Source organism: Streptomyces venezuelae (assembly GCF_008642375.1).
GTDB classification, from domain to species: Bacteria; Actinomycetota; Actinomycetes; order Streptomycetales; family Streptomycetaceae; genus Streptomyces; species Streptomyces venezuelae_G.
This window is the reverse complement of record NZ_CP029194.1, coordinates 8,336,380-8,394,050: the sequence shown is the minus strand read 5'-3', so window position 1 is coordinate 8,394,050 and position 57,671 is coordinate 8,336,380. Positions and strand designations below refer to the sequence as shown.

Below are 57,671 nucleotides of genomic sequence, written 5' to 3'. Positions count from 1 at the left end.
ACGTCTACGACGGCGGCACCTGGGACGACGAGCAGACCGCTGCCATCCGGCTGCCTGAACGCGAGATCGAGAGCATCGAGTTCGTCGAGCCTGCCCGCCTGCCGGACCTGATGGCTCCCGGCGACGCTCGCCGTGCGTTGTCCGCTCTCCGCGCGCGCATCAACGCCGCCGGCGCGGTCCTCCTGGAGGACGGCCGCCCGATCGCCCCCACCGTCCTCGACCAGGCCGGTGTCCTGCGCACCGCCAGGGCCGAGCACCATCTCCCGTTCCACCCCGGCCCGGTCCCGGACGGCCTCCTCGTATGCCAGTCCTGGGGCTGGATGTTCGCGCCGGACGGCCGCGTCCTCGTCCTCCTCGAGCCCGACACCGGGGCCGCCTGCCTCCCCGGCGGGACACCCGAACCCCACGACCATGGCGACCTCGTGGCCACTCTGCGCCGAGAAGCCCGCGAGGAGGCCGAAGCCGGATTCGTCGAGTCGGTGTTCCTCGGGTACCTCTCCGAGCCCGGCAAACCGTACGCACGCGTCCGGTACGCCGCTGCACTCGGCGGCGTCGGCCCGGCCAGGACCGATCCGGCCACCGGCCACACATACACCCGGATTCTGGCCACACCGGAGCAAGCCCTGGAGCTCTTCGACTGGGGCCCGCCGGCCGCCAACCAGCTCGCGGCCGCCCACCAGGCCCGCGAGCGCCTCGGCATCCCTGCGGCAGTACGCCGGCCCGTCACCGAACTCACCGCCCCCACGACCTGGTAGCCCCCGGCCGTCGCCCGGCCATGGCCGGACCCGGGTCAAGAGAAGGAACCGTATGAGCAGCACCTCCCCCGCCTCCGACCAGCCGTCCCCGACCGTCCAGGCCATGTGCGCCGAAGACACCGGTGGCCCCCGGGCCACCGCCGTCGTACACGAGCCTGACGCGATCGTCCGGACGGGGCACTGCCAGTGCGGCGACATCGCCTATCGGGTCACAGGCGCCCCGGACGACCCCCACCTCTGCTCGTGCGAGCACGAGACACGCATCTCCGGCGGACCCGCCGTTCTGTGGGTCGGCTTCCGCAAGAAGTCCCTGACCTGGACCGGGCCCGGAGGCGAGCCGACCTGGTACGCGACCTGGCCGACCCTGCGCCGAGGCTTCTGCCCGCGCTGCGGAACGCAGCTCGTGTCCGTCGCCGATGACTCGGACATGATCATGGTGACCGGGTTCAGCCTCACCGACCGGCGCGGCATCGAACCCGTCGGCCACTCCTACCGCGGGGACGCCGTGCCCTGGATGAGCATCGCCCTCGCACCGGACCCACCACGCAGCTGACACCCCGGCAGGGGGGCGCTCAGGTTCCGGTGGAGAGGGCTACGTGGCGCCATTCGCCGAGTTCACGTCGTACGAGATCCAGCCTCGCCTCGACGCGCTCGATCGCGTCCGCGCCCAGCTGCAGGCGCAGCGGCGGCTCGGCGACCTGTGTGATGTCGACGATGGCTTTCGCGGCCTTCACAGGATCGCCCGGCTGGTGGCCGTCGTATCCGGCGAGTGCCTCGCGCACTGGCCCCGCGCCGGCGACGTAGTCGGCGATGGAGGCCGGTTCGACCTGCATGCCCGAGCTGCTGAGGAAGTCGGTGCGAAACCCAGCCGGCTCCACCATCGTGACGCGGACGCCGAGCGGGGCCGGCTCGCCGTGAAGCGCCTCGGAGACGCCTTCGAGGGCGAACTTCGACGCGCCGTACAAGCCCGCCGCCGGAGCGGTGACGAAGCCGCCCACGGAGCCGATGTTCAGGACGTGTCCGGAACGCTGGGCGCGCAACGTCGGCAGGGTCGCCCGCAATGTGTTGAGCACGCCGAAGACGTTGACGTCGAACAGCGCCCGGGCGGCCTTGTCAGAGACCTCCTCGATCGCGCCGATGAGACCGTAACCGGCGTTGTTGGCCACGATGTCGATCCGGCCGAACTCTGCCAGGCCGGCCTCCACCGCAGCCATCAGCTGCTCGGGCTCGGTCACGTCCGCGTTCACCGTCAGCAATCCGTCCGGCTCGTGCGGGTACGCCCGGAGCACCGCTGACGCATCCCTCGCCGTGGCGGTCACTCCCACCCGGATACCGCACAGGCGGGCACTCGCGAGGAGTGCCAACCGTCCGAGGGCACGTGACCGTCCGATGACGATCTGGTGGCGTCGGCCGTGTTCCGACGTTGGGGCGTCTACCGGAAGCCTGCGTGATCGGGGCCATGTCGACGTACGCCCTATGGCCCCGGCCATAACGAACCGGCGCCTGCCGTCGCCGATCTCGCCCAGATGCCGCACCACCCTGATCGCCGACCGCGGCCACCGGGACACCGGCCTGGTCATCCCGCACCGCCGTGAGCACGAGCAGAAGCACAACAGTCGATCACGGCCCCGACATGAAGGGCTCTGCAGGACAGGCTTCAGGGCCGTTGCGTTCCCGGAAGGTGAAGCCGCTCAAGCCTTCCCAGGGACACCGGTGGGGGCGGCGCTCCTCCGGCCCCACCCCACGTGCCCCGGTCGGCGCGATCGAGGCAGCATGAGCGTCGGGGAGGTACGCACAGAACGACGTCGTCCTCTACGACCGCGTGGCGGACCCGAACGAGACACGCAACCTCGCCGCCGACCCCGCCCACCGCGACCTCGTCGCCCGCTACAACACCCCGCCCTGCTCGAAGAGTTCATCAGCGCCGAGATCGGCACGGACACCCGCGCCTGGGCCACCGGACGCCCCCGCCTCCTGGGCTGGCCCACCTGGCACGGCGACACCGACCAGCCGGCGGCCGCAGCTGCCTCTGTACGCGGTGAGAAGCCGCACTCACGGCGTACAGAGGCGGCACCACAAAGACGCGGATCCGTCAGGAGGGCGGGCCTTGCGCAGTGGTTCACCCCGTCATGCTGCATCAGCCGTTCCGTCCGGCTCCTCGGGCGGGCGGTGTTGCAGGCAGCAGCGGACGAAGTCCTGGACGACTCGGTCGGTGTCGGCGGCGGGCGGCCAGGCGACGCCGACGCTGGTCGGGGCGACGCCGGTGACGGGCCTGTAGACGATGCCGGGGCGCGGGTAGAAGCGTGCGGCGGACGCGGGGGCGAGGGCGATGCCGTAGCCGTTGGCGATGGCGGTGAGCCAGTCGTCCGGGTTCTCGGTGACGGCTCCGATGCGGACGGGCCGGCCCTCGCGGGCGTCGACGGCCAGCCAGTAGTCGTGCCAGGGGCCGGTCTCGGGCGGGGCGGCGACGAAGGGTTCGTCCCACAGTGCGGGGAAGGGGATCTCGGCACGGTCGGCCAGGGGGTGGTCGTCGGGCAGGACGGCCCACCGGTCCTCGGTCAGCAGCGTTTCGGTCCGCAGGCCGTCCTGGCCGGGGAAGGGGAGCCGGAGCAGTGCGGCGTCGACGTCCCCGGCGGCGAGACCGGCGGTGGGGTCCGACCACGGCGCCTGGCGCATGTCCACGCGCCAGCCAGGCCGACGGGCGGCGAACGCGGCGGTGATCCGCGGGGTGAGCTCGTTGGCGGCGCTTGCGAGGAAGCCGACACGCAGGACACGGGCGGCGCGCGAGGCAGCGCTCCGGGTCTCGCGGCGCACCCGGTCCCAGTCTGCGAGCAGGCCGGGGACGCCGGCGGCGAGGGCGCGGCCGGGCTCGGTGAGGGTCATGCCGGCCCGGGAGCGCGTGAAGAGCCGGACGTCGAGGAGCGTTTCCAGCTGCCGGATCTGTTTGGTGAGCGCCGGCTGGGAGATGAACAGCCGTTGCGCGGCGCGGGTGAGGTTGCCCTCCTGGGCCACGGCGGCGAAGTAGCGGAGCAATCGGGTGTCCACATCCATGCCGTCAGGTTATGGATGCAGGTATTGGACCCGCAACGGTGGGCGCGGGAAGGGTGGTGAGCAGGGCCGAACGCCCTCTCGTCGGGCTCTTCACCATGGAGGTTTCCGTGTTCGCCGTGTACGTCGTCCTCACCGTGCTCACCGCCGCAGTCCTCGCGTACGGCGCCTGTCTGGACTTCGTCCGGCACCCGTCGATCGCCGCGATCGCGGACCGGGTGAGCGTGCCGCGGACATGGATGGTGCCGTTGGGGGCATGTCTGGCGGCGGGTTCGGCCGGGCTGCTGGCGGGGATCGCCGTCCCGTGGATCGGGACGGCGGCAGGGGTGGGGCTGGTGCTGTACTTCCTCGGGGCGCTCGGCGCGCATCTGCGGGTCGGCGACCTCCGGATCGGCGGGGCGCTCGTCCTCCTGGCGCTGTCGGTCGCCGTACTCCTCCTGGGCATCGCGGTGCACGGGGCGGAATGACCGCAGACTCCCCATACGGGCAGCTCGTACGCGTTCCATCCGTCGCCGACCCGCCTCTGCGGGGCTCAGCCGCTGCCCTGTGGCGCGTCGGCCGGCCCGGCCCCGGAGCGGTGCGCGCCTAAGATCATCGGGACGGGGACAGTGGACGTGACACGGGAGAGGCGGGGGACATGGCGGACCAGCGGGTGTACCTGGTGACCGGGGGCGGAACGGGGATCGGGGCCGCGACCGCGCAGTCGTTGGCCCGGGCGGGACACAGGGTGGCGGTGTCCGGGCGCCGCCCCGAGCCGCTGCGGCTGGTCGCCGAGGAGACCGGCGCCCTGCCCGTGCCGTCGGACATCGGGGACCCCGCCGCGGTGGCCTCGCTCGTGGAGACGGTGGTCGGCACGTACGGGCGGCTCGACGGTCTGGTGCTGAACGCCGGCATCGGGCGAGGCGGCGGGGTGGGAGAGGTGACCCTGGACGACTGGGACGAGGTCATGCGGACCAACCTCACCGGTCCGTTCCTGCTGCTGCGCGCCGCGCTCCCCCACCTGCTCGAAGCCCGCGGCGCGGTGGTCGCGGTGGCCTCCGTGTCCGCCCTGCGCAACGGCGTCGGAAACGCCGCATACGCCACCTCCAAAGCGGCCCTGCTCCAGCTGTGCCGCTCGCTCGCGGTCGACTACGGGAGCGCGGGGCTGCGCGCCAACACCGTGTGCCCGAGCTGGGTGCGCACCGACATGGCCGACCGCCGGATGAACCGGTTCGCCGACGAGGCGGGCCTGGACGGGAACGGTCTGGAATCGGCGTACGAGCAGGTGACCCGGGTCCTGCCCGCCGGGCGGCCCGGTGAGCCGCACGAGGTCGCGGAAGCCATCACCTGGCTGCTGTCGCCCGCCGCGTCGTTCGTGAACGGGGCGGTGCTCACCGTCGACGGCGGCGCGACCGCACTCGACCCCGGCACCCTCGGCTTCCAGTTCCGGATGGAGCCACGCGCCCAGCAGTCCTGACCGCCCGGAGCCACCACCGGCTCCGTCGAGGTCAACCTCGTGTACGCGATCATCAGCCCGCTGTCCCACGTCGTCGCCGCCTTCGGCACCCGAGCCGTCCCAGAGACTGTCGGATGCCCGTTCAGTGCAGCGGGAACGCCGGGGCCGTCGGAGCCGGCCCCAGTGTCGTCGTGCCGGGGAGCGAGCGATGGCCCAGTCCCGTGCGGTACGCGTCCAGCGCGGCCTCGGTGCGGCCGCTGCGGCGCAGGAGGTCGCCCAGCAGACGGCACAGATCGGCGAGGTCGCCACTCGCGCCGCTGCGCTCCAGCAGTCCCAGAGCCATGACGTAGTGCTCCTCCGCGGTCTCGCTGTCCCCCCGCTCCTCGGCGATCAGTCCGAGCAGCCGGTGCGCACCCCCCGCGTGCACCGCTCCGTGCCGGTCACCCAGTGCGAGAAACGCGGAGAGCAGTTCCGAGGCCTCGCCGTGCCGTCCGAGCCGCCGGAGCACATCGGCCAACTCCACCTCCACCTGAGCGGTGAACAGCGCCGCTCGTCTGGCGTTCAGCATGTCCCGGGCGGCCCGCAACTCTTTCTCGGCTGACTCCAGTTCGCCGTTCTGAGCCTGGACGTAGCCGCGCATCCAGTGGCAGTGCGCGAGGTCGGTGCGCAGGCTCAGCTGCTGGTAGATCGCCTGCGCCTTGGCCAGTGAGGCGTCGGCGTCGGCCGTGCGGCCCTCGGCGAGGAAGGTGCGAGCCACCTGCCGGTGCATGCCCGCGACCAGCGCCGGATCGTCGACCTGCGGAGCCAGCGCCAGGGCGAGCTCGGCGGCGTGCGCGGCACGGGCGTGTGCCCCCATGTCGATGTACGGGCCGATCACGGCGGCGTACAGGATGACCAGCGCCTCGGGGTCGGCCAGGCCGCTCGCTCCGAGCTCGTCGATGGTGGATTCGAGGAGGTAGCAGGCGTAGCGCAGTTCCCCCGCCAGGAGGTGTGCGACGGCACGGCCCCGGATCGCGCGTGCGCGGCGGGGCAGCGGCTCTTCGGCGAGGAGCCGCTCGGCGGCCTGGAAGTGGTGGCCCGCGTCGACCAGTTCACCGGTCTCCAGGGCACAGTCGCCGAGCCCGAGCAGCGCCTCGGCCTGCTCGGGGACGAGTCCGAGGCGCTCCGCGTCGGCGAGGAGCCGGCGGTAGCGCACGGCGGCCTCGTCCGCCGTCCCGGTGGCCAGCTGCTGGTGGGCGTCGGTGAGGGCGAGCCGCAGCTCGGTGGCGAGGTGCGCGGGGCGGCCGGTGGCCAGTTCCTCGTACGACGTACCGAGTCGCTCCGCAAGGAAGCGCAGTGCGGTCTCCGAGGGCCTGACCTTGCCCGACTCCAGCGTCGAGATGTACGCGGGGGTGTACGAGGGTTCGGCCAACTGGCGCTGTGTCAGCCCGCGTTGGGCGCGCAGCCGCTGTACCCGGTGGCCGATCGTGGCCGGTTCGTCCATGTCGGACCCCCTGGTTCGTGAACTCCTCAGTATCCAGACGCGGCAGGCATTGCGCACCCTTCACCTTCCCCCTAGGTTAAGCGACTCGTTCAACACACTTACTGATGCACTTAACTCGCCTGACAAGGGGCTGATTTCATGCGTTCAGCACGACGCGGAGCCATGGCCGCCGGAGTGGCCGTCGCCCTCGCGGCCGTACTCGCCGCCGCACCCGGCAGCGCCGCCGCGGACCCGACGGCACCCCCCACGGCCGGAGTCGAGGTCGAGATACCCGGGCCGGAACACGGGACGCTCGCCGGATCCGGCCACACGCATGTGCCGCCGGAGGGCCGGAACCGGCCGGCCTCCCGCCTGACGGCGACCGAGGCGGTCGCCGACGGCGAGGTGGCCAAGATGGTCGACAACGGCCCCACCGCCGACCGGCTCGACATCGTCGTCGTCGGAGACGGCTACACCGCCGCCGAACTTCCCCGCTTCCACGCCGACGCCCAGCAGAAATGGGCCGAGCTGACGGCCGTCGAGCCGTACACGACCTACCGCAACCTCTTCAACGTCTGGACCGTCGACGCCGTCTCGAACCAGTCCGGCGTCTCCGGCGACCCCTCTCGCGACACCCTCCGGGACACGGCTCTCGGCTCGTACTTCTGGTGCGACGACATCGAGCGGCTGCTCTGCATCGACCAGGACAAGGTCGACGGATACGTGGCGAAGGCCCCCGAGGCCGATCTGGTGCTCGTCCTCGCCAACAGCACCAAGTACGGCGGCGCGGGCTACAACGAGCGCAGCGAGGCCCTCGGCTACGAGGGCATATCGACGGCCTCGGCGGGGAACGAGAAGTCCGGCCAGGTCGCGATCCACGAGACCGGCCACTCCCTGGGCAAGCTCGCCGACGAGTACTTCTACGCCGACTACCCGGGCTACGAGCGGTACGTGGGCCCCGAGCCCGCCGACTCCAACATCACCACCCTCACCGCCGACGACTTGGCCGACCGGGGTGCCAAGTGGCACCGCTGGCTCGGTGAGCAGTCTCCCGACGGCGGCACCGTCGGCTCGTACGAGGGCGGCGGCTACTACGTCACCGGGCTGCGGCGCCCCACCGAGAACTCCCTGATGCGCACCCTCGGCAAGCCCTTCAACCTGCCCGGAGTGGAGGCGATGATCGCCGGCTTCTACCGCGAGGCGCGCATCGCCTCCCCCGTCACGGCCACCGACCGCACCCTCCGCAGCGGCGACACCGCCAAAGCCCTCGTACCCCGGCTGATGGGTGCGGACGGGCGTCAGCTCACGATCCGCTGGTACCTCGACGGGCGGGAGGTGAAGTCCCTCGCGGGCCGCACCGACGTACGAGTCTCCGGCCTGGCCCTGCGGCTGCTCGACCGCCGGACGCACACGCTGTCCCTCACCGCCGAGGACCGCACGCCCTCGGTGCGGGACCGCGCCATCGCCCGGACGATGAGGTCCACGGTCAGCTGGACGGTCCGGCTCTGACGACGTCGCCGCCGCACGTGGTCCGGCCGAAGGCGCCCGTGGCGGTGGCGCGTTGGACGTGCTTGCCGCGTACGGCCAGGGTGCAGCTGGCCGTACCGCCCTTCTCGCCGAGTGTGACGTTCACGATCGGCGAGGCACCGAGCGGAACGCTCACGGTCTTCCGCCAGGGCAGGCCGACACGCGTGACGACGTGTGCCTCGTCGCCGGCCGCCCCCCGGTAGGAGACATCGGCCGCGCCCTCGCCGAGCACCTCGTACGTCACGTCGTAGGTCGCCTCGGCGGTGGGCGTCGCGGCCTGCTTGCCCGCGGCCTCGTCCTCGGTTTCGGTGTTGAGGAATCCGTACAGGACGAACGCGCCGCATACGAGCAGCAGCACCGCGGCGACGGCTACGCCGCCGCGATCACTGCGGTCGATGCGGCGATCCGGTTCTTCGGTCGTCGGCATGGCAGCACCTTCCGTCGAGGAATCGGATGGGGTTATACACCACCCGATTCGTTGGACGCCAGGCAGCGGAAATGTCGGGCAAGGCAGCCTCAATCACCAACGGCCCTTCAGCGAAATGCCCTTAATCGGTTATCAGTTGACGCCACATCAGTTCTGTGGTGAAGAATCCCCCCGCCCGCGACCGAAGCTCCGGCGAGGCCACTTCCCGCTCGGGGAACGTGGCCTGATTCGCCATGCCTTGAGGCGCTTCGGTCGATGTCAGGTCCATCGAAGAGGGGATTGGCGTGAAAGCGAGATACGGGCCGGCGATAGCCTGCCTCGTGGTTTCGGCGGTCGTCGGCACCATGATTCCACAAGTCGCCTATGCCGCACCGGTTTCAACCGATGACGGCAAGGGTATTGCCGATGCTTTCGCCGGCTGGTTGGCAGAAGACGAGGACGACGAGGGCGGGCCGGAACTGCCGTCGACCGGCGGGTCCCCGGTGCTGCCGAGCCGGGAGAAGCTGCCGCAGGGCAGGGCGGCCGGAAAGCCGAAGCGCGTCGCGGAACTGACGGACCGTCGCACACCGCACGCCCGGTACTGGAAGTTGTCCGACGGGCGCGTGCAGGCCGAGGTGTCGGCGGAGCCGACCGCGTACCGGTCGGGGAAGTCGTGGAAGGACATCGACCCGACCGTCACGGCGGCCGGGTCCGGGGGCTTCGCCTTCACCAACACGACGAACGTCGCGCGTACGTCCTTCGGCACCGACGTGGCGAGGCTGCTGCGCTTCGAGGCCGGCAACGGTCACGCGGTGACCCTGGGCCTGGAAGGCGCGGGCACGCTCGCCCCCGTCGCCAAGGGCGACACCGTCACGTACAAGGACGCCGTGGCCGGCGCGGACCTGACCTACCAGGTGGGTCCGGGGCGGGTGAAGGAGAACATCGTCCTGGACTCCCGGCCGGCCGGCCCGGTGACGTTCACGTTCACGCTGGACGCGGGCGGGCTGACGCCGAAGGCCGGCAAGGACGGCTCGATCCGGTTCTACGGCGAGGGCGCGGATCCGGTCCTCCTCGTTCCGGCCGCGTTCATGACGGACGCGCGGAAGGACGCCTCCTCGCCGTACGGCACCGGGTACAGCTCCGCTGTCACGCAGAAGCTCGTCCGGGCGGGCAAGAGCTGGAAGCTGACGGTCACCCCGGACGCGAAGTGGCTCGCCGCGCCGGATCGGCAGTACCCGGTCACGATCGACCCGACGATCTCGATCGCGCCGACGCCGAGCACGGCGCAGGACGTGATGATCTCCTCGGACGGTCCGGGCGACAACTACGACGAGAACTGGCGGCTGTCGGTCGGCAACACCAGCACCGGCGCGTCGCGTGCGCTGCTGCGGTTCCCGCTGACCGGCGTCCCGGCCGGCACCACGCTCGACTCGGCCGATCTGAAGCTGTACTACGACCAGACCCACACCACCGGTGACTCCGAGGTCCAGCTGGAGGCGCACCGCGCCACGCAGGCGTGGACGGAGGACCAGGCCACCTGGAACAACGCGAGCGCGCTCACGGGCGAGCTGTCGGGCACGTCGGTCGTGGTGGACGACGGCGACGCCGGACGGACGGCCGCCGTCGGCGCCTGGCCGGCTTCGGGCAACACGGCGTTCACTCAGTACGCGGTGAACCAGGACTACCTGTACAACAAGGACTCGGTCGCGGGTGGCTCGTACACCTGGCAGCCAAACCTTCCCGAGGACGGCACCTACCAGGTCGAGGCGCACTACGTCCCGGCCTCGGACCGCGCCACGAGCGCGCCGTACACCGTCACGTACGACGGCGGGTCGAAGGCGTACACGGTCAACCAGCAGGCCGGCACGGCCGGGGTCTGGAAGACACTGGGCTCCCACCCGTTCAAGGCGGGCACACTCGGCAAGATCGCCCTGGGGGACGGTCCGGCCTCGACGACCACCTCGGTGATCGCGGACGCCGTCCGGTTCACCAAGGGCGGTGTGGTCACCAAGAAGCCGGGCGAGCTCAACACCTGGCACTCCTTCCCGGTGACGAAGACGGTCCAGCAGTGGATCGACGGCACCCACGCGAACAACGGCTTCGTGATCAAGGCCGGCGACGAGTCCGCGAACGGCCCGAAGGGCGGACCGCGGTACGAGGGCAGCGAGTACGGGTACGGCGGCGAGACCGCCCACTACCCGCGCCTCGTCATGACCTTCGGGCGTCAGGGCGTCGACCTCGCGACCCCGACGACCATCCACGCCACGGGCGCGGAGCTGACCTGGTCGGCCTACCAGGACCCGGACCCCATCGTGACCGGCGACGACATCGCCGAGTACCAGGTCCACCGCTCGGTCAACCAGGCCTTCACCCCGTCGGCCGCCACCCTCGTCGCGCCCGTCGCTTCCACGGCGACCTCGTTCACGGACACGAGCGCCGTGCCGACGAGGGCCGACGACCCCGACCCGTTCGGCCGCGCGTACTACTACATGGTCGCGGTCAAGACGAAGGACGGGCAGGTCCTCGCCGCACCCAGCCGGCTCGTGCGGCTGCCGAAGGCGGGCCGGACGACGAAGGTGCTGGACGCGACGCAGGACACCACCCTGTCCTCCGCCCGGCCCACGTCCCTCCTGGACACGATCGACGACGGCGGCCCGAAGAACTGGCTCAGCGTCGGCAACAACTCCGCCACCTACGGCGACACCCGCGCCGTGCTGAAGTTCCCGGCCCTGGGCATCCCCACCACCGCGCGCGTCCTCGAAGCCAAGGTGCGCCTGTGGAGCACCCAGACCTCCACGGACACTTCCGGCGCGGTCTACGAACTCCGGCCGCTGACGCGTGACTTCGACGAGGCCGGCGCGACCTGGGTCAAGGCCGACACGGCCACGAACTGGGCGGCCGCGGGCGGTGACTTCGGCGCGGTCGCGGGTGACACGGGGGCCAAGACGAACGACCCGTCGCGGCACGACTGGACGGTCACCTCGCTCGCGCAGTCCTGGGTGACGAACCCGTCGTCCCAGCAGGGCGTGGTCCTCAAGATGGCCGACGAGGCCGCGCAGCAGGAGCGGACCCTGTTCCTGTCCTCCGAGGGCACCGAGCAGCGCCTGCGGCCCAGGATCGCGGTCACGTACATCGACTCGACGACCGAGGCGACGTACTACGCGCCGCAGACCCCGGCCCGGATCACCCCGAACAGCGACCACACCGTCGAGTTCACCCTCACCAACACCACCACGTCCGTCTGGAAGGCCGGCACCCACGCGCTGAGCCACCGGTGGGCACTCCCGGACGGCACGGACGTCACCACCGGCGGCAACCAGCTCCAGACGGCCCTGCCGGCCGATCTGCTGCCCGGTGACTCGGTCACCCTGCAGGCCCGGCTCCGCGCACCGATCAACTCCGACTCCGGCAGCAAGCGCACCGAGTACGTCCTCACCTGGGACGTCCGGGACACCGCGGCGGGCACCTGGCTCTCCGGGACGGGCGGTGCGCCCGGGCTCCGTCTGAACGTCACCGTCGAGGACCCGACCTCGGACCAGCTGGGCCTGGAGAAGTTCTACTCGTACAACGGCAAGAACACCGGCGCGGGTTCGTCGCTGATGAACAACACCGCCGTCGGGAACAGCGTCTGGCAGTACAACGCCCTGAGCAACCCGGGCCGCGGTCTGAACACCTTCGTCCGCTTCGCCTACAACACCCAGGACACGTCGGACACCGTCGCCGGTCACGGCTGGTCCGTGCAGGCCGCGGGGCCCATCCGGCTCGGCGCCCCGCTGGACTTCCACCCGAACCCGAATCCACGGGAGGTGCGGCTGCCCGACGGGGACGGCACCACCCACGTCTTCCGGGTACAGACGGACGGCACCTGGAAGGCACCGGCCGGCGTCCACTTCCGGCTGTCGGCCAAGCCGGGTCTCGACTGCACCCCGGCGAAGGACCCGATCCCGGACGCCTGGACTCTGACGCGCCCGGACGGCACCCGGTTCCTGTTCGGCTGTGACGGCTACCAGACGTCCGTCGTCGACAAGAACGGCAACACCCAGACGTTCACGTACGAGGAACGCAAGTCGAACAACAAGCCGACGAAGTTCCTCACGTACATCACCGACCCCGCCGGGCGGCAGACGCTCACCGCCACCTACTTCACCAAGGCGGACACGAGCAGCCCTAAGATCGTCGACCACCTGAAGTCGGTCACCGACGTCTCGGGCCGCAAGCTGACCTTCGAGTACTCCGACAAGGGGCTGCTCACCAAGCTGACCGACGGTGCGGGCTCGTCCCAGCCGAAGGTCTTCGGCTTCACGTACGACGCCGAGCAGGGCAACAAGAACGTCAAGCTGGTCCGCATCACCGACCCGCGCGGCAACGCCACCGCCCTCGACTACTACTACCCGAGCGAGGGCGACGACCCGAAGTACCACTGGTGGACCCAGTCCATCACCGACCGCATCGGCGGCGACACGCGGTTCGCGTACGCCGCGGACACGGCCGACACCCGCTTCACCTCCACCGTGGTCACCGACGCCGAGGGCCACGACGCCACGTACGTCACCGACGACTTCGGGCGTCCGGTGCGGTCCGTCAACGCCAAGTCGCAGCAGACCGAGCTGGCGTGGGACGCGGACAACAACGTCACGTACATGGAGGAGAACAACGGCGCCGTCACCGCCTACTGCTACGACCCTCTCACCGGCTACCCGCTGTGGAAGCGCACCGCGGAGCACAACAAGGGCGGGGTCCCGCCGCAGAGCGACTGCGCGCCCGGCAGGTACCCGGCCGACGCCCAGAAGTTCGAGTACGTCAAGCGGCTGGACGGCTACTCCTCCGACCTGTTCCGCAAGACGTCGCCGGAGGGCCGCGCCTGGCAGTTCGGCTATGACGCCTTCGGCAACCTGAAGACGGTCACCGACCCGAAGGGCGTCGCGACGCCCGCCGCGGGCGACTACACGACCACGTACGAGTACGACGCCCACGGCCAGCTCACCAAGGCCACCGACGCCAACGGCCACTCCACGGTCAACAGCGAGTTCACGCAGACCGGTTACCCGGCGAAGATCACGGACGCCCTCGGCAACAGCACGGGCTACGAGTACGACGTGCGCGGCAAGGTCACCAGGACGACCGACGCGCTGGGCCACCGCACCACGCAGACGTACGACACGTACGGCCGGCCGCTGGTCAGGACGGCACCGAGGGACCAGGCCGCGGGCGACCTGATCACCGTGCCGGCACCCGACTACGACGCCAACGACAACGTCACCAAGGCGATCGCGCCCACCGGTGCCGTCTCCACGGCGGCCTACGACGCGGCCGACCAGCTCACCGAGGCCACCTCGCCGCAGGACACGCCGACCGCGCCGCTGCGCCGGACGGTCTACACGTACGACAAGACCGGCCACCTGAAGACCACGACCGAACCGAAGGGCGTGGCCACGTCCGGCGTCCCGGACGACTACACCACCACACAGAACTACGACGAGATCTACCAGCTCGCCTCGGTGGTCAACGCCCTCGGCGAGAAGATCACGTACACGTACGACGAGGTGGGCAACAACGTCAAGGTCGTCGACCCGAAGAAGAACCGGACGGCCGACCCCGACGACTTCTCGTCGAAGATGACCTACGACCTGGAGCACCGGGTCACCTCGGTCACCGACCCGCTGGGCAATGTGACGCGCCGCGCCTACGACAAGGACGCGCTGGTCGTCGCCGACACGGACCCCGACGGCAACACCACCTATTCCGGCTACGACGAGCGGGGCCGCAAGACCGAGCAGAGGGTTCCGCACTCGGGCTCGGGTACCGACATCACGTACCGGACGACCCGCTACGAGTACGACCAGGTCGGCAACGCCACCCGGGTCATCACCCCGCGCGGCACGGAGACCGCGAACGCCGACGACTTCACCAGTCGTACCGAGTACGACGAGCTGAACCGGCCGGTCAAGCAGTACCTGCCGTACGACCCGTCGGACGCCCGCTACAACAACCCGAACGTCTACACGCAGACCTTCTACGACGCGGCCGGCCGCGTCACGCGGACCTCGCAGCCGCCCTCGGAGGGCCAGACGGTCCGCAACGACACCGAGTTCACCTACTACGACAACGGGTGGACCAAGAGCTCCACCGACCCGTGGGACATCCGGACGAGCTACGAGTACAACGACCTGGGGCTGCAGACCTCCAGGACGCTCAGCTCCGCCGGTGAGTCCGTCAGCCGCACCATGGGCTGGAGCTACTACCCGAACGGCAAGCTGAAGGAGAAGACCGACGACGGTGTGCCGGTCGGCACCGCGGTGCCGCTCGTCGACAACTCCGATGTCCAGCACACCGGTTCCACCGGTACCTGGACCACGGCGAACCTCACCGGGCAGCAGGGCTTCGACCACCGCGTGCACGCGGCCGGAGCCGGGACGGACGCGTACTCCTGGACGCTGAACATCCCGAAGAACGGCAAGTACACGGCGTACGTGAAGTTCCCGCAGGTCGCCGGGGCCAGCAGGTCCGCCACGTACAAGGTCACCCACGGCGCCGGCAGCACCGACCGCACGGTCGACCAGTCCACCGCGGCGGGCACCTGGGTCAGCCTCGGCACGTACGACTTCACCCAGGGCAACGCGGCGAAGCTGGAACTGTTCCAGGCCGCCGACGGCAAGGTCGTGGCCGACGGGGTCAAGCTGGTGCGCGACCTCACCGGCGACATCGACGCGGAGAAGCACCACTTCCGCTACGCCTACGACCTGAACGACAACCTCTCGCTGATCGACGACCTGTCGTCCGGCGCCGAGGTCGACACGTACACGATCTCCTACACCGGTCTGAACCGGGTGTCCGGGATCACCGAGACCCTGGCCGGCCAGCAGAAGACCAGCACGACCTACACCTACGACGCCAACGACCAGCCCGAGAGCATCACCCACCCCGACCAGTACTCGAAGTACACCTACGACCTGAGGGAGAAGGTCAAGACGGTCTCGGTGGGCACCTCGCCCACGGACACCGACCCCAAGATCACCTCGTACACCTACACCGACCGCGGCGAGTCGCTGCGGGAGACCAAGGACAACGGCAACACCGTCGACTTCGGCTACTTCCTCGACGGCGCGGTCAGGACCAGCGCGGAGAAGAAGGCCGACGGCACGCTCGTCGCCTCGCACACCTACGCCTACGACGCCAACGGCAACAAGGCGCAGGACGCGGCGAAGAAGATGAACGCCGACAACCACGCGGCGTACCTCGAGTCCACCACCGCGTACACCTACGACCCGGTCGACCGGATCGCCAAGTCGGTGAAGACCGGCAACGGCGCCGCCACGGAGACGTACGTCCACGACGACAACGCCAACGTCGTCCAGCAGACCGTCGGCGGGGCCTCCACGGACTTCCGTTACGACCGCAACCGGCTCCAGACGTCGACCACCGCGGGATCCGTCACCTCCTTCAACTACGACCCGCTGGGTCGTCAGGAGTCGACGTCCCAGGACGGGCAGATCGTCTCGCGCAGCATCTACGACGGTTTCGACCACGTCGTCGAGTCCCAGCAGCGGGACGGCTCCGGCGCGATGAAGTCGACGAAGTACACCTTCGACCCGCTCGACCGCACCTCGTCGAAGACCGCGGACGGCAAGACCACCGACTACCGCTACCTCGGCCTCTCCCAGGAGGTGCTGACCGAGGAGGTGGCCGGCAAGCTCACCAAGTCCTACCAGTACAGCCCGTGGGGCCAGCGGCTGTCGCAGGTCAAGCACAACGAGAACGGGACGACCGAGGACGCCTACTACGGCTACAACAGCCACACGGACGTCGAGACGCTGACCGACGCCGCCGGCGACACCAAGGCCACCTACGGCTACACGGCCTACGGCAACGACGACTCGTCGGAGTTCACCGGCATCGACAAGCCGGACGCCTCCGACCCGACGAAGGAGGAGTACAACTCCTACCGCTACAACGCCAAGCGGTGGGACGCCGGGTCCGGCACGTACGACATGGGATTCCGTGACTACGACCCGGGGCTGAACCGCTTCACCAGCCGGGACATGTACAACGGGGCCCTGGCCGACATGGGCCTGGGCAGCGACCCCTTCACCGGCAACCGCTACGCCTTCACCGGCGGCAACCCGATCAGCAACGTCGAGATCGACGGCCACTGGTTCGCCCTCGCGATCCCGGCGGTCGCCGCGGCCTTCGTCGCGGCGGTCGTGGTGACGGTCGCCATCATCGTCGTCGTGGCGGCCGTCGCGTACGTCGCCAGCGAGGTCCGGGACCGGATCGAGGAGGCCTCCCGCTCCCGGGACGACACCGACGACGAGCCCGCACCGGACCCGCGGCGCCTTCCGCGGCCCCAGCCCGAGCCCGACAACGACGACGACGACAAGTCGGGTTGCGGCGACGGCTGGATCAAGTACGGCGAGCGGGACGCGGCCAACGGCAACCGGGCCACGGCCGCCGAGGCCTGCCTGACCAAGGAGTACCTGAACAAGAACAAGGGAACCGGCGTGGGTTCCAACCCTCCGGGATACGAGTGGGCGCAGGACTACGCCAAGGGCAAGGGGCTCGACGCTCAGAAGAACGTCAACGCCTGTCACCTCATCGGCAACAAGCTGGCGGGCAAGGGAGTCCTGGCGAACCTCTCGCCGTGCGCGCGCGGTGCCAACGCCAAGCAGATCGGCTCCACGCAGGGCGAAGAGCACATGAGGTCGTACGAACTGCAGGTCTACAACGCCGTGATGGCGGGCCAGGACGTCATGTACACCGTGTCTCCCCGCTACGACGGCAACAGGACGGTGCCGACGGGTTACGACATGTCGGCGTACGGCGTGAATCCCGATGGCTCGGTGGGGATCAACTTCCAGGTGTTCATCCCGAACACACTCAGCACGGGAGACAATCTCGGCACACAGAGCAGCGGCGGTTCGCCGGTACCCACAGGGAGCACGCCATGACGGGGACCGGAGCGGACCCCCGCACGGACACGGAGCGAGGCACCGATGAGTGAGCCGACCGGCCTGGACGCCCTGCAACGGCTTATGCCGCCGCCGAAGGACGGGGACACGACGGTCGACTGGGCCGCCCTTGCCGCGACGTGGGGCAAGCCGTTCCCGGAGGACTTCCGGCGCTTCATGGAGGTCTACGGGGCCGGCGCGGTGCAGAAGTACCTGTCGATCGGCAGGCCGGAGCCCAAGGTGCCGCTGGAACAGGCCCCGCGGGACGGCATGGTGATCGAGACGGCGAACGCCGAGGCCGACTGGGAGACGGAGGAGAAGACGCCCGAGCTGGAGGGCACCTCTCCGGTGCTGATCTCCTGGGGGGTCTCCGCCACCGCGGACATGCTCTGCTGGGACGCCTCGGACGACGATCCCGCCAAGTGGCCCGTCGTGGTCTACCACCGCAACGACATGCTGTGGAGCCGCTACGACTGCGGGATGGTGGAGTTCCTCGTCCGGAGCTTCCGTGCCGAATGGCCGGAGAATCCACTGGGCGGAGAGTTCCTCTGGGACGTGAGTGAGGTGACGTTCCAGCCGCAGGGCTGACGCCCCGCAGTGTGTGTGCGAAACGCCCGGCCGGGGCTTTCCGGCCGGGCGTTTCGCGTCAGCCCGAAAGACTGGTCTGTACGAGCGGCGACGTGCCTACTCGGCGATCTCCGTACGTTCCCACCACTCGTACACCCGAAGGGTTCCCTCTTCGCTGTCGTGTCGGCGTGGGGTCTCCCTGAAGTGCTCGTATCCGCCTCGATGCAGGATTTTCACGTCCTCGCCGGGGGTCTCGACCGTGACAACCCGCTCGAGGAGATCTTCCGGCCCGCCCTCCAGAGATACCTTGTGTGCCATGACACCAGTGTCGCCACCCTCGGCGCGCCTCGCACGCGGGAAGCGCCGCCGGGACGGTCAGTCGCCCCCTCCGGGTGTCGTTCACGCTGGTTACCAGCGCGCAAGCCGGGGCAGTGTCACGCGCCGGGCCCAATCGCCGCGTCGCTGAGCGGGCCCCTCGCGGATACTCTGGGATTCATGATCGAGTCCGGACAGCCGCGGCTCCGTCGGAGCCCCGGCTACGGCAGGCTCGTGCGGCTGTCGCCGGTGATTCTGACCGTCGTGATCGCCAGCCTGGCCTACGCCACTCCGCCGGAGATGGCCTTCAGCCGCCTCCTGCCCGCGGCGCCGGCCCTGGCCGCCTCCATGTGGCCGGTTCTCCCGACCATTCTCCTCGGGACCGTCTGCCTCCTTCTGATGATCGGCCTCAGCCTCGTCTTCCCCGATCTCGGGACGTGGTGGACGTGTGCGGGGATCATCGCGGTCACCGTGGCCGCCGCGTACGGAAGCCATGTCCGGCTCCAACGGGAGCGCACGCTCTTTCAGGTACGGCTCGTCGCCGACGCCGCCCAGCAGGTGGTGCTGCGTCCCCTGCCGCACCGCTTCCGGAACGTCGAGATCGAATCGCTGTACCTCGCTGCGGCCGCGGAAGCCCGCATCGGCGGGGACTTCTACGAGGTCGTCGATACTCCGTACGGGGTAAGGCTGCTCATCGGAGACGTACGGGGCAAAGGCCTGCCGGCCGTGGGGGCGGCCGCGGCGATCGTCAACGCCTTCCGGGAGGCGGCACACGGCGAGAGTTCCATGACCGACGTCGCCCGCAGGCTCGACGCGAGCTGCGCCCGGCACAACGCCGCCCATCCACCCGAGGCGCCGATGGAACGCTTCGCCACCGCGCTGCTCGTCGAGATCCCGCATCAGGGCAGCCACATCACCATCGTCAACTGCGGACACCCCCCTCCCTTGATCCACAGCCTCAAGAACGTGCGCATCCTCGAGCCGTCCGTCCCCTCGCCCTTGCTCAGCCTCGCGGAACTGCTCGGCGACCAGTACCACGCGGACGCCTTCGACTTCGCTCCCGGGGAACTGCTGCTCCTCTATACGGACGGGATCGCCGAGACCCGCGCCCGTGACGGGGAGTTCTTCCCGTTGACAGCCTGGATGCGCCGCCAGCCCCCCACACCTCCCCGTGATCTGCTCACGGCCCTGCACCACGACCTCCTCCGCCACAGCAGAGGCAGCCTCGACGACGACATCGCCGCCTTGGCCGTACGCCTGCACCCGCCCTGAGTCGTTGGTCGGGCCTCGGGGAAGGCGGGAGAGATGCCCAATGACGGGGCGATGGCCGACCAGATCGTCGACTGGGCCGTGGGCAGGTCGAGATGTGGATCGGCGAGCATCACGCGAATGCCCAGGCCCGTCCCCATGGACCTCCGGCCCGAGTCGGGGATCTCGACCGCTGCCAGCGGATTCACCGAGGTACGGGACCGGTCGCAGGCCCATCGCTCTCGCCGGACGGTGTGCGGGTGTCCGGGCGAAGGGACGCGGGCAGGAGGGGCTCGGCCGCCACAGCGGCCGCGTCACTCGCACGGTCGCGAGCGACGGTGGCCGAGGCGGCGTCGCCCAACGCATCGGCGAGGCGAGCCCGCGCCCCCCAGTTGTACGAGCTGTCGGGCCGAATCCCGATCCGCTCGCTGATGAGCACACGGGCCAGTTCGTGCCGTCCGGAGCTCAGCGCGGAGTCGAGCAGGGTCTTCTGGAGCGCGTCGCGCTGCGCGTGGCTGCCTCCGAACTCGTGCAGCCTGCGGCGCAGTGGCCACAGAAGCTCTACGACGGTGGCGTGCTTCCCTTGCCCGTGCGCCACCAGCGCTTCGCACGCGGGCAGGCCGATGTCCGCGGTCATGCGCCGGTTGGTGACGCTGTCCGGGCCCCCCTGGGCCAGCCATCGACGTCGGTCCGCGATGAGCCGCGCCGCCTCCCCGAGCCGCCCGGCACCGACATAGGACATGACGGCGTGCACGTCGTTGAACGCGTAGAAGGGTGGATCGGCTCGCGAGGCCCACGCGTCGGCCAGCGCCCCGAAACGGGAGCCGGACTCCCCTCCCGCGAGCCTGATCCGCCACAACAGCGCCGCGGCGTCCAGCAGTTCCATGGCCACACCGGCCGACGCCTCGTTGTGCAAGGCGGCGTCGTAGATGGTCAAGGCGGTGCCGGTGTCTCCCGCCTCCAAGGCGTACAAGGCGTAGTGCCACCAGTTGTGGACGTTGAGGTAGTTGCCCCGCGCCCAGTTCTCGCGCCGCGCATCGAGGTAGCCGATGCCTTCCGCCACCCGCCCCTGCATCTCGTAGGTGTGCACCACGGCGTGGATCGCCCAGACGTCGCGAGGGTTCTGCTCGACCGCGGCGAGTCCCGCCTCCTCGGCCAGGCGGTAGTGGCCCGACTCCTCCAGCCCGAACGCGTACATGCCCAACACCAGGCCGCGGTGAGGATCGGCCTCGTCCCAGGCCGAGAGGGCTCCACCGATGCGATCACGCAGGCGGACTGCGTCGCCGGTGAAGAAGTCCAGCTGGTGGCCCACAGCCAGGGCGAGCGCGTCTCTCGGGCACACCAGGGACAGCTGCTCCAGCAGCCCGCCGGCGCGGCGCAGATCGCCGGCCAGCCATGCCCCGGCCGCGGCAACGTGCAGGCGCTCCCGCACCGGCAGGGACGCGACGTCCACACCTGCCGCGTACCGGTCGAACCGCTGCCGTGCGGCGAGGGCGTCGCCCGGCTCCGTACCCAACGCCCCCAGATAGGCGGCGAAGGACTGGGCGACGGGTGAGGCCGGCGCACTGTCGAGAGCATCACCGACCGCCTGCTCCACCTCGGGGCTGAAGTGGAGCAGGGACTCGACGGCTCGGTCCAGGTGTGCGGCCGTCTCCTGGGTGCACTCGTACAACGGATTGCCGTACCGGTCCGTCACCATCAATGATCACCTCAGCACGACTACGGGGTGGTACGAGAAGTGCGGCAGCGCGAACGCCACCGCACCCCTCATGAAGCCACCACCGGCGCGTCCGGCGCCACCCGGACATGCGCCACCTGGGTAAGTGCCATGATCTGCCTCACCGTTCCGGCGGACGCAGCGGTCGGCGTCGGACGGTGTTCCCCGATGTGCTGTCGGACGTCCCTCCCGGTCAGGCCAGGACGTTCAGGGCGGCGGGCCGCACCCTGAGGGTCACCGGCAGGATCGCGTCGACCTCGCCGTCCGCGCCGTACGGGAGGGGTCGGTCCGCCTCGACGTGGACCTCCTTGCCGCGGAGGATCTCGACCTCGGGTCGGTTGACGTGCACGCCCGTCTTCAGCTCGTTCATCATGGCGAAGAAGAGGCGTTTCGGCGCCTTCTTGATGACCACGACGTCGAGCAGCCCGTCGTCGATCCGCGCGCCCGGTGCGATGTTCCTCCCGAAGCCGTAGAAGCCCGAGTTCGCCACGACCACGGTGTAGCCGGTGCGCTCGTGCCTCACCCCGTCGATCGTGACGCGGTACGTGGCGGGCTTCCAGGCGAGGACCGCCCGCAGGCCGCCCGCGTAGTACGACGCCGCGCCGCGCAGCACACGGGAGTCGTTGGCATGGCGGTTGGCCACCGCGTCGACGCCCGCGTACACGCTTCCGAGGACGCAGGTCCGCGCGTGCACGGCGGACTCCACCTCGATCGTGTCGACGGCCCGCGGCTCGCCGTGGAGCAGGATCTCGACGAGCCGTCGGGGGTCCGTGGGGAGCCCCAGGGCGCGCGCGAAGTCGTTGCCGCGCCCCGCCGGGACCAGGCCGAAGACCGTGTCCGTACCGCTGAGCGCACCGCCGACACAGCCGGCCATGCCGTCACCGCCGACGGCGAGCACGACGTGCCCCTGCGCTCCGGCCTCCTGGGCGAGCTCTCGGGCGTGCTCCAGGCTCCGGCTGTAGACCGTGTCGAGCCTGGCACCCGCCTCCCGCAGCAGACGGGCCAGCGGGAGCAGACCCGCCGTACCGCTGGAACCCCCTGCGGTGGGGTTGACGACGGCGGTGAACTGTCGCATGGATCTGGCCTCCGGGCGGCACAAATAAGGTCAGCGGACGGTGGGTCGGCGGACAGTGGGTCAGCGGACGGGGATGAGGACTCCGGGGCTGAGCACACCGGAGGGGTCGACCTCGGCCTTGACGGCCTGCAGCATGCGGATGCCGAGGGGGCCGATCTCCCGGGCGTACCAGTCGCGGTGGTCGGTGCCGACGCCGTGGTGGTGGCTGATCGTGCCGCCCGCGGCCAGGATCGCGTCGTTGGCCGCCCGCTTCGCCGGTTCCCAGTGCGCGACGGCGTCCTCGCCCTGTGCGGAGACGACGGTGAAGTACAGGGAGGCGCCGTTCTCGTACGTGTGCGAGATGTGGCACATGACGAGCGGCGGCGTGCCGCCCTCGGTGAGGGTGCTCGTCAGCGCGTCCCGCACGGCCGTGTAGAGGCCGGGGACGGCGGACCAGAAGGCCGCGGTCTCCAGCGTCTCGGCGAACGCGCCGGCGTCGAGCAGCGCGTCCCGCAGGTAGGGAGCGTTGTACCGGCCGTGCTCCCACTTGTCCCCGGGCTCCTCGCCGATGAGCTCGCCGTCGCAGGCGAGGAGGACCTCGCGGGCGGCGGCGCGGCGGGCCGTGGTCTCCTCCTCGGTGCCCTCGTAGCCGACGACGGCCATGCAGCCCGGGTTCTGCGGGACTTCTGCGTTGCCGATGGCGTCCGGCTGCGCGAGACCGATGAAGGTCTCCGACTCGTCCGACAGTCGCAGCACCGTGGGGCGCGGGCCGTCCTGGGCCAGTCGGCGCAGTGCCGCCGTGCCGGCCTCGAAGGAGGCGAAGCGCCATCCCTCGTAGATCCGCTTCGCGGGGAGCGGACGGATGCGCACGGTCACCGCCGTGATCACGCCGAGGGCGCCTTCGGAGCCGAGGATCAGCTGGCGCAGGTCGGGGCCGGCCGCCGAGCGCGGGGCCCGGCCGGTCTCCAGGGTGCCTTCGGGGGTGGCGACCGTCAGACCGAGGACCATCTCGTCGAAGCGGCCGTATCCGGCCGATGCCTGGCCGCTGGAGCGGGCCGCGGCGAAGCCGCCGACGGTCGCCCATTCGAAGGACTGCGGGAAGTGTCCGAGGGTCCAGCCCTGCTCGTTGAGCAGCGCCTCGCACTGCGGGCCGCGCAGACCGGGCTGCAGCGTCGCGGTGCGGGACACCTCGTCGACGGCGAGGAGCCGGTCGAGCCGCCGCAGGTCGAGCGCGACGAACGGCCGCTTCGTGGTGGGCGCGAGGCCGCCGACGACGGAGGTGCCGCCGCCGAAGGGCACGGCGGCGACGCCGTGTTCGGCGCAGGCGCGCAGCACGGCGAGGACCTCGTCGTGGTCGCCCGGCAGCACGACCGCGGCGGGGATGTCGTCGACCTCGCCGGCGCGGATGCGCAGCAGGTCGGGGGTCGACTTTCCGCGGGTGTGCCGGATGCGGCTCTCGGCGTCCTCCCGTAGGCCGTCGGGCGCGCCGACTGCCGCCCGCAGTGCGGTACGGGCCTCCTCGGGCAGCGCCGGGGCGGGCGGTTCGATGTCGGTAAGGGCTGTCGGGCCACTCTCGCGCGGGGTGACGCCGAGCAGGTCACGCAGCAGGCCGGTGACCGAGTCGGGCAGGGGTGCCGCCTTGGCCGGGTCGCCCCAACCGCTCCACAACATGTCCACTTCGAAAGGGTTCCTAACGGTCTGTTTCACGGATGGCGCTGCCACTCGGCCGACGCTGGCATTACACTGTGACAGATGACGCCCATTCGTCACAACCATGAAGACGCAGATCCCGTGCTCGACGCCGCACGCGACTGCGTGCTCGCCGTCGGCGTACGGCGAACCACCCTCACCGACATCGCCCGGCGCGCGGGCGTGTCCCGGATGACGATCTACCGGCGCTGGCCCGACGTGCGCAGCCTGGTGGGCGACCTGATGACCCGCGAGTGGATCGCCGTCGCCGCCGGCGCCATGCCGCCCTCCGACGACGACCGGCCCGAGCGGGAGCGGATCGTCGAAGGGCTCGTCGCGGGAGCCGCCGCGTTCCGGGCCCACCCGCTCTTCCACAAGATCATCGACGTCGACCCCGAGCTGCTGCTGCCCTACATCCTCGACCGCAGGGGCGCCAGCCAGGACGCCCTGCTCGGGCTCCTCCACTCGGCACTCGAGGACGGCCACGAGGACGGCTCCGTGCGCCGCGTCCGGGCCGACCTGCAGGCCCGGTCCCTGCTGCTCGTCGTCCAGTCCTTCACGCTCTCGCTGCGCACCATGACCGACGACACCGATCCCGAACTGAGCGAAGCCGCCTTCCTCGACGAGCTGCGCACCCTGCTGGAGAGGACCATCGCCCCATGAACCCCACGAGCAGCCCCGCCCTGCCCGGCTCCTCCCTCAACGCCCGGCGGCGCCTGCGCGAACTGGACCGCCTCGCCGACGGCGATGCCGACAGCGTCGTCGACGTACTCGTCGTCGGGCTCGGTGCCACCGGAGCCGGAGCCGCTCTCGACGCGGCCACCCGCGGGCTCACCGTCGCCGCGATCGACGCCCACGACCTCGCCTTCGGCACGTCCCGCTGGAGCTCCAAGCTGATCCACGGCGGACTGCGCTACCTCGCGTCCGGACAGCTCGACGTCGCCCACGAGAGCGCGGTCGAGCGCGGCATCCTCATGGAACGCACCGCCCCCCACCTCGTCCGCGCACAGCCCTTCGTGCTTCCCCTCACCCCGCTCGTCAGCCGCGGCCAGGCCGCCCTCGCCCGTGCCGGATTCCTCGCGGGCGACCTGCTGCGCGTCGGCGCCCGCACCTCGCGGAGCACGCTGCCCCAGCCGCGCACGCTGTCCGCCGTCGAGACCCGTCACCTCGCCCCGGCCCTCCGCCCCACCGGGCTGCGCGGCGGACTGCTCTCCTGGGACGGCCGGCTCTCCGACGACGCCCGCCTGGTGACCGCGATCGCCCGCACGGCGGCCGCGTACGGCGCCCGGATCCTCACCCGCACCCGGGCCCTGGAGCTCCACCGCGACGGTGCGCTGGTCCGCGACGAGACCACCGGCCAGGAGCTGCGGATCCGCGCACGCACGGTCGTCAACGCGGCCGGCGTCTGGGCGGGCGGTCTCGTCGACGACGTACGCCTGCGGCCTTCGCGCGGCACCCATCTCGTGCTGCGTTCCGAGGACCTCGGCCGGCTCTCCGCGGGCCTGCACATCCCGATCCCCGGCGAGACGAACCGCTTCGTCCTGGTCCTCCCCCAGGGCGACGGACGCGTGTACGTCGGCCTCACCGACGAACCCGTCGACGGCGACATCCCCGACGTGCCGGAGGTCCCCGAGACCGACATCGGCTTCCTCCTCGACGTCCTCGGCTCCGCCCTCGACGTCACCGTCCACCGCGCCGACGTGGTCGGGGCCTTCGCGGGGCTGCGCCCCCTGCTCGACACCCGGGACGCGGCTGGCCGCACCGCCGACATCTCGCGCAAGCACGCCGTGCTCACCTCCCCTTCCGGCGTCGTCACCGTCGTCGGCGGCAAGCTGACCACGTACCGCCGCATGGCCCAGGACGCCGTCGACGCCGCCGCGGCCTCCGGCGGCCTGACCGCCGGGCCGTGCCGCACCGCCTCCGTCCCCCTCGTCGGCGCCGCCCGGCCGCAGACCCTCGCCGGGCTCGACGTCCCGGCCCGGCTCGTGTACCGCTACGGCTCCGAGGCACCCGCCGTACACGCGCTCGGCCTCGAAGACCCCGCCCTCGCCCGGCCCGTCGTACCCGGCCATCCGGTCACGGGCGCCGAGCTGGTGTGGGCCGTCCGCCACGAAGGCGCTCTCGACACCTCCGACCTCCTCGACCGCCGCACCCGCATCGGCCTGGTCCCGGAAGACCGCTCCGCGGCCGAAGCAGCGGCCCTGGTCGCCCTCGCGGACACCGCCCAGGTGGAGTGACGTGCAGCGTCGTCGACGCGGGTGAGGCGCCGGCGCCCGGCACCGCGGCTACCGTCGGCTCCATGGAACGAATCCGAGCGGTCCTGGTCGACATCGACGGCGTCCTCACCGTCTCCTGGAAGGCCCTGCCGGGAGCGGTCTCCGCCATGGAGCAGCTGCGTGGCACGGGGCTCCGCATCGCACTGGTCACCAACAACACGTCCCGCACCAGGGCGGCCATCGCCTCACGACTGGCCGGCCTGGGTTTCACCGTCGACGCGGGAGACATTCTGACCGCCCCGGCGGCCACGGCGGCGTATCTGCGCGAGCACTTCCCCGGCGCGCGCTGCCTCCTGCTCAACAGCGGTGACGTCCAGGACGACCTGCCGGGCGTCACGCTCGTCGAGGAGGGTGACGCCGACGTCGTCGTGCTCGGCGGCGCCGGGGCCGAATTCGGCTACGAGGCCCTCAACCGGGTCTTCCGCCAACTGCAGCGCGGGGCCCGGCTGGTGTCGATGCACCGGAATCTGTACTGGGGCACCGAAGACGGCCTCGCCCTGGACACCGGAGCCTTCCTCGAAGGTCTGGAGAAGGCCGCCCGCACCCGTGCGGAGGTGACGGGCAAGCCGGATCCCGCCTTCTTCGCGAGCGCCCTCGCCCATCTCGGCGTCGGAGCGTCGGAGGCACTGATGATCGGCGACGACATCGAATCCGACGTGCTGGCCGCCCAACGGTCCGGCATCACCGGCGTACTGGTCAGGACGGGCAAGTACCTCCCCGAGACACACCGCGCGGCCTCCGGCACGCCCGACCACGTCCTCGACTCCTTCGCCGACCTGCCCACCCTGCTCGCCACGCTCGCCGCCGAGGGCGACGGGACACCTGAACACTGACGGGCCCCGACCGGCGCACCGTGAGCTCCGGGGCGCCACGTCATGTGTGGCAGCGCAGAAGGACCAGGATCGTGTCGCCTGGCGGCGTGGCGAGGTGCGCCACGCTGCCCGGCCCTACGGCAAGCAGTCACGCGGCGCCCGCAACCGCAGACCGCCCCGCTCTGCGCAGGACGGCCTGAAGTCCGTTCCCCGATGAGATCATCCGGAGGGGACGGGCGGGTTGCCCGCCGGGCCCGACGGACGGAGCGGAGGGCTCGCTCAGAGCGCGCAGAAGGCCTTCTCAGCCGCTGCGCCCGTGTGGTTCTGGCCGGGAGTGCCGGAGATGAGGTGGCTCTCGTTGTTGGCCTCGACCACCTGCTTGGCGCCGTCCTCGCTGGTGAGGTGGAAGCTGAAGTACCCGGGGACGACACCGTTGTGGTACCAGGCGGTGCGACCGCACGAGGTGTTCAGGCGCATGAGGCCCAGGCCGTAGTCGGGGCCCAGACCGGTGGGGACGGTGGTCTTGAGCTCGGTCTGCTGCGCGGGCGGGAGAAGGGTGCCGCCCACGAGCGCGCGTTGGAAGGTGGCCAGGTCGTCGAGGGTCGAGACCATGGCGCCGGCGGTCTGGGTGGCCGAGACGTTGGTCACGGTCATGTCCAGGATGAAGGGGCCGGCCAGGTAGTACCCGCGCAGGTAGTTGCCGTAGACGTTGTTGTCCGTGGTGGGCAGAGTGGTGTCCGCCAGGCCCAGACGGTCGAAGATCCGGGTCTTCATCTCAGCCGCGGGCTCGTTGCCGGTCACAGCCCTGATGATCATGCCGGCGAGCACGTAGTTGGTGTTGGTGTACTCCCACTTCTCGCCCGGCTGCGCGTTCGGCTGGCGCTTGCGCAGGGCGCCGTCGACCAGCTGTTGCGGCGTCCAGGTCCGGCTGGTGGTGTACCCGTCGATGTTCATCGTGTAGTTGGGGAGGTTCGACGTGTGGTTGAGCAGCTGCCGGATGGTGATCTTCGAACCGTCGTGGCCGTTGGCGTTGACGGCGTTGGGCAGCCACTTCGCCACCGTGTCGTCGATGGACAGCAGGCCGTCGGCCTCCAGCAGCAGGACGGTGGCCGCGGTGAAGGCCTTGGTGTTGCTGCCGATGCGGAACTTCGCCTTGGGGTCCGCCGGCACACCGGTTCCGCGGTCGCCGACGCCCGCCTGTATGTACTGGGTCCGGTCACCGTCACGCACCATTCCGATGATGCCGGGGTACCCGTCGGCGATGCCCTGGTCGGCACCCGCCTTGAGCGCCACGGCCGCATCCGGGACCCCGGCCTCGGCGGTGCCGAGGCCGATGGTGAGACTGATGCTGCACACCGCGGCGATGACGCCTAATCGCTTGAGTTTCATGACTCTCTCCGTGGGATCGTACGGCAAGGATGAAGGATCAACACGCAGTGTAATCAGGTGACTTCACTATTTCGGCGGGGAGTCGGGAGGGTGAGATTGTTCACCTGCCCTGCCCACTCCGGAGACCGCGAAGGTGATGCGAGCGCCGGTTCTGGGGCGCGTTCCTCTCCGAAAAGTACGCCGCGCCGCGACTGCGCGACGGCGGCTCGATCACTTTCGGCTTCAGCAGGATTTCATCGGCATCGCAGCACCGTGCGACAGCGTCTGCCACGTCGTGCCGGTGCCGTGCGCAGCGCACCAGCCCCATCCGAACGGGGAGTGAGGTGAACCCTGTCGCCGTCGCTCCGGCTCGGCGCGCGGGGGACGGAATTCCGCCGGTCCCGCAAGCGAGAACCGTACGAGGAGAGAGGGCTGCCACGTGAGTGAGACCCCACAGGTGGATCCCCGGCATGGCTTCGGCGACCGTCCGACCCGACCGTTGGGGCAGGCCGACCCGACCTGGGCACCCGCGGCGCAGGGCTACGGTCAGGTGCCGCCCTACGGTCAGGCACCGCCGCCGATGCCGGGTCAGGCACCGCCCCCGATGCCCGGTCAGGCACCGCCGCCGGTCCCGCCGCAGGCGCCGGGCGCGCCCTCGGCATGGGCCCAGCCGGTTCCCGCGGGCGGCCCGGGCGGAGGTCCGCGCGGCGGCGTTTCGCGGGCCTGGCTGATCGGTGGCGCCGCGGCGCTCGCCGTGGCCGTGGCCGTCGGTGTGGTCGTCGCCACCTCGGGGGGTGACGACGAGGGCACGGTGTCGAGTCTGCCGTCCGGTGTGCCGGGAGGCGCCGCCGAACCCGAGGAACCCGCCAAGGCGTTCACCAAGGTGCCCAAGGGGTGCGAACTGGTCAAGGCGTCCACCGTCGAGGGAATCGTGCCCGGGGCGGCGTGCACGCCCGGGCTGTTCGACGACAAGGATCTGGCCTCGATGATCACCAGGGGGCCGAGCTGGGAGAGGACGGACAGCAGTGGCCCCTTCCAGACCTTGAAGGTGCATCTCTCCGTCGCCCCGGGGGCGAAAGGCAGCTACGACATGAAGAAGGAGGTCGCTCTCAAGGACATCGGCACTCTGAAGAAGGTGTTCGGCTCCCGGCCGGTCAGTGGGATCGGCGAGGAGGCCGTCGTCGTCTACGCCGGGAGCCCGGACGGGGGACTGACCCAGGCCGAGGCGATCGTCCGTGAGGGCAACGCCGTGGTCACCGCGGACTACAGCTTCAGCCGGAAGGACTCCACCACGACGCAGAAGCAGGCCGAGGACGCCGCCGTCGCCGTCGCTCGTGACGTGCTCGGTTCGCTGAGCTGACCGCCGCGACGACGACGTGCACACACCCTCCTCCGGGGGCGGCGACCCCACGGCCGCGCAGCCTCCGTTCACCACGGTGGCGCGAGAGCCCGCCCCTGTCACCCGCCCCTTCACCACCGTCCCGTTGCCGCACGGCCAGGTCCCTCAGCAGCAGAGCCCCACCCGTATCGGCCCCTACGAGGTCTTCCAGCTCCTGGGCGAAGGCGGCATGGGCAGGGTCTTCCTCGCCAGGTCGCCAGGATCGCGTCTGGTCGCCCTGAAGGTGATCCGGCCCGAGTACGCCGAGGCGCCGAACTTCCGCGGGCGTTTCCGGCGCGAGGCCGAGGCCGCCCGCCGTGTGAGCGGATTCTTCACTCCGCCGGTGCTGGACGCGGACGCCGACGCCCCACAGCCCTGGCTGGCCACGGCCTACGTCCCCGCGCCCTCGCTGCACGAGGTCGTACGCGGGTTCGGCGTGCTGCCCGAGCCCGCCCTGCGGGCTCTTGGCACCGGTCTCGCGGAGGCGCTCCTCGCCATCCACGAGGCAGGCCTCGTCCACCGCGACCTCAAGCCGGGCAACGTGCTCGTCGCCGAGGACGGACCCCGCGTCATCGACTTCGGCATCAGCCGGGCGGTGGACGCGACACAGGTGACCCGGACGGGCGCGGTGATGGGGACGCCGGGCTTCATGGCGCCCGAGCAGATCGTGTCGAGCCGCGACGCGGGACCGGCGGCCGATGTCTTCTCCCTCGGCTGTGTCCTGGTCTTCGCGGCCACCGGTCAGGGCCCGTTCGGCGCAGGAGGGACGGCCGAGATCCTGTACCGGGCCGTCCACCACCCCCCTCGGCTCGACGGCGTTCCCCCGGGGTTGGGCCCGCTGATCGGCGCCTGCCTGGCCAAGGACCCCGCCCACAGGCCGCCCGCCGCATCGGTGCTGGCCACGCTGGGTGCCGCCGACCCGGCCGCCCTGCTCACCGAGGGCCTGCGGCAGGACCTGGCCCGGCGGGCGGCGCACGCCGCGCTCCTGGTGACGGCACCGCCCGTACCCATGACGCCCCTCGGGCCACCCACCCCTACCGGACCGACGGCACCGACAGGGCCGAGCCGCCGGGCGTTCCTGTGGATCGCCGCGGCCGGCACCGCCGCCGTGGCGGCGGGAGGCGCCGCGGCTCTGAACGAATGGCAGTCGCGGTCCGGCAAGGACCCGGCCCGGTCCGGCGGCGGCACGAGCGGGGGTAGCAGCGGGGCCGCGGGCGGTGCGGCCGGCACCACCGGCATACCCGAGCCCAAGGTCCCGGCGGGTCCGAAGCCCCTGTGGTCGGTCCCGCTGAAGAAGCTGGAGGGCGGGCAACTGCGCCTCGTCGGCAACACTTTGGTGCGCTGGGACACGACCACGGCGATCGGTTACGACGCCGCGACCGGGAAGGAACGCTGGAAGGGTTCGCTCCGCGCCCCCTCCGATGTCACGGGCTCGACGAAATGGCTGGGCGCCGAGGGATCGATGCTGTTCGCCGAGGGCTGGAGCGGTGAGAACGGCTATCTCTTCGGTGTCGACGCCACGGGCAGGCAGAAGTTCGCGTACGCGGTCACCGGGCCCGGCCCCGACGGCCGGAACGCCGACTTCGTCCAGAGCGTCCAGTCCGTCGCCGGTTCGGTCGCCGTCCTCGGCACCAGCGGCAACGACGGCTACGGCGTGGTCGCGGTCGACCTCGCCTCCGGCAAGGCGCTGTGGTCGCGCAGGATCCGCTCCAGCGACTTCCAGGCCCACGCCGCCGGTCGCCTCTGCCTCCTCCAGGACAACGGCACCCTCCGGGGACTCGACCTGCGCTCCGGCACCGAGCGGTGGAACGTCCCGGGCGTCATCAAACCCGGCGCCTACCCGCGGCTGTCCTCCGACGGGACGACTCTGCTCGTCGCGAGCGTCAAGGTGCAGGCCTTCCGCGCCTCCGACGGCGCGAAGCTGTGGACCGCCGTCAACGAGACGACCACCATCAGCGCGGCCGCGGTCCGCGGCGAGCGGGCCTACGTCTTCGACGGTCCGGGCACGGTCTTCGCCCTGGACATGAAGAGCGGCAAGCAGCAGTGGCACACCGCGAGCCCGCTGAACCTGACGACCACCGGCGGTGCCAGGGGCCAGGGCCCCACCGTCTCCTCGTCCGTGGTGGCCGTCGCCACGTTCGCCACCGGCGACGTCCCGGGGTTCGTCGTCCTGCGCGCCTCGGACGGCAAGCTGCTCTGGGCGCACCAGCCCTCCGGCAGCGAGGCCGGGGGCAAGGACACGTGGCAGCTGCAGACCTCCGGCGACACCCTCTTCGCCGCGTCCGAGACCACCCTCTACGCATTCCGGAGCACCACCTCGTGAGCATGCCTCCCCACTCTCAGCCGCCGTCGTTCCCGCCGTCCCAGGTCCCGCCGCCTCAGGTGACGTCGTCCCCGCCGCCCGCGCCCGCCGCCCCTACCGCCTCGTACATCGGCCCGTACCGGGTGATCCGTGAGCTCGGGGCGGGCGGCATGGGCCGGGTCCACCTCGCCGCCTCGCGCAGCGGCCGTGCGGTGGCCGTCAAGGTCGTACGTCCCGAACTGGCCGCCGACCCCGACTTCCGCCGGCGCTTCAAGGCCGAGGTGGATGCCGCTCGCGCGGTCTCCGGCGCCTTCACCGCGCCGGTCGTCGACGCCGACCCCGAGGGGCCGCAGCCCTGGCTGGCCACCGCCTACATCCCCGGTCCCTCGCTCTCCGACGCCCTGGACGCCCACGGGCCCATGCCCGAGGCCACCTTGCGCGTGCTCGGCGGAGGCCTGGCCGAGGCACTGGCCGCGATCCACCGCGCCGGGCTCGTCCACCGCGACCTCAAGCCGTCCAACATCCTGCTCACCCTCGACGGCCCCCGGGTGATCGACTTCGGCATCAGCCGTGCCGTCGACGGCACGGTCCTCACCGCCGAGGGCCAGGTCGCCGGCTCGCCCGGCTTCATGTCGCCCGAGCAGTCGAGAGGTGACCAACTCACGGGTGCCAGCGACGTGTTCGCGTTCGGCGCCGTACTCGCCTTCGGCGCCACCGGCATCCCGCCGTTCGGCACCGGCGCGGCCCACGCACTGCTCTACCGGGTCGCCTACGAGGAACCACAACTGGCCGGCGTCCCGCACGGCCTGCTCGGCATCGTCGCCGCATGCCTCGACAAGGACCCCTCGCGGCGTCCCACCGTCGGTCACCTGCAGTCCTGGCTCCGGCCGGAGACCACCGCGGGCTGGCTCGGCGCGGTCGAGCTGCAGGTGACCGAGGACCAGCGCACCCTGCGGGACGCGGTACGCCCTCCGCTCCTCAGCCGCCGACGGCTGCTGACCGGCGGCGGGGTGCTCGCCGCGGCCGCGGCGGCCGGCGGCGCCGCCTGGTTCCTGCGCTCGGGCGACAAGAACCCGGGCGCCACCCCCGTACTCGACTGGGCCCACGACCTTCCCCACCCCGGCATGGCCCTGAGCACGGTGACCCGGTCCACGCTGCTGTGCACCCGCCAGGCCACGGGTGCCTGCTTCGACCGTGCCACCGGCAAGCTCCTGTGGCAGGACGTCGGCGGGCAGAACACCGACGCCCTCGCCGACGACGAGCGCGTCTACACGGTACGCACCGACGGCAAGGTGCACGCGTTCGGCGGCCGGACCGGAAAGGAGGTGTGGAACGCGGCCCCGGACGCGGACAACGCGCCCCGGCTCGAGTACTGCGACAGCAAGCTGGTCGTGACGCTGAGCGGCGAACGCGTCCAGGGGCTCGCGGCGGCGAGCGGCGAGGTGCGCTGGACATCCTCCGCCGTGAAGGGCGTCCTCTCGGTCGACGGCCGCACCCGGGCCGGTGCCGTGATCGTCTGGGGCAGTCCTTCGAAGACGGACCCGGCAGCGAGCACCCGGGGATACGCCGCCCTCGACCCGGACTCGGGCAAGCTCGTATGGGCGAAGGACCTCGTCGCCCTCTACCCGCCGGACGACGGCGAGGTGCTCTACGGCATCGACGGCGGCATGAATCTGCTCGCACTCGACCCCGAGGACGGCAGGACTCTCCGGAGCACGCCCACGGAACTCCCGCCCACGAACAGTGAGATCTTCCTCTGGAGCGGGTCCTTGAGCCTGCTCGGAGGCACTCTGTTCTGCTACCCGGGCACCGGTGCCAACGGCTCGACCCGCGGCTTGCTCACCGCCTTCGACCCGGAGACGGGCAAGACCCTGTGGAGCGTACGGACCGCCGCCCGCGGCAACCGCGGCTACGCACGCTCCGGCGCGACCGTCTGCTACCTGGACGAGAAGGTTCTGCACGGCATCGACGCCAGGACCGGCGCGAAACGCTGGACGGCAGGGGCAGGTCTGGGCGACCCGGCGTTCCTGGGCACGCTGCGCGGGCTCTTCCTCGCCGCGGGAGAGAAGGGCCTGTACGCCTTCCACGCCGAGACCGGCGAACAAGTCTGGCATCACGCGGCCGACGGCGGCTCCGGCGCCTGGTCGACACACACCACCGACGATCACCTCTACGCCACCTGGTCGGGCAGGCTGCTCCGCTTTTCGGTGCCCGGTTCCTGATGAACCGGGTCTTCGCCGAGAGCCGGATGGATCCGCTCGTCCACTCCGCTCTCGCGGACGTACTGGGCAGCCGCCCGGCCTTTGACCTGCGGTTCGAGAGGTGTGGGCGGTTCCCGGAAGTGCTGTACGTCGCTCCCGGGCCCGACACGCACGTGCGGCGGCTCACGGAGGCGATCGCCGATCGTTGGCCTGAGGCTCCGCCGTACGGCGGCCGATTCGTCGAGGGCGTGAAGTGGCGGGAACGGGCGTCCTTGGCACTCGGATAGCAGAGGAGGGCGATGAGGGCTCGGCCGTCGCTCTCGGCCATGCACGGTCGTCCACCCTCAGGAACGGCTCGCCCTGCACGGTGGCCGGCGTCGTACCGGTGAACGCCATGACGTCCCGATGCAGGTGGGACTGGTCGCAGTAGCCGCTGTCCGCCGCGACGTGGGCCACGCCTTCACCCGCTACCAGGCGGTGCACGGCATGGTCGAATCGGACCAGCTTCGCGGCGCTCTTCGGTGGCATGCCGACGTGTGAGTGGAACCGGGTCCACAGACGCTTGCGGCTCCATCCGAGTTCGGCCGCCAGGCGGTCGACCCGCACCCGGCCCTTGCCGGCGACGATCCGGCTCCACGCCCAGGACACCGCCGGGTCGACCGGCGACCGCGCCTCGAGCCGGCGGGCGAGCAAGGCTTCCGTGAACGCGAAGCGGTCCTCCCACAGGGGGATTTCGCCCAGCTGCTCGCGAATCCGTGACGCCTCCGCGCCCCACACCTCGTCGAGCGACACCAGAGAACCGGCCAGATCGGCCGGAGAAGCGCCCAGTGCCGTGCCCACGATCGCGGGTGACAGGCGCACCTGCACGCACTCGACCTGTTCTCCCCACGCCCGGACCCCGCCTCCGGAGCCGAATCCGGGCCCGGCGACGAGACTTCCCCTGTGCCGCCGCCCAGCGCCGTCCCCCACGACGGAGGCGCTCGCCCCGAACTCCAGGATCAGCATCACGGCCGGATGCGGAACCATCCGCAGACCACCGGCGGGCCCGTCGGGGATCCGGAAGCCGGCCATGTCGACACCAGGCACCCGGCCGGGCCGCTGCGGACGTGCGACGTCCCACGCAGCAGGGTTGTCACGTTCACTCGAGGTGGACCCCATCTCCACATGCTAGGCGGGCCGAGAAAGGAGGGGAACATTCGTCCAAGACCTCGGCGCGCACCGGCGGCGACAGTGGGCTCATGACTCTTCCCGACAGCCACCCTCACCCGAACGGCGACGCTGCGGCCACCGAGGGCGCGCTCCTCCGCCTGGACCAGGGCAGCATCTACGTACGCCAGGACGGCCCTCGCGACGCGCCTGCGCTCCTCCTCATCCACGGGTCCGCCACGTCGAGCCGTTCGTGGGACGCGCTGGTTCCCCTGCTGGCCACTTCCCATCGCGTCATCCGGATCGATCTGCCCGGGCACGGCCGCTCGGCCGAACCGGTCGACGGTGACTACGCGCCCCAGGAGCAGGGACGCAGGATCGGCACGGTCCTGGACCGACTCGGCGTCGAGTGCGCCATCGTCGTCGGCCATTCCAGCGGCGGCTATGCCGCGGCCGCGCTCGCCGGGCAGCGGCCCGACCTCGTGACCGCGCTCGCACTCATCAACACCGGCCCCAGCATGGATGCCTTCATCGCACCCGGGTCCACTCCCATGGACGCCACCCGGTGGCCGCCGACCGACGAGCAGATCCGGCAGTTCGCGAGTACCGGATTCCGTACGGGCTACGAGGTCCCCCAAGAGCTCGTCGACGACCTGCGCGGCATGACCTACCACGCGGTCACCACGGCCATGCAGGCGTCCATCGCCTATCTGCAGCAGCGGGCGCTCCCGGATCGGCTGATGTCCCTCGGTAAGCCGCTGCAGGTCGTCTTCGGTGACCAGGACCGCAGATGGCGGCCCTCGTCCGCGGTCGACTACCGCGTCGTTCCGGGCGCGAGAATCGAGCTGCTGGCCGGTGCCGGACACACACCCATCCTGGAGGAACCGGCACGGACGGCCGCACTCCTCCTCGCCTTCACCGCGATCCACAACGCTCCGGCACCCACGACCCCGTGAGGCCCCATTCCGGACGGCACGTCGCGAGGCCGGAGTGGGGAACCGCCTCAGCGTGGCGGCGGCAAGGACTGCTCCGTCCAGATGGTCTTGCCCGTGCGCGTGTACCTGCTCCCCCACCGGTCGGTGAGCTGCGCGATCAGGAAGAGGCCACGGCCTCCCTCCTCCGTGGCCTGGGCGCGGCGCATTCGGGGCTGAGTGCCGCTGCCGTCGGAGACTTCGCAGATCAGCTTTTCCGCGCGGATCAGCCGGAGCACGACCGGTCCGCCCGCATAGCGGATGGCATTGGTGACGAGCTCGCTGGCCACCAGCTCGGTGGTGAAGGCGAGCTCGTCCAGGTCCCACCGCGACAGCTGGGTCAGTACGCGCTCACGCGCCTCGGCGACCACCGACGGATCCGCCGCGAAGGTCCAGGTGGCACTGTCGTCCGCGGGGATCCCGCGGACCGCCGCGAGCAGGAGCGTCACGTCGTCCGACAGCGGACCCGGCACGAGAGACCGGACCACCCCGGGACCGACGTCCTCCAGGGGCCGGCCGGGGGTGAGCGTGACCGACAGCGCGTGCCGGAGTGCCGCCATGCCCTCGTCCAGATCGGCGTGGCTCCGCTCGATCAGACCATCGGTGTAGAGAGCGAGGACGCTGCCGTCCTCCACCTCCGCCTCGAGCGGCTCGAACGGAAGACCGCCGACCCCGAGCGGTGGACCGGGGCTGAGGTCGAGGTAGGCGACGCTGCCGTCGGGCCCCGCCAGCGCGGGCGGCGGGTGTCCCGCGCTGGCCACGACGCACCGCCGGGTCACGGGGTCGTACGTCATGTACAGACACGTGGCACCGAACGATCCGAAGGCGATCTCGGTGCCGGGGGGACGCGTCGTCTCCGTACCGTCGGCGTCGATGGCGAACTGCGACACAAGGTCGTCCAGATGCGTCAGCAGCTCGTCGGGCTCCAGGTCGAGGTCCGCCAGCGTCCGTACGGCGGTGCGCATGCGCGCCATCGTCGCGGTGGCCTGGAGGCCGTGCCCCACCACGTCGCCGACCACGAGAGCGACCCGGGCGGAGGAAAGCGGGATGACGTCGAACCAGTCGCCACTGACCCCCGTCGCCGTGTCCGTGGGGAGGTAGACACTCGCGGCGTGCACCGTGGAGGTGTCGGTCGTGGCGGACGGCAGCAGGCTCCTCTGCAGGCCGACCGCGGCGTTCCGCTCGCGCGCGTACCGACGCGCGTTGTCCACGACCAGCGCCGTACGCGAGGCGATCTCCTCCAGCAGAACGAGGTCCTCGTCGGTGAAGGGCGGACGATCCTCGTCGCGCCCGACCCTGATCCGGCCGAGAAGCGCCCCCCGTGCCCGTAGCAATGCGCTCATCCCGTGCGCACGGGCACCGACCGCGTCAGGAAGACCGGCGCTCGCCTCCGTGTCGTGCGCGTGCGACCACACCCGGCCCGACAGCACACCACCGGTGTCCACCGTGACGTCCGTGCCGGGACCGAGTACGTCGGGGGAGATTCCGGCCACCGCCGTCCGGCGCAGCACGTGCTGGTGATGGCGTTCAGGGACCGGCTCCGCGTACGTGAACACGGCCTCGGCGACCTCGACGACCGCGACGTCCGCAAGCGCCGAAACCAGGACGTCGGCCAGGTCCCGGGTCGTCTCCTCGGCGGAGAGTGTGGTGCTGAGCACGGAGGTCGCCCGGTGCAGCAGGTCGAAGCGGCGACGCGAGAGGCGCTGTTCCGTGACATCGACGAAGAGGGCCGTCACGCCCATCACCAGCCCGTTCGCCTCCTGGAGGCGGAACGCGGAAAGGGCCATGATCCGTCCCGCACCCGGGTCGACCTGCGTGTGCACCTGCACGTCGACGGCGACCAGCGGGACCCCGGTCGTCAGGACCTCGCGCAGCCGCGCGTCGATCACGTGGGCGTCCGCCTCCCGGAGGAAGTCGGACAGACGGGCCCGGTACAGCTCTCCCGGCACACCCGAGTAGGGAAGGAGGTGGGTGTTCGTCCGCACCAGCCGCAACTCGTTGTCGAGAACCGCCAGACCGATCCGGTCCTGGAGGAACAGTTCCCTCATGAACGCGTGGCCCTGACGCCACTGGGAGACGAGGAGACGGGGCGCACCCAGCACCAGGAACCGGGGCGGGGACCCGGCTCGCGGCCCGTCGGTGAGCGGCAGGACACGAAACTCCACGTCGCCACCACCGTCCGGGGCGAGTGCCGCGCGCCCTTCCCACACCGGCCCGTCGCGCTGCTCCAGGACCGCGCGCCAGCTCCCCGGAACCGCGAGGAGATCGCGCACTCGCCGCCCGTACAGGTCTCGTGCCGACCGCCGCAGCAGGTTCTCCGCAGCCGGTGTGCACCGAAGGATGGTCCCCCTGGCGTCGACCACGAGCCCTGCCGCGTGCCCCACGTCGAGGAGGTCGTCGCTACCCGGGGTCATCAGAGGGCACCCTCCCTTCCGCGCACGGTCGGCGGTCGCGACCACCGCTCACCGCCACTCTGCCCGGGTGCCGGATCATCAGCACGCCGTACTCCTCCGAATGGCCACCGCCCGCGTGAGCGGATCGAGTGCCCGTTACGGGCCCGGGAGCACAGCAGCTTCGAAGGGCACTCCTCCCATGCTCCTTGTGCCGCCTCGGCCGGAAGGGGATGACCTGCCAGCAATGCGCTGCCGCCGGCTGTCAGGATCGTCATGGCGCGAGGTGTTCGCGGAGCCGGGCCGCCAGCTCGGCGGCCTCCTCCGGGGAAACGTCCAGCACTCCGTTCTCCGACATGAGCGCGTGGAACTGCTGCTCGCCGTAGGGCACGCCGGGCGGCAGGCCCGCGACGTGCCAGTGGACGTGGGAGTTTCCTCCCTGCGCGCCCAGCGACAGCAGGTAGACGCGCTCCGGGGCCAGAACCTTCTCGACGGCCAGGGCCACCTTGCGCACCACGCACATGATGTCGGTGTACTCGTCGTCGGTGAAGCCGCTGACGACGTGCTCGATGTGCCGCTTGGGGGCGACCAGCACCTTGCCGGGCAGCGTGGGCCATCGGTCGAGGAAGGCAACGTGGCAGGCATCCTCGTAGATCACATGGTGCTCGTAGTCAGGGTGCCCGTCGACGGTGGCGCACACGAAGCAGGGCCCGCGGCGCGCACGTTCCTCGTAGGCGTCCAGATCCATCGGCTGCCTGTCGTTCACTGCGCGTTCCTCTCGCCTCGGCCAGGCCGGCGCGTGAGGACCGGCTCGAATCCATGTGCACGGTCCTCACGGACGACTCACCGTTGCGGCGGTCAGGAGTTCCTGAGGAAGAACGTGACGGGCGTCGGGCCCGTGTAGAGGAATTCTCCTCCGGGCAGGCAGCTGACCGCACGCCGTCGGCTCAGCCCGTCGCAGTGCTCCGCGCTCAGCCGCATGAAGACCGTCGACGTGTGCTGGCCGGCCGGGAGCGTGGGGAGCGCGCCCGCGGCGAAGGAGGCGAAGGGGAGCCCTTCGAAGGGGGCGATCCGGCGCAGGGTCTCCGGACCGAAGGTCCGGCTCTGCTCCCGGGCCGTGCCGATGTCGCTCACGATGCGGACCCCCTGGAACTTCGAGACGAAGTCGTCCATCGGGTCGAGGCGGGCGGGTGTGTAGCCGCGGGGATAGCGGGCGTCGTCACCGTCGACGGCCGTGCCCCAGGAGGGGAAGGACCGGTACCACTGCTCCCCCACGAAAGCCTCGCGGCACCCCGGCGGACCCATGATCCGCTCGCTGATGCCGAGGAAGGTGTTGAGGTTGGTCCCGTCGGGACTGATGCAGTTGTGGTCCGCGGGAGGTACCGCAGCCTGTGTGACGGGCCCGGCCTGGGCCGGGCCGGTGCCCGCGACCGCCAGTACCACGGCCGCCACGGCGGAGAGCACAGCCGCGCGCATACGAGTGGGTTTCATGGCCCGAGCTTGGCCCGCACCGGCCACCCGCCCGACAAGGACACGCCCGCCCTCTGCCGCATGGCCTATCGCTGGGGCCGGTCCGGCGTATCCCCGGCCGAATGCCCGGCCTCCTGAAGGAAGCACCTGGCGCCGTGGTCCTTCGAGGGCGGGTGGCACAGTGGTTGCCGCGCCACCCGCCTTCTCAGGTCAGTTCGCGTTCACGAGGTCGTGCGCGGGGACGGTCACGGTGCGCCGGCCGGGGGTGCCGCCGAGGACGACCTTCCGCAGGGCGCTGTTGTTGTCGAGGTTGGTTTCCTTCAGTCGCTTGGCCGGATTGGCCAGCACCTGGATGTAGTAGGTGCCGTTGGGCACGTCCGTGATGTCGAACGACTGGCCCGGCAGGTCCTGGGTGTAGGTGTCACCGGAGCCGACGTCCAGCACCTCGCGGACGGAGATGGAGTTCTCCTGGCCGCAGGCGGTTGCCAGGTCGGTGTTGAACGGGTGCCAGTTGGCGTTCTTCACCGTGTAGTCGACGGCGTCGGTGTTGGCCAGGCAGAAGGCCTCCTTGCCACTGCGCACCGCTTCCTTCTTGTCCGCCTTCAGAAGCCGGTAGCTGGCGAAGTCGGTGAAGTGCCAGTGCACGTGGCCGGGACGCGGGTCCCACTCCATGGTGCCGGTCGGGGTGTAGCCGACCTGCTTGCCCGCGGCGTCGTAGAAGTACTGGTAGGCGTCCATCTTGGCTTTCCCGGGCGAGCGGAAGCCGTCGACCACGAGCTGGGCGGGACCGGCGTTCCACACGTTGGCGCTGAAGGCCAGGTAGTCCTTGCCCGGGATGTTCTGGCCGCCGTCGCTGATGGTGATGCCGTATGCCGGCAGCGACCGCAGGTCGGGCTTCGGGACGTTCGGGACGGAGGGACTCCCGCTGGGCCGCGTGGACAGCGGCGTGAGCGCGGGCGCCTGCCGCGAGCCGTCGGTCTGCCCGGTGGTGTCACCGGCCTGCATCTCGGCGCGTTCGGCCTGCTGCCTCTTCACCGCCCACGGCACGGCAGGCGGCGCGGCCTTCAGCGGCCCGTGGCCCACGTTGTACGAGGGACCCGCGCCGCTGGTCTCCGGTGCGCCGGCCTGGGCGGGGGTCGGCCGGCCGTGCCCCGACCCGTGCCCGGTGTGACCGGCCGGGGCCTGGTGGGCCGCGCCGTGCCCCGCGTGTTCGCCGGCGGTGGCCGACCTGGCGGGCGCGGCGCCGGCGCCGTCCTCCCAGCTGCGCTCCTGGACGGTGACCTTCACGGTCGCGGGCCGGTCGGCGATCCCGAGGAGGTCCCGGTACTTCTTGGCGACCCCGATCTTGGCCGTGTACGTGCCGGCGGCGAGCTTCACCGGCTGGGTGTAGGAACCGCCGTAGGTGTTGGCGGCCCACCCCTTCTCGACGCCCCACACGGAACCGAGGGTGAAGGGGTTGGTGGGACAGCTCTCCGGATACTTCGAGGTGGAGGGCGCGTCGGGGCGGACCCGTCCGCTGGCGTTGTTCGGACAGAAGCTTTCCGTCCGGCTGGCGACCGTCTTGCCCGTCTTGTCGGTGACGGTGATCTCCGCGAACCCCGGCAGCCCTGAGAAGTCCTTCACCGTGCCCGGGGGCAGCGTCCTGGTCTTCGTCTTGCCGCCCGCGTACACGGTCTGGGTGATGGTCACCGGGTCCTTGTAGGACTTCCGGGTCACCTTGAACTCCAGCGGTGTTCCCTCCGCGGTCAGATAGGTGCCCAGGTCCAGATAGACGCCCGGCTCCTCCTTCCACGAGGTGAGCGTGACCGAGTCGGTCGCCGCGATGAGACTCAGTCTGGGCCCCGGCGCGGCCTTCGCCTGCTCCGGCGTGGCGGCCATGAAGCCGACCGTCACGGCCATGGCGGCGACGGCCGTGGTACCGGCGAGCAGCGGACGCCGCAGCCGGATGGTGCGCGTAGTGGTCATCGATCCCTCGTTCTCCGGATGCTGTGGCAAAGGGAGCTGACAGCGGGCCACCCGGTCCGGCGGGACGGGTCACGTCCGGCCGGAACGGCGACAGGCACTCGCTGCGCCCGTCCGGTGAGAGGAGGGAGCTGGGTGCCCGGTTGTCCGGAGAGTCGAAACTGTCGAGATGTTGGCCGGAAAACGCCGCTGTCGCCGATGATGCCGGGACCGCGGACCTGCCGTACCGGGCAGGTGACATCACGCCTCGCGGGCACCCTCGTACATCGTCTCGATGACCTTGGCGTATGCGCGCTCCACGACGGGCCGCTTGACCTTGAGGCTGGGGGTGAGCTCGCCGTGCTCGATGTCGAGGTCACGCGGCAGCACCGAGAACTTCTTGATCGTCTGCCACCGCTGCAGGTCGCCGTTGACGCGTGCGACGAAGCCTTCGATCAGCGTGTGCACTTCCGGCGAGGAGACGACCTCGGCGTAGCTGCGGTCCCCCAGGTCGTGGGATGCCGCCCAGGGCATGATCGCGCTTTCGTCGAGCGTGATCAGGGCGGTGCAGTAGTTGCGGCCGTTGCCGATGACCAGGATGTTGCTGACGTACGGGCAGACCGCCTTGAAGCGGCTTTCGATCTCCGTGGGCGCTATGTACTTGCCGCCCGACGTCTTGAACAGGTCCTTCTTTCGGTCCGTTATCCGGACGAAGCCGTCCTTGTCGACCTCGCCGATGTCGCCGGTGTGGAACCAGCCGTCGCTCTCCAGCACTTCGGCGGTCTTCTCCGGAAGGTTGTGATAGCCCCGCATGACACCGGGGCCCTTCAGGAGGATCTCCCCGTCCTCGGCGATGCGGACCTCGGTGCCGGGCAGGGGTCTGCCGACCGTGCCCACCCGGAGGTTGTCGACCGGGTTGACCGTGACGGCTGCACTGGTCTCCGTCAGGCCGTAGCCTTCGAGGACGGGCACGCCGGCGCCGGCGAAGAAGTAGCCGATGTCGGGGGCGAGTGCGGCACTCCCCGACGCGCTGCCGCGAAGTGCGCCCCCGAAGGCGGCGCGGATCTTGCCGTAGACCAGCTTGTCGGCGACGGCGTGCTGCACGGTGAGCGACAGCGGCACCGTGCGTCTTCCCGTCGCCACCATCTGTTCCTGCCCGGTCCTGGCGTAGTCGCGGGCGACCTTGGCCGCCCACTGGAAGATCTTGTACTTGGCACCACCCTCGGCCCTCGCCCTGGCCGCGATGCCGTTGTAGACCTTCTCGAAGATCCGCGGCGCGGAGGCCATCACGGTGGGCCGGACGACGGGCAGGTTGGTGACGATGCGGTCGACGCGCCCGTCCACCGCGATCACGCTTCCGGTCCTCACCTGACCGGAGATCAGGGCGTTGCCGAAGACGTGGGACAGCGGCAGCCACAGAAACTGCACGTCGTCGGGGAGCAGCAGCCCGCTGACCTCCTGCGCGACGGCCTGGTAGGACCAGCAGTCGTGCACCAGGCGCACGCCCTTCGGGCGGCCGGTCGTGCCCGAGGTGTAGATCAGGGTGGCGAGTTGGTCCCGCTCGATGGCCCGGACCGTCGTGTCGATCGCGTCGGGGTGCTCGCGCAGGTGTGCCGTGCCGCGCTCCTCCAGCTCGGCGAGGGTCAGGACCTCAAGTCCCTTGACGTGGGGCGTGTCCGTCTCCGCATCGAAGAGGATCGCGTGGCCGAGCCCGGGCAGGCGTTCCGCGTGGGCGGTCACCTTGGCCAGCTGGGCGGCGTTCTCGACGAAGATCGCCCGACTGCCGGAGTCGGCGAGGATGTACGCCGTCTCGTCGGCGTTGGTGCTCGGGTAGACGGCGGTCGCGGCGGTCCCCGCGCACATCACGCCCAGGTCGGCGAGGATCCACTCCACCCGGGTCGGGGAGGAGATCGCGACGCGCTCCTCGGGCAGAAGCCCGAGGGAGAGCAGGCCGGCCGCGATCGCCCTCACGCGCTCCGCGGCCTGGGCCCAGGTCAGGGAGCGCCACTCCTCGGCGCCGGGAGCACCGTGGTCGGCGGCCACCGGATAGCGGTAGGCCTCGCGGTCGGGAGTGGCCTCGACCCGTGACAGGAAGAGATGCGCCACTGAGTGCGGACGGTTCTCGAGAAGGTACTGCGCGGAACTCATGTCGACCTCCGGGCCCAGGGCGGCCATCAACGATTCATCGCTTCAGTGCTTCAGTGCTTCAGTGCTTGATTGACCGGCGGGTAACTTGCGAGCAGTGGAGAGGCTATGGGCAAACCCTCCTGCGCGTAAGGGGAGCAGCGGCGAAACGTGCTCGACGTGGTGTCAGCGCCGCGAGCACACGCCCCCTGGCGGCCGCCTTGGCGGGGGCCGACCACTTTGACGGAGGGCTACCACGTCGGCGGAGGCGGACCCCGCTCCGCCTTACGACAACACCGTTGACGCGGGAAGCGGACGGCGGTTCGATGCTGCCGTCGAGTCGGTCGTCCGCCCATGCCCCCGACGCCTCCGACGCGCCTCCGTCACCCCCATCGCCTCCATCACCTCCATCGCCTCAGTAGGGATCCACCATGACCGACCTCACCGACATCGCCTATCTGCCGGCCACCGAAGCCCTGCGCCGCTTCCGGGAGCGCTCGCTGTCACCGGTCGAGCTGATGACCGCTGTCATCGCACGCGCCGAAGCCGTCGAGTCCAAGGTCAACGCCCTCGCCGAGCAGACCTTCGAGCAGGCGCTCGCCGCCGCGCGCGAGGCCGAGGCACGGTACGGAGGCAAAGGGGCGGCGCCCCGCGCGCTGGAGGGGCTCCCGGTCGCGACGAAGGAGGAGCAGCCCCTCAAGGGGCGCCGCAGCACAGACGGTTCGCTGGCCTTCCGGGACGAGATCGCCGACGAGACGCATCCGGTCGTCGAGCGGGTCCAGGCCGCGGGCGGCATCGTGCACGCGCGGACCACCACGCCGGAGTTCAGCTGCGCGGCCTTCACGCAGTCCCGGTTGTGGGGTGTGACGCGCAACCCGTGGAACCCGGAGTTCAGCCCGGGCGGTTCGTCGGGCGGCGCCGGCGCCGCGCTCGCGGCCGGGGAGACGACGCTCGCGACCGGCTCCGACATCGGCGGCTCCATCCGCATTCCCGCCTCGTTCACGGGCACGGTCGGATACAAGCCGCCGTACGGTCGCGTGCCGGCCATGGCCCCGTTCAATCTCGACACGTACTGCCACGACGGTCCGATGGCGCGGACCGTCGGTGACTGCGCACTCCTGCAGAACGTCATCGCGGGACCCCACCCGCTCGACGCGGTCTCCTTGCGTCCCAAGTTCACCCTGCCCGAACGCTTCGAGGGCGTCGAGGGTGTACGGGTGGCGCTGTCGGTCAACCTCGGGGACTGGCCGGTCGATCCCGAGGTCGAGGCCAACACCCGAGCCGTGGCGGAAGCCCTGCGCGCCGCCGGAGCCATCGTCGAGGACGTGGACGTCCCGATCACGCGGGCGACCGTGATGGAGGCGGCGATGATTCACTTCGGCTCCGTCTTCGGCCCCTATGTCACGTCGGTCGCCGCGGAGCACGGCGATCTTCTCACCGCGTACGCGCTCGACTTCGCCGAGCGGACTGCCGAGGCCGTCCGCGAGCCCGGAAGCATCATGCGCGGTCTGGAACTGGAGGCTGCGGTGCAGACGACGCTCGGCAGACTGCTCGACCGCTATGACGTCCTGCTCTGCCCGACGACCGCCGTCCCGGCGCTGAGAGCGGACGACGACTACCTCTCGACCAAGGTCGTGATCGGCGGCGTCGAGCTGGACTCCTATCTGGAGGCCGCGATGACCACGGTGTTCAACATCGCCAGTCGCTGCCCGGTGCTGAGCGTGCCGTCCGGATTCGCCTCGACCGGCGTGCCGACGGGAGTCCAGGTCGTCGGACGCACCTACGACGATGCCGGGGTGTTCCGCGTGGCCACGGCAATCGAGGCGGTACGCCCGTGGAACAGCCGCCCGGCCCTCTGAGCCAGGGGCCTTGGGACGCCGTGCTCGCGACAGGGGCCTGTCATCACGTTTCGGCCCTCGTCAGCGAACCTGGTCGCTCTTCGGCGCGACGCCCTTCATCCTGGTCGGAGTCCCTTCCGGGGCGAACGCGTGGTGGAAGGTGAAGGCGTGCGGCGTGGAGCCGTGATCGTGGAGGTGCTCCAGCCTGGAAGCCCCGTCCTGCCAGGTGGGTATCACGCCGTCGGAGACCCACCAGAACGCGCAACTCGGGTGTTCTGTCCTCTCGAACCAGTCGTGACGCCTGTTCAGCGCCTCGCGGTGCAGACCGGTGTAGATGGCGTCGAAGGCAGGGCGCAGGTCGGTCCAGAGTGAGAGGGTCGTGGCCAGGGCGGCGGTTTCCACCGTGCGGCCCTTGCCGTACCAGGTCGGTACGGCGAACTCTCCCCATGCACCCCAGTCCAAGTCGAAGTGTGCGCCCCGGTCTCCGTCTGCCGCTTCGGCATGAGCGAGGTAGCCGGGGTGCCGGCTGATCTTCCGGTAGATGGCCTCGCCGCTCTCGTGCAGTTCTCGCGTGAGAGTGCACGGACGGGGCAGGTGGACGGGTGCCGTGGGCGATCGGAGGGGCGCCGCGGTGGTGGTGCACCCGATCGTTCCGGGCACGGATCGTCGGGTCCTGGGAGGGTGGTGCTTCCTACGGTGAAGACATCAGAAGGAAGGACACGCACCCCGTGCTGGAGCAGCTCAACCAGGCACTCGACCACATCGAGCGCTGCCTCGAGGCGGAGGCGGGCCGGGAGGTCGACGTCGCCGCGGTCGCTCGGATCGCGATGACGTCGGAGTACCACTTCCGGCGCCTGTTCTCGGCCCTCGCCGGGATGCCGCTCTCCGTGTACGTGCGGCGCCGCCGCATGACGCTCGCCGGCGCCGAGGTGCTGGGCGGGGAGCGGACGCTGCTCGACGTGGCCGTGCGGTACGGGTACGGGTCGGGTGAGGCGTTCGCGCGGGCGTTCCGGTCGGTGCACGGCATCGGGCCGGGTGAGGCCCGGCGTACCGGTGCGACGCTCACGGCGCAGCCGCGCATGTCCTTCCGTGTCGTCGTCGAAGGGAGTACGACCATGCGGTACCGGATCGTGGAGAAGGAAGCGTTTCGGGTCGTGGGCAGGAAGGCGCGGGTACCTCTCGTGCACGAGGGGGTCAACGCAGCGGCCGCGGCGCACGTGGAGAGCCTGGACGAGCAGGCGATCGTACGGATGAAGGAGCTGGCCGACGGGCAGCCGGAAGGCGTGCTGTCGGCGGTGGTGCACCTGACCGACAGCCGCGAGGAAGGCGCGGAGGTCGACTACTGGATCGGCGTCGTCACCACCCCGGAGGCCGCCGCGGACGAGCTCGACGCCCTCGACGTGCCCGCCGGAACCTGGGCGGTCTTCGACAACCACGGGCCGTACCCGAGCGCCCTCCAGGAGCTGTGGCGGGACGTGTTCACGCAGTGGTTCCCCTCGAACCCGTATGCGAGCCGGCCGGGTCCTGAGCTGCTGCAGACGCAGCCGGTGGAGATCGGCACGGACACGGACTCCCAGCTGTGGATCCCCGTCGAGCGGGCCGGCGAGACCGCCGGGGCGTGACGACCGGGCCGTGAGCACCCGTGCGAGAGGGACTCTTCGACCGTTGCGCGGGGGCTCGCGGGCCGACTCGGGGGAAGCCGTCGTCCGTGCGGCCTCATGGCGCACACTGGAAGGGTGCTCTGGACCCCAGCGTGTGTCGGCGAGCTGCGGGAGCGGGCCGGTGAGGCGCTGCTGCACCGGGTCGCCGGCCCCACCGCGCACGAGAAGCGGGCTCGTATCCACGAAACGCCGGGCCCGCGATGGTTCGGCCCCGACCGTCCGGTGCGGACCGTGCACGCGGACGCGGCGATGTACGTCGGCGGGCTCGCCGCCCTGCTCCTGCAGTCGCTCCACCCTGTCGCCATGGCGGCGGTCGCCGCGCACTCCGGGTTCGAGAGCGACCCCTGGGGGCGGCTCCAGCGCACGAGCACCTTCCTGGCGGTCACGACGTTCGGTACGGCGCAGGACGCGGAGCAGGCGGTACGCCGTGTGCGCCACGTCCACGGCGCGGTGCGGGGACGGACACCGGAAGGCGTGCCGTACCGGGCTTCCGATCCGCATCTGCTCGCCTGGGTGCACGCGGCCGAGGCCGCCTGCTTCCTCAGGGCCCATCAACGCTACGGAAGGCGCCCACTGGCTCCGGGGGAGGCGGACGGCTACGTCGCCGACATGGCGCGTGTCGCGCGCCGGCTCGGGGTGGTGGATCCGCCGGAGACCACCGCCGGACTGGTGGCCCGCCTCGCAAAGTACCGTCCGGAGCTGCGTGCCACCGCTCAGTCACGCGCGGCGGCACGCTACCTGCTGGCCCACCCGCCGCTGCCCTGGCCCGCCCGCCTGCCCTACGCCTTCCTGGCAGCCGCGGCGGTCGAGCTGCTGCCCGCATGGGCCCGGGCCCGCCTCGACCTGCCGTACACCACCCGCCTGCTGCTGCCCCTGGCCCGCCCCGGCGGACACGCGGTCGTCGCGGCGATCCGATGGATCGTTCCTGCCGCTCCCCGGCCGGCGCGGCTTCCCGCAACCGGCTCGCCACAGCCCGGGCCGTCTCCGTCTCGTTCGGCGAGGTGAGCGGAGGCCGCGGCACCCTCAGACCAGAACGCGACCTCCCGGCAGGGCGGCCACGGTGCCGTCAGCGGACCGGTTCGCTCCCGGCTCCGCTACTTCTGATTCGACGCCTCTTTGGCCTGGCGTGCGATGGTCTCCAGCACGATCTTCGGTTCCGCGGTCGGGGCGACGGCCTTGCCGATGTTCCGCTTGATGGTGTCGCTGACCTGGAGCCAGGAAGGGTCGTTGACCGGGTAGAGCTCGGCGGTGCGCAATGCGCTCAGGAACTGCTCGGCGCTGGGGTCGGCCGCCGCGGCCTGGGACGCCTGGTTGGCGCTCACCGTCGACGGCAGCAGCTTGTAGCGCCCCGCGAACTCGACGAGGTTCTTGTCCTGGTAGACGAAGTTCAGGAAGGAGTGCACCAGTTCGCGATTGCCCTCACGCTTGAAGGCCATCATCCAGTCGGCGACGCCCGCCACCGGCGGGGTCTTCCCCTCGTCGAGCGTGTCCGACACCGGCATGCGCAGCGTGCCGACCTTCATGCCCTTCGCTCTCGCCTCATGAAGCAGAGAGGGATAGCCGTTGACCATGCCGACGTCGCCACGCAGGAACGCGGCGAAGGCGTCCTGCCGGTTGAGCTGGGCGGGCGCGACCGGCCCGGTGAGGCCCGGCGTGACCAGGTTGTCCTTGATCCAGCGGAACGTCTGCGTGTTCTGCTCGGACGCGATGTTGTATCGGCCGCTGCTGTCGGTGTATCCGCCGCCGTTGCTCAGTTGCCAGATCAGGGCTTCCGCGTGCGCCTCCTCGGGGCCGAGGGGCAGTGCGTACGGGTAGAGCACGCCCTCGCTCTTGAGCGCCTTGGCCGCGTCCTTCAGGTCCGACCAGGTCTTCGGCGGCTCCGCTCCGGACTTCTCGAACAGTTCCTGGTTGTAGAAGAGCAGCCGGCTGCTGGCCACGAAAGGCAGACCGTAGAGACTGTGGTGGATCGAGCCCGCCTCCGCGAGCGGCGGCAGGAAGTTCGCCTCCGTCCCGATCGACATCACCTCGCTGGCGGCGTAAAGGCGGTCCTGCGCGGCGAAGTCGGAGTACGCACCCATCAGAGCCACGTCGGGAGCATTGTTCTCCGCGACCATGCGCGTGACCTCGCGGTCGACGTCCGCCCATGGGTACAGCGTCACCTCGACCCTTTTGCCGGGGTGGGCGGCACTGAAGGCGACGGACAGCTTGTCCCAGTACGTCTTGGAGCTGGTCGCCGGGCTGTCGCCGTACTCGGGGACCACGAGCCGCAGCGTCGTCCCGTCGCTCTCGGACGCGCTGCAGGCCGTGACGAGGGAGCTCAGTAGCCCGAATGCGGCCACCGAGGCGGTCATGCCGAAGAGTCTTCGTCGCACGGATCTTTCCTCTGGATCTTTTTTGGACAGTGCGTCCGGAATTCTCTCCTGGGAAGGTCTGGATTTCGCTCCTCGTCGAACAGTTGTGGCCATAACTCCAAGCAGTGCCATTTCCGATGGTGTTTTCCACTACATCGATCTGGAGGGTGATGCGCGTAGAACCCTCCACGATGTCCACAGTGGCTCCAGAGCGGAGCATGGACGAATGGATGCGGGAGACGAATGGCGGGGTGGAGGACGGCACCGGGGGCGCCTCGTGCCGACAAGTTGCGCCGCCTCTTCGGTCGGGGCTGCGCAACGGTGGAGCCAGGGAGCTCGCAGCCCGGCGACCGTGCGGACTCCCCCTCGCGGAAACGTCGTACCGGGTCGTCAGCCGTGGCGCGGTGGGGTCAGGCCCGCCTCGTGGGCGGCGATGGCCGCCTCCACCCGGTTGCGGGCGTCCAGCTTTGTCAGGACGGCGCTGACGTGTGCTTTCACGGTGCCTTCGACGAGGTGCAGCCGGCTCGCGATCTCCGCGTTGGACAGCCCCGCGGCGATCCCCGCCAGGACGTCGCGCTCCCGCTGCGTGAGTCTGTCCAGGGAACGGCGGGGATGCGCCGTGCGGTGCGCCCGCATTCCGGCGATGACCCTGCCCGCGACACGGGGAGAGAGGTAGGCGCCGCCGGCGCCGACGGCCCGTACGCCGTTGAGGAGTTCTCTGGGGTCGTCCGCCTTGAGCAGGAAGCCGTCGGCGCCTTCCTCGAGTGCTCGGGTGATGTACTCGTCCTGCCCGAAGGTCGTCAGCATGATCACACCGACGGTTGCCGGTTCTCGGCGGAGCCGGGCCACCGTCGTCAGCCCGTCGAGGCCTGGCATCTGGATGTCCAGCAGGACCACGTCCGGCCGGTGGAGACGGGTGAGCGCGAGTGCCTCGTTGCCGTCGGCTGCCTCGGCGACCACGTCGACGTGCGGGTCGCGGGCCAGGATGGCGCGTACGCCCGCCCGGACCATTGCCTCGTCGTCGGCCACCAGGACCCGTACGGGCCGGCCGTTCGGTGTCGTTTCTTCCACGCCTGGAGCCTACGTCCGGCTCACGGCCTCGCACCGGCGGTGCCTCGCGGTTCCGTCCGGGGACTGAGCGCTCCCCCGACGAAAGGCAGGATGCCCCTTCCTTTCGACCCATGGGCCTCGGCCGCGTGCGCTCGTAGCGTCGCTGTCGTACGGGAATCGTGGCGGGCTTCGCCACGGGTTTCGCGACGGATTTCGCGACGGGTTTCGCGACGGATTTCGCGGCCCTTGCCCGTGCGCCGAGGCTTCTCACCCATTGCGAGGGAATTTCGTGATCAGCATCCGAGGACTGACCAAACGCTACGGCGACAAGCCGGCCGTGGACGACCTGACGTTCGACGTCCACGCCGGCCGGGTGACCGGCTTCCTCGGCCCCAACGGGGCCGGGAAGTCCACCACGATGCGCATGATCCTGGGTCTCGACCACCCCACACGCGGGCGGGCTCTGATCGCCGGTCGGCCGTACGCGGACCTGCGGCGACCGTTGCGGGCGGTCGGAGCGATGCTGGACGCCCGAGCCGTCCACCCGGCGCGCTCCGGCCGTGCGCACCTGGTCGCCCAGGCCCGAGCCAACGGGATTCGGGTACGGCGGGTGGACGAGGTGCTGGAGGCGGTGGGTCTGGCCGCGGCCTCCCGCAGACCGGCCGGAACGTACTCACTCGGCATGAGCGGGCGGCTGGGCGTGGCGGGCGCTCTGCTCGGCGATCCTCCGGTGCTGATCCTGGACGAACCCGTCAACGGCCTGGATCCCGACGGGGTGCAGTGGATCCGTCGGCTCGTGCGGGACCAGGCCGCTGAGGGGCGCACCGTGTTTCTCTCCAGCCACCTGATGAGCGAGATGCAGGTGACGGCCGATCATCTTGTCGTGATCGGCCGGGGCCGGCTGCTGAGCGACTCCTCCCTGACGGAGTTCCTGTCCGCCGCGTCACCTCCCTCGGCACGGGCCACGGTGCCCGACACGGAAGAGCGGTCCACGCTCGTCCGCTGTCTGACAGCGGCAGCCGATGTGAGCGTGAAGACGTCCGCGTCGGGGGAGCTCGCCGTGGGCGGCATGAGTGCGGCCGAGGTCGGCGACCTCGCCCACCACTGCGGCGTACGGCTGCACGCCCTGAGCGACGAAGTCGTTTCGCTGGAGCAGGCGTACATGGACTTGACCGCACGAAGCGTCGAGTACGCGTCGGGCGCCACGGGCGCCACCGAGGGGAAGGGACAGCAGTGACCCATGCGACGCCGACCAAGGAGCGGGCTACTGCTCTGCCTCCGGAGGATCACCTGACTCCGGGGCGGAGCACGCCTGGTGGATTCGCCGGGGCCGTGGCATGCGAGTGGACCAAGCTGTGGTCCGTCCGGGCCTCCTCCCTCTGTCTTCTCGCGGGACTCGCGGTCACCGCCGTGTTCACCTTCTACTTCGCCTCGATCGCCCGCATCAACGAACACACGGTCCAGCCCGTGGGGAACGCGGCGGCCGCCTCCGTCGTCGTCACGCAGTTCGCCGTCGTCGTCCTGGCCACGGTCGCGGTGACCTCCGAGTACTCGACGGGGACCGTGCGCGCCTCCCTGTTGTGGGTGCCGCGGCGGCATCGGGTTCAGGCGGCCAAGGCCCTGGTGACGGGGGTGGTCGCGTACGTCGGTGGTGTGGTGTTCGGGGTTGTGGGCACGGGCGTTGCCTGGGTGGCGTTCGACGGCCGGGCGTCGTTCGACGCCGGCACGACCGTCGCTCAGATCGTCGCGATCGGCGTGTACCAGGCGCTCGTGGCCGTGCTCACCGTCGGTGTGGCTTTCGCCGCGCGGCACCCGGCCGGCGTGCTGTCGCTCCTCGTCTCACTGCTGTGGGCGCTGCCGAGCGTGCTCCTGGGGCTGGGCAGCGACGCTCTGGCGGCCGTGAACGACGCTCTGCCGTACGGGGCGGGCGACCACTTCCTGCGCGTCGCCGGCGACGCCCCGTACTCCTCGGCGTCGGCCGTCCTCATCGTGGCGGCGTGGAGCGCGGTGGCGCACCTGACCGGCCTGTATGTGCTGCGCCGCAGAGACGCTTGACGGTACGTCGGAGCCGGAAGCCGGACAACTGTCAGCGGGTGCCCTCCTTCGTCTCTCTGCGGCCGGGACCGGAGAATCGACGTCAGTACGTCAGTACGTCACGCCGTCCGACCGGAAGGACCTCCACGCTCATGTGGCACCCTCCCATCCCCCCGGCCAGGCACGTCCTCGTCGACGCGGTGCTGTGGGCCGTGCTCTCCACCGCCACCGTGTACGGGTTCCGGGACGCGGGCGGGGCCTCCTCGCCGGTGGTGGACTTGCTGGTCCCCCTCGTCGTGCTGGCGGTGACCGTACCGCTGTCCCGCAGTCGGCCGGCGGTGGCGGTGTTCGTCGTCAACGGCTTGTGCGCACTGGGCCTGGCCGATTCCGCGACTCCGGCCAACGCCCATGTCCTGTCGCTGGCCGCGTTGAGCTGTCTGCTCGGTGTGCGGGTCGGTCCTGCCCGGGGACCGCTGGTGGTGCTCGCGGTGTGCCTGGGCGTCGACGTCGCGGCCTGCGCCGTGCTGCGGGTGCCGGCCGTGTGGTGGTTCTACACCCTCTCGGTGATACCCGCCGCGCTCCTGCTGCCGTGGCTGACGGGACGCCACTGGCGCGGCCGGCGTGAACTCGTGCGGGAAGGATGGAGGTTGGCCCGGAGCCTGGAGGAGCGCCAGCACCTCGTGGCGGAGCGGGCGGCGCTGACCGAGCGTGCGGACATCGCGGCCGACATGCACGACTCACTCGGCCATGCCCTGAGTCTGGTCGCCCTGCGCGCCGGTGCCCTGGAGCTCTCCCCGGACCTCACCGACCGTGATCGCGCCGACCTCGCCGAGCTGCGCGGGACGATCGCCGACGCCGTCGAACAGCTACGGCAGACGATCACCGTCCTGCACGACCCGCACGGCCCACGGGAAGCAGAGACCGGACCGGGGGCGGGGCCTGCGGCGGGAGGCACGGGCGGGCCGTCCGTCAAGGACACGGTCGCGGGCCTCCTCGGCCGGGCCGCCGCCTCCGGGGTTCCCGTGAGCTGGGAGCAGCGTGGAGCAGTGCCCGTGCTGCCACCGATGGTCGAGCGCGGGATGTACCGGGTGGTGCAGGAAGCCCTCACCAACGCCGTCAAGCACGCCCCGGGCCGGGCCGTGACGGTGGGAATCGACCACGCCGACGGTCACACCCGCGTGAGCATCGTGAACGCCGCCGCCGTGAGGAAGTACGGGCGGACCCGGCCGACCGGCGAAGAGGCGCCCGCCACCGGTGGCCGGGGGCTGACAGGGCTTCGGGAACGGGTGACAGTCCTCGGCGGCACCTTGGACACCGGCCCGCACCAGGGCGGCTTCCGTGTCGTCGCCGTCCTCCCCCACCAAGCCCCGGCCGTACCTCTGACGCCGCCGGCCGCTCCCAGGAGCGGTCTGCACACCGACCACCGCGCCGCCCCGGAGTCCGCCGAACGGCTCTCCGCGGTGCGGCGCGCCGCGCGTCGCCGGACCGTTGCCGCGTTCGCGGCTCCGGTCGCCGCGGCGGCGTTCTTCGTCCCGGCCGCCGCGTACCTGGCCTGGCAGCTGACGACGGGCGTACTCCCGCCGTCTCGGTTCGACGCCCTTGAGCCGGGACGCCCCCGGGCCGAGCTCGGCCCTCTCCTGCCGGCTCGCGACTTCCCGTATCCGCCGGACCACGCCCGTTCCGCACCCCGGCCGCCGGGTACCGACTGCGAGTTCTACCGCTCCGGCCGCGACCTGCTGGACGACGTCGACCTCTACCGGCTCTGCTGGTCCGACGGCGTTCTCGTGGCCAAGGACACCCTGGAGGCGAACCGGAGCTGACGGAAACGGCCGGGCCGCTCTCCTCCTCGGAGGCCTCCTCGGAGGGCCGGCGAGATCGCCGACCCCGTCACCTGGCTTCACCGGCGCAGCAGGAACTCCTCGGCGGCTCGGGCTCCGCCGTCGCTGCGGCTCTGGGTGGAGTGGCCGGCACCGGCGAGGACGACGAGTTCGGCCTTCGGGGTCACGGCCGCCAGGTCGCGGGCCCACCGCACCGGCGTCGACAGGTCCCGGTCGCCGGCGAGGATCAGCACCGGCACCCTCAGCGTGCGGCGAGGCGCGGCTTGGTTGGGGCGGGAGGCGGGCCAGGGCAGGCAGGTCTTCGGGATGCCCTGCGCGCCGGCCGTCTCCCGCTCGAAGGGCCACACCGCCGACGGCCGGATCCTTTGGACGGCCCGCTTCAGGGCTCGTTCCCGTCCCTCGACGGGTGCGGAGGCATCGCCCCACGGCCATCGGGAGTCGGCGCAGAGCGTCGCCGCGTGCAGTCCGGAGCTGAACTCCGCGGGCGGTTCGTCGGACGGCGCGGAGAACCCGGCGACGAGGCCGTCGAGGCGGGCCCGGTCACCGGAAGCGGAGGCGTGGATGGCCGCGAGGATGCCGAACCGGGGGTTGTCGAGCTTGGGGTCGATGATGCTCGCGATGACGAGCAGGTTGAACACGCCGACCCCGTTGTCGTCACGCCGGACGACCGTCGCGAGGTCCCGCGCCGGGTCGAAACCGCACCTCTGCTCGCGGCAGGCGGTGCGGAGCACCCGCGCGGAGTGGCCGAGGGCGTCCTCGTACAGCACACCGGCGCCGTCGAGCGGTACGACGGAGTCGAGGACGAGCTTGCGGACCCGGTGCGGATGGGTCAGGGCGTACTGGCCGGCGGTGAACGTGCCGTACGAGACCCCGTCGAGCGTCCAGGATCCCACGCCGAGGGCGCGTCGCAGGTCTTCCAGGTCGGCGACCGTGTCGGCGGTGGTGTAGAAGTTCCGCTGCGCGCCGAGGCTTTCGGCGCAGGCGGTGACGGCGCCGGGTGTGGGCGCGACGGTGTCGCTGCTGCCCACTTCTCGCTGGAGTCCCGGGCAGTCGACGGCCGCTTCGCCGGTGCCGCGCTGGTCGATCATCACCAGCCGGTACTGGGCGAGGGCTTCGGGGAGCCGCTCGCGGATCCGCTGGACGTAGGGGACGCCCGGCTGGCCGGGGCCGCCGGTGAGGAAGAGAAGCGTCCCCTTGGGCGCGTCGGCGGCGCCGAAGACCGCGGTCCGGAGCTTCAGGGTCCCCGGCACGGCGCCCGTACGGTCGAGAGGCACGGTGAGATCGGCGCAGGTCACGTCGGTCTGCCCGGGGCAGGGGCGCGGATCGGTGAGCCCTGGCGCCGTGACGGATGGGGCGGTGATGGCGGTCGGGCCGGTCGGGATCACGCGGTACGGGGCCGGGGCGGCCACCGGTGCGGAACCCACGCACACGACGGCCGTCAGGGCGGCCGCCGCTGCCGTACCGGCTCTGGTCAGGAAGGTCATCGTCACGTTCCCCCACGAGGAAGACGGAGCGCCGTGCACCACCCGCGGGGAGCACCGCACCAGCCGGGGCTCCGGCCGCCGCCAGTCTGCGGCGGTCCCCGCACCGGGGCGTTGGACATTCATGCGCGATCCGCGAGAACACCCCTCAAGGCGCTGGGGACGCACCCCGTATGGCTGCGGCACACCCGGGTCAGATGGGCCTGATCGGCGAACCCGTAGGCGTACGCGAGGGTGCGCAGGCCGCCCTCGCCCTCCTCCAGCGCGTGCAGGACGCCCCGCAGCCGTAACTCGTTGCGGTGGTGCGTGAGGGTCGTGCCGGTGACGGCGCGGAAGACGCGGCTGAGATGGTGCGGCGAGGCGCCTACCGCGCGGGCCAGCTCCTCCAGGGAGAGCAGGAGCCCCGGGGGTCCGCCGGCCAGGACGGCGCAGACGTCGCGGACCAGCCTGGCGTGGGCACGGGCGGCGGCGGGGCGGCGGCTCGTGTCCGTACGCCAGTGTCCGGCGGAGGCGGCCACGTCGTCGAGCAAGCGGTGCAGCCGCTCCCCCAGTTCGAAGTCCTCGGCCCCGCGCCGTGCCGCGGCCAGGAGGGCGCGGTGGTGCACGTCGGTGGCACCGGTGACCGTGAAGCGGCGGGAGAGCGGCGGGCCGTCGAACCGGTCGGCGAACAGCTCGGCGCCGAGCCGGATCTCGGTGGACCGGTCGCCGGGGCCGATCGGGTGGGCGACGCGGTGTTCGTCGCCGGGCCGGGTGAGGTATCCGCCGCTCGCGTCGACGAAGAACTCCTCGCCGGCGATCCGGCGGAGGTAGCCGCCGGACCGGGCCAGGACCACGGTGTACGCGTCCGCGTGTCCGGGCCCGAGGAATCCGG

42 protein-coding genes (2 of these 42 only partly in view) are annotated in these 57,671 nt (G+C 71.0%); 22 read left to right on the top strand and 20 right to left on the bottom strand.

The features are described from left to right. Window positions 1-755, top strand: the 3' portion of a protein-coding gene (locus DEJ46_RS38090) for an NUDIX domain-containing protein (RefSeq protein WP_150273727.1). The gene continues 340 nt to the left of window position 1, outside the view; 755 of the gene's 1,095 nt are visible here — the last part of the coding sequence; its start codon lies beyond the left edge, outside the window; it ends in the stop codon at window positions 753-755. 52 nt (window positions 756-807) lie between these two features. After that, complete coding sequence (locus DEJ46_RS38085; protein ID WP_223835396.1) at window positions 808-1,308, top strand: GFA family protein; 501 nt, start codon at window positions 808-810, stop codon at window positions 1,306-1,308. A gap of 19 nt (window positions 1,309-1,327) precedes the next feature. On the opposite strand, the gene DEJ46_RS38080 is transcribed toward DEJ46_RS38085, so the two are convergent. Together DEJ46_RS38080 and DEJ46_RS38075 are read right to left on the bottom strand one after the other, a co-directional pair. Continuing rightward, window positions 1,328-2,146, bottom strand: a complete 819-nt coding sequence (locus DEJ46_RS38080) for an SDR family NAD(P)-dependent oxidoreductase (protein WP_263411790.1) — start codon at window positions 2,144-2,146, stop codon at window positions 1,328-1,330. 736 nt (window positions 2,147-2,882) lie between these two features. After that, window positions 2,883-3,806, bottom strand: coding sequence for a LysR family transcriptional regulator (locus DEJ46_RS38075; protein WP_150273725.1), 924 nt, complete (start codon window positions 3,804-3,806; stop codon window positions 2,883-2,885). A gap of 56 nt (window positions 3,807-3,862) precedes the next feature. Between DEJ46_RS38075 and DEJ46_RS38070 the strand changes: the two genes are divergently transcribed. Beyond that, window positions 3,863-4,270 (top strand): DoxX family protein, encoded by a 408-nt coding sequence (locus DEJ46_RS38070; protein WP_223835395.1) that lies wholly within the window; start codon window positions 3,863-3,865, stop codon window positions 4,268-4,270. 170 nt (window positions 4,271-4,440) lie between these two features. Then, window positions 4,441-5,259 carry an SDR family NAD(P)-dependent oxidoreductase gene (locus tag DEJ46_RS38065; protein ID WP_150273723.1) on the top strand — a complete coding sequence of 273 codons (819 nt, stop codon included), beginning with the start codon at window positions 4,441-4,443 and terminating at the stop codon, window positions 5,257-5,259. A gap of 121 nt (window positions 5,260-5,380) precedes the next feature. Here the strand turns inward: DEJ46_RS38065 and DEJ46_RS38060 are convergent, their stop codons facing one another. Next, complete coding sequence (locus tag DEJ46_RS38060) at window positions 5,381-6,721, bottom strand: helix-turn-helix domain-containing protein (RefSeq protein WP_150273721.1); 1,341 nt, start codon at window positions 6,719-6,721, stop codon at window positions 5,381-5,383. A gap of 138 nt (window positions 6,722-6,859) precedes the next feature. Here DEJ46_RS38060 and DEJ46_RS38055 point away from each other — a divergent pair, with 138 nt between their 5' ends. Further along, window positions 6,860-8,209 carry a M64 family metallopeptidase gene (locus DEJ46_RS38055; RefSeq protein ID WP_223835394.1) on the top strand — a complete coding sequence of 450 codons (1,350 nt, stop codon included), beginning with the start codon at window positions 6,860-6,862 and terminating at the stop codon, window positions 8,207-8,209. On the opposite strand, the gene DEJ46_RS38050 is transcribed toward DEJ46_RS38055, so the two are convergent. Then, the gene (locus tag DEJ46_RS38050; protein ID WP_150273718.1) at window positions 8,187-8,654 is read right to left on the bottom strand and encodes an MmpS family transport accessory protein; all 468 of its coding nucleotides are present in this window, start codon (window positions 8,652-8,654) and stop codon (window positions 8,187-8,189) included. The two genes, DEJ46_RS38055 and DEJ46_RS38050, sit on opposite strands and share 23 nt — an antisense overlap. 422 nt (window positions 8,655-9,076) lie before the next feature. Here DEJ46_RS38050 and DEJ46_RS38045 point away from each other — a divergent pair, with 422 nt between their 5' ends. Both DEJ46_RS38045 and DEJ46_RS38040 read left to right on the top strand, forming a co-directional pair. Next, window positions 9,077-17,578 (top strand): DNRLRE domain-containing protein, encoded by an 8,502-nt coding sequence (locus DEJ46_RS38045; RefSeq protein ID WP_317852212.1) that lies wholly within the window; start codon window positions 9,077-9,079, stop codon window positions 17,576-17,578. Window positions 17,579-17,623: 45 nt separating this feature from the next. Next, entirely contained in the window at window positions 17,624-18,166 is a 543-nt protein-coding gene (locus tag DEJ46_RS38040; RefSeq protein ID WP_150273715.1) for an SMI1/KNR4 family protein, read from the top strand. Window positions 18,167-18,262: 96 nt separating this feature from the next. On the opposite strand, the gene DEJ46_RS38035 is transcribed toward DEJ46_RS38040, so the two are convergent. Then, window positions 18,263-18,463: a DUF5988 family protein gene (locus DEJ46_RS38035; RefSeq protein ID WP_150273713.1), complete on the bottom strand. Its 201-nt coding sequence runs from the start codon at window positions 18,461-18,463 to the stop codon at window positions 18,263-18,265. A gap of 177 nt (window positions 18,464-18,640) precedes the next feature. Here DEJ46_RS38035 and DEJ46_RS38030 point away from each other — a divergent pair, with 177 nt between their 5' ends. Next, window positions 18,641-19,732: a PP2C family protein-serine/threonine phosphatase gene (locus tag DEJ46_RS38030; protein ID WP_150273711.1), complete on the top strand. Its 1,092-nt coding sequence runs from the start codon at window positions 18,641-18,643 to the stop codon at window positions 19,730-19,732. A gap of 181 nt (window positions 19,733-19,913) precedes the next feature. Here DEJ46_RS38030 and DEJ46_RS38025 read toward each other — a convergent pair whose 3' ends face one another. From DEJ46_RS38025 to DEJ46_RS38015, 3 genes are all read right to left on the bottom strand, one after another. Then, on the bottom strand, window positions 19,914-21,407 hold the full coding sequence (locus DEJ46_RS38025; protein WP_223835393.1) for a tetratricopeptide repeat protein: 1,494 nt from the start codon (window positions 21,405-21,407) through the stop codon (window positions 19,914-19,916). Window positions 21,408-21,618: 211 nt separating this feature from the next. Next, entirely contained in the window at window positions 21,619-22,500 is an 882-nt protein-coding gene (locus DEJ46_RS38020) for a diacylglycerol/lipid kinase family protein (protein WP_150273710.1), read from the bottom strand. 60 nt (window positions 22,501-22,560) lie between these two features. After that, window positions 22,561-24,156, bottom strand: coding sequence for an FAD-binding oxidoreductase (locus tag DEJ46_RS38015; RefSeq protein WP_150273708.1), 1,596 nt, complete (start codon window positions 24,154-24,156; stop codon window positions 22,561-22,563). Window positions 24,157-24,231: 75 nt separating this feature from the next. Here DEJ46_RS38015 and DEJ46_RS38010 point away from each other — a divergent pair, with 75 nt between their 5' ends. The 3 genes from DEJ46_RS38010 (at window position 24,232) to DEJ46_RS38000 (ending at window position 27,277) form a co-directional block, all read left to right on the top strand. Next, complete coding sequence (locus DEJ46_RS38010) at window positions 24,232-24,831, top strand: TetR/AcrR family transcriptional regulator (protein ID WP_079037795.1); 600 nt, start codon at window positions 24,232-24,234, stop codon at window positions 24,829-24,831. Next, window positions 24,828-26,405: a glycerol-3-phosphate dehydrogenase/oxidase gene (locus tag DEJ46_RS38005; protein ID WP_150273706.1), complete on the top strand. Its 1,578-nt coding sequence runs from the start codon at window positions 24,828-24,830 to the stop codon at window positions 26,403-26,405. Before DEJ46_RS38010 ends, DEJ46_RS38005 begins: the two co-directional genes overlap by 4 nt. Before the next feature lie 62 nt (window positions 26,406-26,467). Beyond that, entirely contained in the window at window positions 26,468-27,277 is an 810-nt protein-coding gene (locus DEJ46_RS38000; protein WP_190623091.1) for a TIGR01458 family HAD-type hydrolase, read from the top strand. A 258-nt stretch (window positions 27,278-27,535) separates the two neighbouring features. Here DEJ46_RS38000 and DEJ46_RS37995 read toward each other — a convergent pair whose 3' ends face one another. Next, window positions 27,536-28,645: a serine hydrolase domain-containing protein gene (locus DEJ46_RS37995; RefSeq protein WP_150273704.1), complete on the bottom strand. Its 1,110-nt coding sequence runs from the start codon at window positions 28,643-28,645 to the stop codon at window positions 27,536-27,538. A 418-nt stretch (window positions 28,646-29,063) separates the two neighbouring features. On the opposite strand from DEJ46_RS37995, the gene DEJ46_RS37985 reads away from it, so the two are divergent. The 4 genes from DEJ46_RS37985 to DEJ46_RS41015 all read left to right on the top strand — a co-directional run bounded on the left by DEJ46_RS37985 (window position 29,064) and on the right by DEJ46_RS41015 (window position 34,792). Further along, a complete protein-coding gene (locus tag DEJ46_RS37985) occupies window positions 29,064-29,984 on the top strand; it encodes a hypothetical protein (protein WP_223835392.1) in 921 nt (306 codons plus the stop codon). A 76-nt stretch (window positions 29,985-30,060) separates the two neighbouring features. Continuing rightward, window positions 30,061-32,325 (top strand): protein kinase domain-containing protein, encoded by a 2,265-nt coding sequence (locus tag DEJ46_RS37980; protein WP_223835391.1) that lies wholly within the window; start codon window positions 30,061-30,063, stop codon window positions 32,323-32,325. Window positions 32,326-32,327: 2 nt separating this feature from the next. Next, on the top strand, window positions 32,328-34,526 hold the full coding sequence (locus DEJ46_RS37975; RefSeq protein WP_150273700.1) for a protein kinase domain-containing protein: 2,199 nt from the start codon (window positions 32,328-32,330) through the stop codon (window positions 34,524-34,526). Beyond that, window positions 34,526-34,792 carry a 2'-5' RNA ligase family protein gene (locus DEJ46_RS41015; RefSeq protein WP_150273698.1) on the top strand — a complete coding sequence of 89 codons (267 nt, stop codon included), beginning with the start codon at window positions 34,526-34,528 and terminating at the stop codon, window positions 34,790-34,792. Before DEJ46_RS37975 ends, DEJ46_RS41015 begins: the two co-directional genes overlap by 1 nt. Here DEJ46_RS41015 and DEJ46_RS37965 read toward each other — a convergent pair. Next, window positions 34,689-35,663: a helix-turn-helix domain-containing protein gene (locus DEJ46_RS37965; RefSeq protein ID WP_411757805.1), complete on the bottom strand. Its 975-nt coding sequence runs from the start codon at window positions 35,661-35,663 to the stop codon at window positions 34,689-34,691. The genes DEJ46_RS41015 and DEJ46_RS37965 overlap by 104 nt on opposite strands. A gap of 80 nt (window positions 35,664-35,743) precedes the next feature. On the opposite strand from DEJ46_RS37965, the gene DEJ46_RS37960 reads away from it, so the two are divergent. Further along, window positions 35,744-36,607 carry an alpha/beta fold hydrolase gene (locus DEJ46_RS37960; protein WP_150273696.1) on the top strand — a complete coding sequence of 288 codons (864 nt, stop codon included), beginning with the start codon at window positions 35,744-35,746 and terminating at the stop codon, window positions 36,605-36,607. Window positions 36,608-36,654: 47 nt separating this feature from the next. On the opposite strand, the gene DEJ46_RS37955 is transcribed toward DEJ46_RS37960, so the two are convergent. The 5 genes from DEJ46_RS37955 to DEJ46_RS37935 all read right to left on the bottom strand — a co-directional run bounded on the left by DEJ46_RS37955 (window position 36,655) and on the right by DEJ46_RS37935 (window position 44,571). Next, complete coding sequence (locus DEJ46_RS37955) at window positions 36,655-39,036, bottom strand: SpoIIE family protein phosphatase (protein ID WP_150273694.1); 2,382 nt, start codon at window positions 39,034-39,036, stop codon at window positions 36,655-36,657. 250 nt (window positions 39,037-39,286) lie between these two features. Continuing rightward, complete coding sequence (locus DEJ46_RS37950) at window positions 39,287-39,778, bottom strand: HIT family protein (RefSeq protein WP_223835390.1); 492 nt, start codon at window positions 39,776-39,778, stop codon at window positions 39,287-39,289. A gap of 92 nt (window positions 39,779-39,870) precedes the next feature. Beyond that, the gene (locus DEJ46_RS37945) at window positions 39,871-40,503 is read right to left on the bottom strand and encodes a hypothetical protein (RefSeq protein WP_150273692.1); all 633 of its coding nucleotides are present in this window, start codon (window positions 40,501-40,503) and stop codon (window positions 39,871-39,873) included. A 189-nt stretch (window positions 40,504-40,692) separates the two neighbouring features. Then, window positions 40,693-42,447 carry a lysyl oxidase family protein gene (locus DEJ46_RS37940; protein ID WP_150273690.1) on the bottom strand — a complete coding sequence of 585 codons (1,755 nt, stop codon included), beginning with the start codon at window positions 42,445-42,447 and terminating at the stop codon, window positions 40,693-40,695. Window positions 42,448-42,684: 237 nt separating this feature from the next. Then, window positions 42,685-44,571 carry an AMP-dependent synthetase/ligase gene (locus DEJ46_RS37935; protein ID WP_150273688.1) on the bottom strand — a complete coding sequence of 629 codons (1,887 nt, stop codon included), beginning with the start codon at window positions 44,569-44,571 and terminating at the stop codon, window positions 42,685-42,687. A gap of 407 nt (window positions 44,572-44,978) precedes the next feature. Here DEJ46_RS37935 and DEJ46_RS37930 point away from each other — a divergent pair, with 407 nt between their 5' ends. Further along, window positions 44,979-46,406, top strand: coding sequence for an amidase (locus DEJ46_RS37930; protein ID WP_150273686.1), 1,428 nt, complete (start codon window positions 44,979-44,981; stop codon window positions 46,404-46,406). 60 nt (window positions 46,407-46,466) lie between these two features. Here the strand turns inward: DEJ46_RS37930 and DEJ46_RS37925 are convergent, their stop codons facing one another. Beyond that, window positions 46,467-47,045 (bottom strand): DUF3291 domain-containing protein, encoded by a 579-nt coding sequence (locus tag DEJ46_RS37925; RefSeq protein ID WP_411757804.1) that lies wholly within the window; start codon window positions 47,043-47,045, stop codon window positions 46,467-46,469. Between the two features lie 68 nt (window positions 47,046-47,113). Between DEJ46_RS37925 and DEJ46_RS37920 the strand changes: the two genes are divergently transcribed. Together DEJ46_RS37920 and DEJ46_RS37915 are read left to right on the top strand one after the other, a co-directional pair. Continuing rightward, entirely contained in the window at window positions 47,114-48,007 is an 894-nt protein-coding gene (locus tag DEJ46_RS37920; protein WP_150273684.1) for an AraC family transcriptional regulator, read from the top strand. A gap of 96 nt (window positions 48,008-48,103) precedes the next feature. Further along, entirely contained in the window at window positions 48,104-49,051 is a 948-nt protein-coding gene (locus DEJ46_RS37915; RefSeq protein WP_150273683.1) for an oxygenase MpaB family protein, read from the top strand. An 89-nt stretch (window positions 49,052-49,140) separates the two neighbouring features. On the opposite strand, the gene DEJ46_RS37910 is transcribed toward DEJ46_RS37915, so the two are convergent. Both DEJ46_RS37910 and DEJ46_RS37905 read right to left on the bottom strand, forming a co-directional pair. Then, the gene (locus tag DEJ46_RS37910) at window positions 49,141-50,418 is read right to left on the bottom strand and encodes an ABC transporter substrate-binding protein (protein ID WP_223835389.1); all 1,278 of its coding nucleotides are present in this window, start codon (window positions 50,416-50,418) and stop codon (window positions 49,141-49,143) included. A gap of 369 nt (window positions 50,419-50,787) precedes the next feature. Further along, entirely contained in the window at window positions 50,788-51,468 is a 681-nt protein-coding gene (locus DEJ46_RS37905) for a response regulator (protein WP_150273679.1), read from the bottom strand. Window positions 51,469-51,736: 268 nt separating this feature from the next. Between DEJ46_RS37905 and DEJ46_RS37900 the strand changes: the two genes are divergently transcribed. The 3 genes from DEJ46_RS37900 to DEJ46_RS37890 all read left to right on the top strand — a co-directional run bounded on the left by DEJ46_RS37900 (window position 51,737) and on the right by DEJ46_RS37890 (window position 55,301). Beyond that, entirely contained in the window at window positions 51,737-52,684 is a 948-nt protein-coding gene (locus DEJ46_RS37900; protein ID WP_150273677.1) for an ABC transporter ATP-binding protein, read from the top strand. A gap of 95 nt (window positions 52,685-52,779) precedes the next feature. After that, the gene (locus tag DEJ46_RS37895) at window positions 52,780-53,502 is read left to right on the top strand and encodes an ABC transporter permease (RefSeq protein ID WP_223835388.1); all 723 of its coding nucleotides are present in this window, start codon (window positions 52,780-52,782) and stop codon (window positions 53,500-53,502) included. Between the two features lie 131 nt (window positions 53,503-53,633). Beyond that, window positions 53,634-55,301, top strand: coding sequence for a sensor histidine kinase (locus tag DEJ46_RS37890; RefSeq protein WP_150273675.1), 1,668 nt, complete (start codon window positions 53,634-53,636; stop codon window positions 55,299-55,301). A gap of 77 nt (window positions 55,302-55,378) precedes the next feature. Here the strand turns inward: DEJ46_RS37890 and DEJ46_RS37885 are convergent, their stop codons facing one another. Both DEJ46_RS37885 and DEJ46_RS37880 read right to left on the bottom strand, forming a co-directional pair. Beyond that, window positions 55,379-56,803 carry an alpha/beta fold hydrolase gene (locus DEJ46_RS37885; protein WP_150273673.1) on the bottom strand — a complete coding sequence of 475 codons (1,425 nt, stop codon included), beginning with the start codon at window positions 56,801-56,803 and terminating at the stop codon, window positions 55,379-55,381. Between the two features lie 119 nt (window positions 56,804-56,922). Next, on the bottom strand, window positions 56,923-57,671 hold the 3' portion of the coding sequence (locus tag DEJ46_RS37880; protein WP_150273671.1) for a helix-turn-helix transcriptional regulator. Its footprint extends 133 nt past the window's final position; 749 of the gene's 882 nt are visible here — the last part of the coding sequence; its start codon lies off the right edge, out of view; its stop codon occupies window positions 56,923-56,925.

What these genes read in the sequence shown, in the direction of transcription:
- DEJ46_RS38050 (WP_150273718.1), bottom strand. Translation starts at nt 8,654, where the DNA reads ATGCCGACGACCGAAGAACCGGATCGCCGCATCGACCGCAGTGATCGC.
- DEJ46_RS38000 (WP_190623091.1), top strand. Translation starts at nt 26,468, where the DNA reads ATGGAACGAATCCGAGCGGTCCTGGTCGACATCGACGGCGTCCTCACC.
- DEJ46_RS38055 (WP_223835394.1), top strand. Translation starts at nt 6,860, where the DNA reads ATGCGTTCAGCACGACGCGGAGCCATGGCCGCCGGAGTGGCCGTCGCC.
- DEJ46_RS37915 (WP_150273683.1), top strand. Translation starts at nt 48,104, where the DNA reads ATGGCGCACACTGGAAGGGTGCTCTGGACCCCAGCGTGTGTCGGCGAG.
- DEJ46_RS38040 (WP_150273715.1), top strand. Translation starts at nt 17,624, where the DNA reads ATGAGTGAGCCGACCGGCCTGGACGCCCTGCAACGGCTTATGCCGCCG.
- DEJ46_RS38010 (WP_079037795.1), top strand. Translation starts at nt 24,232, where the DNA reads ATGACGCCCATTCGTCACAACCATGAAGACGCAGATCCCGTGCTCGAC.
- DEJ46_RS38025 (WP_223835393.1), bottom strand. Translation starts at nt 21,407, where the DNA reads ATGGTGACGGACCGGTACGGCAATCCGTTGTACGAGTGCACCCAGGAG.
- DEJ46_RS38085 (WP_223835396.1), top strand. Translation starts at nt 808, where the DNA reads ATGAGCAGCACCTCCCCCGCCTCCGACCAGCCGTCCCCGACCGTCCAG.
- DEJ46_RS37975 (WP_150273700.1), top strand. Translation starts at nt 32,328, where the DNA reads ATGCCTCCCCACTCTCAGCCGCCGTCGTTCCCGCCGTCCCAGGTCCCG.
- DEJ46_RS38065 (WP_150273723.1), top strand. Translation starts at nt 4,441, where the DNA reads ATGGCGGACCAGCGGGTGTACCTGGTGACCGGGGGCGGAACGGGGATC.
- DEJ46_RS37955 (WP_150273694.1), bottom strand. Translation starts at nt 39,036, where the DNA reads ATGACCCCGGGTAGCGACGACCTCCTCGACGTGGGGCACGCGGCAGGG.
- DEJ46_RS37995 (WP_150273704.1), bottom strand. Translation starts at nt 28,645, where the DNA reads ATGAAACTCAAGCGATTAGGCGTCATCGCCGCGGTGTGCAGCATCAGT.
- DEJ46_RS41015 (WP_150273698.1), top strand. Translation starts at nt 34,526, where the DNA reads ATGAACCGGGTCTTCGCCGAGAGCCGGATGGATCCGCTCGTCCACTCC.
- DEJ46_RS38020 (WP_150273710.1), bottom strand. Translation starts at nt 22,500, where the DNA reads ATGCGACAGTTCACCGCCGTCGTCAACCCCACCGCAGGGGGTTCCAGC.
- DEJ46_RS38060 (WP_150273721.1), bottom strand. Translation starts at nt 6,721, where the DNA reads ATGGACGAACCGGCCACGATCGGCCACCGGGTACAGCGGCTGCGCGCC.
- DEJ46_RS37960 (WP_150273696.1), top strand. Translation starts at nt 35,744, where the DNA reads ATGACTCTTCCCGACAGCCACCCTCACCCGAACGGCGACGCTGCGGCC.
- DEJ46_RS37930 (WP_150273686.1), top strand. Translation starts at nt 44,979, where the DNA reads ATGACCGACCTCACCGACATCGCCTATCTGCCGGCCACCGAAGCCCTG.
- DEJ46_RS37940 (WP_150273690.1), bottom strand. Translation starts at nt 42,447, where the DNA reads ATGACCACTACGCGCACCATCCGGCTGCGGCGTCCGCTGCTCGCCGGT.
- DEJ46_RS37945 (WP_150273692.1), bottom strand. Translation starts at nt 40,503, where the DNA reads ATGAAACCCACTCGTATGCGCGCGGCTGTGCTCTCCGCCGTGGCGGCC.
- DEJ46_RS37965 (WP_411757805.1), bottom strand. Translation starts at nt 35,663, where the DNA reads ATGGGGTCCACCTCGAGTGAACGTGACAACCCTGCTGCGTGGGACGTC.
- DEJ46_RS38030 (WP_150273711.1), top strand. Translation starts at nt 18,641, where the DNA reads ATGATCGAGTCCGGACAGCCGCGGCTCCGTCGGAGCCCCGGCTACGGC.
- DEJ46_RS38035 (WP_150273713.1), bottom strand. Translation starts at nt 18,463, where the DNA reads ATGGCACACAAGGTATCTCTGGAGGGCGGGCCGGAAGATCTCCTCGAG.
- DEJ46_RS37890 (WP_150273675.1), top strand. Translation starts at nt 53,634, where the DNA reads ATGTGGCACCCTCCCATCCCCCCGGCCAGGCACGTCCTCGTCGACGCG.
- DEJ46_RS38075 (WP_150273725.1), bottom strand. Translation starts at nt 3,806, where the DNA reads ATGGATGTGGACACCCGATTGCTCCGCTACTTCGCCGCCGTGGCCCAG.
- DEJ46_RS37935 (WP_150273688.1), bottom strand. Translation starts at nt 44,571, where the DNA reads ATGAGTTCCGCGCAGTACCTTCTCGAGAACCGTCCGCACTCAGTGGCG.
- DEJ46_RS37885 (WP_150273673.1), bottom strand. Translation starts at nt 56,803, where the DNA reads ATGACCTTCCTGACCAGAGCCGGTACGGCAGCGGCGGCCGCCCTGACG.
- DEJ46_RS38005 (WP_150273706.1), top strand. Translation starts at nt 24,828, where the DNA reads ATGAACCCCACGAGCAGCCCCGCCCTGCCCGGCTCCTCCCTCAACGCC.